Annotated in this window: 47 protein-coding genes, 1 tRNA gene and 1 pseudogene (2 of these 49 only partly in view); 26 read left to right on the forward strand and 23 right to left on the reverse strand. The window is 60.0% G+C overall.

Translation table 11 applies throughout. The annotated features are described in order from the left end of the window. Both LAB08_RS30655 and LAB08_RS30660 read left to right on the forward strand, forming a co-directional pair. Window positions 1-695 (forward strand): annotated as a pseudogene (locus tag LAB08_RS30655) (HAMP domain-containing protein) (its annotated part extends 193 nt beyond the left edge of the window); the annotation flags it as partial. Between the two features lie 93 nt (window positions 696-788). Then, entirely contained in the window at window positions 789-1,553 is a 765-nt protein-coding gene (locus LAB08_RS30660; protein WP_372237736.1) for a methyl-accepting chemotaxis protein, read from the forward strand. Between the two features lie 263 nt (window positions 1,554-1,816). Here the strand turns inward: LAB08_RS30660 and LAB08_RS00820 are convergent, their stop codons facing one another. Genes LAB08_RS00820 through LAB08_RS00870 form a run of 11 tightly spaced genes read right to left on the reverse strand, consistent with a single transcriptional unit; the run spans window position 1,817 to window position 18,265 of the window. Further along, complete coding sequence (locus LAB08_RS00820; protein ID WP_096513979.1) at window positions 1,817-3,289, reverse strand: vWA domain-containing protein; 1,473 nt, start codon at window positions 3,287-3,289, stop codon at window positions 1,817-1,819. A gap of 56 nt (window positions 3,290-3,345) precedes the next feature. After that, the gene (locus tag LAB08_RS00825; protein ID WP_096513978.1) at window positions 3,346-3,852 is read right to left on the reverse strand and encodes a hypothetical protein; all 507 of its coding nucleotides are present in this window, start codon (window positions 3,850-3,852) and stop codon (window positions 3,346-3,348) included. 4 nt (window positions 3,853-3,856) lie between these two features. After that, complete coding sequence (locus tag LAB08_RS00830) at window positions 3,857-4,600, reverse strand: hypothetical protein (protein ID WP_096513977.1); 744 nt, start codon at window positions 4,598-4,600, stop codon at window positions 3,857-3,859. Between the two features lie 34 nt (window positions 4,601-4,634). Continuing rightward, window positions 4,635-6,179, reverse strand: a complete 1,545-nt coding sequence (locus LAB08_RS00835) for an SUMF1/EgtB/PvdO family nonheme iron enzyme (protein WP_096513976.1) — start codon at window positions 6,177-6,179, stop codon at window positions 4,635-4,637. Then, on the reverse strand, window positions 6,169-7,392 hold the full coding sequence (locus LAB08_RS00840; protein WP_096513975.1) for an ABC transporter permease: 1,224 nt from the start codon (window positions 7,390-7,392) through the stop codon (window positions 6,169-6,171). Before LAB08_RS00840 ends, LAB08_RS00835 begins: the two co-directional genes overlap by 11 nt. Then, a complete protein-coding gene (locus LAB08_RS00845) occupies window positions 7,376-8,077 on the reverse strand; it encodes an ABC transporter ATP-binding protein (protein WP_096513974.1) in 702 nt (233 codons plus the stop codon). Before LAB08_RS00845 ends, LAB08_RS00840 begins: the two co-directional genes overlap by 17 nt. 10 nt (window positions 8,078-8,087) lie before the next feature. Continuing rightward, entirely contained in the window at window positions 8,088-10,079 is a 1,992-nt protein-coding gene (locus tag LAB08_RS00850; RefSeq protein ID WP_172901637.1) for a vWA domain-containing protein, read from the reverse strand. Then, window positions 10,079-11,101, reverse strand: coding sequence for a hypothetical protein (locus LAB08_RS00855; RefSeq protein WP_096513973.1), 1,023 nt, complete (start codon window positions 11,099-11,101; stop codon window positions 10,079-10,081). Before LAB08_RS00855 ends, LAB08_RS00850 begins: the two co-directional genes overlap by 1 nt. Window positions 11,102-11,104: 3 nt before the next feature. Next, window positions 11,105-13,819 (reverse strand): putative virulence factor, encoded by a 2,715-nt coding sequence (locus LAB08_RS00860; RefSeq protein ID WP_096513972.1) that lies wholly within the window; start codon window positions 13,817-13,819, stop codon window positions 11,105-11,107. Beyond that, window positions 13,816-16,881 carry a virulence factor SrfB gene (locus tag LAB08_RS00865; RefSeq protein ID WP_096513971.1) on the reverse strand — a complete coding sequence of 1,022 codons (3,066 nt, stop codon included), beginning with the start codon at window positions 16,879-16,881 and terminating at the stop codon, window positions 13,816-13,818. The genes LAB08_RS00860 and LAB08_RS00865 overlap by 4 nt, the downstream gene beginning before the upstream one ends. Before the next feature lie 16 nt (window positions 16,882-16,897). Then, window positions 16,898-18,265, reverse strand: coding sequence for an SrfA family protein (locus LAB08_RS00870; RefSeq protein WP_096513970.1), 1,368 nt, complete (start codon window positions 18,263-18,265; stop codon window positions 16,898-16,900). Between the two features lie 617 nt (window positions 18,266-18,882). Here LAB08_RS00870 and LAB08_RS00875 point away from each other — a divergent pair. Beyond that, on the forward strand, window positions 18,883-19,095 hold the full coding sequence (locus LAB08_RS00875; RefSeq protein WP_096513968.1) for a hypothetical protein: 213 nt from the start codon (window positions 18,883-18,885) through the stop codon (window positions 19,093-19,095). Between the two features lie 21 nt (window positions 19,096-19,116). Here LAB08_RS00875 and LAB08_RS00880 read toward each other — a convergent pair. After that, window positions 19,117-19,193, reverse strand: a tRNA-Arg gene (locus LAB08_RS00880). 350 nt (window positions 19,194-19,543) lie between these two features. Here LAB08_RS00880 and gabD point away from each other — a divergent pair. From gabD to LAB08_RS00895, 3 genes are all read left to right on the forward strand, one after another. Further along, entirely contained in the window at window positions 19,544-20,986 is a 1,443-nt protein-coding gene (gene gabD / locus LAB08_RS00885; protein WP_096513966.1) for an NADP-dependent succinate-semialdehyde dehydrogenase, read from the forward strand. A gap of 184 nt (window positions 20,987-21,170) precedes the next feature. Then, complete coding sequence (gabT, locus tag LAB08_RS00890; RefSeq protein WP_096513965.1) at window positions 21,171-22,448, forward strand: 4-aminobutyrate--2-oxoglutarate transaminase; 1,278 nt, start codon at window positions 21,171-21,173, stop codon at window positions 22,446-22,448. 136 nt (window positions 22,449-22,584) lie between these two features. Then, window positions 22,585-23,799 carry a response regulator gene (locus LAB08_RS00895; protein ID WP_096513964.1) on the forward strand — a complete coding sequence of 405 codons (1,215 nt, stop codon included), beginning with the start codon at window positions 22,585-22,587 and terminating at the stop codon, window positions 23,797-23,799. Between the two features lie 61 nt (window positions 23,800-23,860). Here the strand turns inward: LAB08_RS00895 and LAB08_RS00900 are convergent, their stop codons facing one another. Then, entirely contained in the window at window positions 23,861-24,850 is a 990-nt protein-coding gene (locus LAB08_RS00900; protein ID WP_096513963.1) for a GGDEF domain-containing protein, read from the reverse strand. 195 nt (window positions 24,851-25,045) lie between these two features. Continuing rightward, window positions 25,046-26,227, reverse strand: coding sequence for a delta-9 fatty acid desaturase DesA (gene desA / locus LAB08_RS00905; RefSeq protein ID WP_096513962.1), 1,182 nt, complete (start codon window positions 26,225-26,227; stop codon window positions 25,046-25,048). A 147-nt stretch (window positions 26,228-26,374) separates the two neighbouring features. Here desA and dibA point away from each other — a divergent pair, with 147 nt between their 5' ends. The 6 genes from dibA (at window position 26,375) to LAB08_RS00935 (ending at window position 32,725) form a co-directional block, all read left to right on the forward strand. Next, entirely contained in the window at window positions 26,375-28,306 is a 1,932-nt protein-coding gene (gene dibA / locus LAB08_RS00910) for a phosphodiesterase DibA (RefSeq protein ID WP_096513961.1), read from the forward strand. Window positions 28,307-28,588: 282 nt separating this feature from the next. Then, complete coding sequence (gene oscA, locus LAB08_RS00915) at window positions 28,589-28,771, forward strand: sulfur starvation response protein OscA (RefSeq protein ID WP_022643503.1); 183 nt, start codon at window positions 28,589-28,591, stop codon at window positions 28,769-28,771. Window positions 28,772-28,851: 80 nt separating this feature from the next. Next, a complete protein-coding gene (locus LAB08_RS00920; protein ID WP_096513960.1) occupies window positions 28,852-29,865 on the forward strand; it encodes a sulfate ABC transporter substrate-binding protein in 1,014 nt (337 codons plus the stop codon). A 161-nt stretch (window positions 29,866-30,026) separates the two neighbouring features. Further along, the gene (cysT, locus tag LAB08_RS00925; protein WP_096513959.1) at window positions 30,027-30,845 is read left to right on the forward strand and encodes a sulfate ABC transporter permease subunit CysT; all 819 of its coding nucleotides are present in this window, start codon (window positions 30,027-30,029) and stop codon (window positions 30,843-30,845) included. A 13-nt stretch (window positions 30,846-30,858) separates the two neighbouring features. Beyond that, complete coding sequence (cysW, locus tag LAB08_RS00930) at window positions 30,859-31,731, forward strand: sulfate ABC transporter permease subunit CysW (protein WP_096513958.1); 873 nt, start codon at window positions 30,859-30,861, stop codon at window positions 31,729-31,731. A 4-nt stretch (window positions 31,732-31,735) separates the two neighbouring features. Continuing rightward, the gene (locus tag LAB08_RS00935; protein WP_096513957.1) at window positions 31,736-32,725 is read left to right on the forward strand and encodes a sulfate/molybdate ABC transporter ATP-binding protein; all 990 of its coding nucleotides are present in this window, start codon (window positions 31,736-31,738) and stop codon (window positions 32,723-32,725) included. A gap of 90 nt (window positions 32,726-32,815) precedes the next feature. On the opposite strand, the gene LAB08_RS00940 is transcribed toward LAB08_RS00935, so the two are convergent. Next, window positions 32,816-33,337 carry an Mpo1 family 2-hydroxy fatty acid dioxygenase gene (locus LAB08_RS00940; protein WP_096513956.1) on the reverse strand — a complete coding sequence of 174 codons (522 nt, stop codon included), beginning with the start codon at window positions 33,335-33,337 and terminating at the stop codon, window positions 32,816-32,818. 84 nt (window positions 33,338-33,421) lie between these two features. Between LAB08_RS00940 and LAB08_RS00945 the strand changes: the two genes are divergently transcribed. Continuing rightward, on the forward strand, window positions 33,422-34,108 hold the full coding sequence (locus LAB08_RS00945) for a Crp/Fnr family transcriptional regulator (protein WP_096513955.1): 687 nt from the start codon (window positions 33,422-33,424) through the stop codon (window positions 34,106-34,108). Between the two features lie 170 nt (window positions 34,109-34,278). Here the strand turns inward: LAB08_RS00945 and LAB08_RS00950 are convergent, their stop codons facing one another. Beyond that, window positions 34,279-35,283 carry an AraC family transcriptional regulator gene (locus LAB08_RS00950; protein WP_096513954.1) on the reverse strand — a complete coding sequence of 335 codons (1,005 nt, stop codon included), beginning with the start codon at window positions 35,281-35,283 and terminating at the stop codon, window positions 34,279-34,281. 100 nt (window positions 35,284-35,383) lie between these two features. Here LAB08_RS00950 and LAB08_RS00955 point away from each other — a divergent pair, with 100 nt between their 5' ends. From LAB08_RS00955 to LAB08_RS00990, 8 genes are all read left to right on the forward strand, one after another. Further along, entirely contained in the window at window positions 35,384-36,457 is a 1,074-nt protein-coding gene (locus LAB08_RS00955; RefSeq protein ID WP_096513953.1) for a fatty acid desaturase, read from the forward strand. A gap of 472 nt (window positions 36,458-36,929) precedes the next feature. Continuing rightward, entirely contained in the window at window positions 36,930-37,511 is a 582-nt protein-coding gene (locus LAB08_RS00960) for an alpha/beta hydrolase (protein ID WP_096513952.1), read from the forward strand. A gap of 52 nt (window positions 37,512-37,563) precedes the next feature. Further along, a complete protein-coding gene (locus LAB08_RS00965) occupies window positions 37,564-38,490 on the forward strand; it encodes a sigma 54-interacting transcriptional regulator (RefSeq protein ID WP_096513951.1) in 927 nt (308 codons plus the stop codon). Window positions 38,491-38,748: 258 nt separating this feature from the next. Beyond that, entirely contained in the window at window positions 38,749-39,531 is a 783-nt protein-coding gene (locus tag LAB08_RS00970) for a MetQ/NlpA family ABC transporter substrate-binding protein (protein ID WP_007983099.1), read from the forward strand. Window positions 39,532-39,904: 373 nt separating this feature from the next. Next, window positions 39,905-40,570 (forward strand): amino acid ABC transporter permease, encoded by a 666-nt coding sequence (locus LAB08_RS00975; RefSeq protein WP_096513950.1) that lies wholly within the window; start codon window positions 39,905-39,907, stop codon window positions 40,568-40,570. Beyond that, window positions 40,551-41,210, forward strand: a complete 660-nt coding sequence (locus LAB08_RS00980) for an amino acid ABC transporter permease (protein ID WP_096513949.1) — start codon at window positions 40,551-40,553, stop codon at window positions 41,208-41,210. Before LAB08_RS00975 ends, LAB08_RS00980 begins: the two co-directional genes overlap by 20 nt. Further along, window positions 41,207-41,989 carry an amino acid ABC transporter ATP-binding protein gene (locus LAB08_RS00985; protein ID WP_096513948.1) on the forward strand — a complete coding sequence of 261 codons (783 nt, stop codon included), beginning with the start codon at window positions 41,207-41,209 and terminating at the stop codon, window positions 41,987-41,989. Before LAB08_RS00980 ends, LAB08_RS00985 begins: the two co-directional genes overlap by 4 nt. Continuing rightward, window positions 41,986-42,858, forward strand: coding sequence for a transporter substrate-binding domain-containing protein (locus LAB08_RS00990; protein ID WP_096513947.1), 873 nt, complete (start codon window positions 41,986-41,988; stop codon window positions 42,856-42,858). Before LAB08_RS00985 ends, LAB08_RS00990 begins: the two co-directional genes overlap by 4 nt. 127 nt (window positions 42,859-42,985) lie before the next feature. Here the strand turns inward: LAB08_RS00990 and LAB08_RS00995 are convergent, their stop codons facing one another. Continuing rightward, the gene (locus LAB08_RS00995) at window positions 42,986-44,182 is read right to left on the reverse strand and encodes an AAA family ATPase (RefSeq protein WP_096513946.1); all 1,197 of its coding nucleotides are present in this window, start codon (window positions 44,180-44,182) and stop codon (window positions 42,986-42,988) included. A gap of 149 nt (window positions 44,183-44,331) precedes the next feature. Between LAB08_RS00995 and LAB08_RS01000 the strand changes: the two genes are divergently transcribed. From LAB08_RS01000 to LAB08_RS01020, 5 genes are all read left to right on the forward strand, one after another. Continuing rightward, window positions 44,332-45,414 carry an RHS repeat-associated core domain-containing protein gene (locus LAB08_RS01000; RefSeq protein ID WP_096513945.1) on the forward strand — a complete coding sequence of 361 codons (1,083 nt, stop codon included), beginning with the start codon at window positions 44,332-44,334 and terminating at the stop codon, window positions 45,412-45,414. 123 nt (window positions 45,415-45,537) lie between these two features. Then, complete coding sequence (locus LAB08_RS01005) at window positions 45,538-46,641, forward strand: efflux RND transporter periplasmic adaptor subunit (protein ID WP_096513944.1); 1,104 nt, start codon at window positions 45,538-45,540, stop codon at window positions 46,639-46,641. Next, window positions 46,638-47,705, forward strand: coding sequence for an efflux RND transporter periplasmic adaptor subunit (locus tag LAB08_RS01010; protein WP_096513943.1), 1,068 nt, complete (start codon window positions 46,638-46,640; stop codon window positions 47,703-47,705). Before LAB08_RS01005 ends, LAB08_RS01010 begins: the two co-directional genes overlap by 4 nt. Then, window positions 47,702-50,755 carry an efflux RND transporter permease subunit gene (locus tag LAB08_RS01015; protein WP_096513942.1) on the forward strand — a complete coding sequence of 1,018 codons (3,054 nt, stop codon included), beginning with the start codon at window positions 47,702-47,704 and terminating at the stop codon, window positions 50,753-50,755. Before LAB08_RS01010 ends, LAB08_RS01015 begins: the two co-directional genes overlap by 4 nt. 231 nt (window positions 50,756-50,986) lie before the next feature. Continuing rightward, complete coding sequence (locus LAB08_RS01020; protein ID WP_096513941.1) at window positions 50,987-53,239, forward strand: glycoside hydrolase; 2,253 nt, start codon at window positions 50,987-50,989, stop codon at window positions 53,237-53,239. 63 nt (window positions 53,240-53,302) lie between these two features. On the opposite strand, the gene LAB08_RS01025 is transcribed toward LAB08_RS01020, so the two are convergent. From LAB08_RS01025 to LAB08_RS01050, 6 genes are all read right to left on the reverse strand, one after another. Next, window positions 53,303-53,932, reverse strand: coding sequence for a class I SAM-dependent methyltransferase (locus LAB08_RS01025; protein ID WP_096513940.1), 630 nt, complete (start codon window positions 53,930-53,932; stop codon window positions 53,303-53,305). 149 nt (window positions 53,933-54,081) lie between these two features. After that, window positions 54,082-54,435, reverse strand: a complete 354-nt coding sequence (locus LAB08_RS01030; RefSeq protein ID WP_096513939.1) for a DUF6124 family protein — start codon at window positions 54,433-54,435, stop codon at window positions 54,082-54,084. A gap of 522 nt (window positions 54,436-54,957) precedes the next feature. Next, window positions 54,958-55,602: a methionine ABC transporter permease gene (locus tag LAB08_RS01035; RefSeq protein WP_096513937.1), complete on the reverse strand. Its 645-nt coding sequence runs from the start codon at window positions 55,600-55,602 to the stop codon at window positions 54,958-54,960. Continuing rightward, window positions 55,592-56,713: a methionine ABC transporter ATP-binding protein gene (locus LAB08_RS01040; RefSeq protein ID WP_096513936.1), complete on the reverse strand. Its 1,122-nt coding sequence runs from the start codon at window positions 56,711-56,713 to the stop codon at window positions 55,592-55,594. Before LAB08_RS01040 ends, LAB08_RS01035 begins: the two co-directional genes overlap by 11 nt. 2 nt (window positions 56,714-56,715) lie before the next feature. Further along, window positions 56,716-57,525: a MetQ/NlpA family ABC transporter substrate-binding protein gene (locus LAB08_RS01045; RefSeq protein WP_096513935.1), complete on the reverse strand. Its 810-nt coding sequence runs from the start codon at window positions 57,523-57,525 to the stop codon at window positions 56,716-56,718. 127 nt (window positions 57,526-57,652) lie between these two features. Continuing rightward, window positions 57,653-57,671 carry the final stretch of an LLM class flavin-dependent oxidoreductase gene (locus LAB08_RS01050; protein WP_096513934.1) on the reverse strand. It continues 1,340 nt past the right edge of the window, so the window shows 19 of its 1,359 coding nt (coding positions 1,341-1,359); its start codon lies beyond the right edge, outside the window; the stop codon is at window positions 57,653-57,655.

A 57,671-nucleotide genomic window follows, 5' to 3' on the forward strand; every position in this document is an offset into this window, starting at 1 on the left:
CTGATGCGAAGATGCCCGACGGCTACGATGCTCGCACGCGCCCTTGGTACAAGCTTGCCGAGGCCAGCAATAGCGTCGCCATGACCGAGCCGTACGTGGAAATGGCCACTAACACGCTGGTGGTCTCCATGGTGGCGGCAATCCGCAAGTCAGGGCAGACCGTCGGTGTGGTCGGCGGTGATGTGAGCTTCGGTGCGCTGGTCGACATCATCAACAAACTGGATCTGAGCGGAGTGGGTTACGCCTTTATGGTCAGCTCCGATGGCAAGGTGCTGGTCCACCCCGACAAAAACATGCAGATGAAGAGCCTGAGCGACCTTTTCCCGCAGGGTACGCCACGGATCAACGGCGAGTTGACTGAAGTCCAGGCCAATGGCCAGACCCGCATCGTCACATTCGCCCCGATCAAGGGCTTGCCTTCGGTGAACTGGTACATCGGCCTGTCAATCGATAAGGACAAGGCTTTTTCCAGGCTCAGCGAGTTCCGTGCGTCGGCTGTTGTGGCCACCGTGTTCGCCGTGGTCTTCATCATTGCCCTGCTGGGCATGCTGATTCGTCTGCTGCTGCAACCTCTGCAGGCCATGAGCAAGGCCATGGAAGATATCGCCGAAGGTGAAGGCGACCTGACCAAGCGCCTGGTCATCCATACCCAGGACGAATTTGGCATTCTCGGCAACGCCTTCAACCGCTTCGTGGAACGTATTCACACCTCGATCCGCGAAGTGTCGTCGGCCACCGAGCAGGTCAACGAGGTGGCCCTGCGTGTGGTGAGCGCATCGAACGCTTCGATGGTCAATTCCGACGAGCAGGTCAACCGCACCAGCAGCGTTGCCGCTGCGATCAATCAACTGGGGGCTGCCGCCCAGGAAATCGCGCATAACGCCGCGCAAGCTTCGCAACACGCCAGCTCCGCCCGCCACTTGGCCGAAGAAGGCCAGCAAGTGGTCGATCGCAGCATTCAGGCCATGAACCGTCTGTCGGACCTGATTGTCACCTCCAGTTCGCATATCGAAACGCTGAACAGCAAGACCGTGAACATCGGTCAGATCCTCGAAGTGATCACCAGTATCTCCCAGCAAACCAACCTGCTGGCGCTCAACGCGGCCATCGAAGCGGCGCGCGCCGGCGAGGCGGGTCGTGGCTTTGCCGTGGTCGCTGACGAAGTTCGCAATCTGGCTCACCGCACCCAGGAATCGGCGCAGCAAGTGCAGAACATGATCGAGGAGCTGCAAATAGGCGCCCGTGAATCGGTCAATACCATGGGCGAAAGCCAGCGCCACAGCCAGGACAGCGTGTCGATTGCCAACCAGGCAGGCGAGCGCCTGGGCAGCGTGACCCAGCGCATCGGTGAAATCGACGGGATGAACCAGTCGGTGGCCACCGCCACTGAAGAGCAGACGGCCGTGGTTGACTCGATCAACATGGACATTAATGAGATCAACACACTGAACCAGGAAGGCATGGAGAACCTGCAGTCCACCTTGCGCGCCTGCTCGGACCTGGAACAGCAGGCCAGCCGCTTGAAGCATTTGGTGGGCAGCTTCCGGATCTGACGGGTTCCAGGGAAAACAAAAAAGCCCCAGAGCTTGCGGTCTGGGGCTTTCTCGTTCTTGCGTATGGTGCAACCAGGCGGGATTCGAACCCACGCCCCCTACTTTGGAGGGCAATGCGGTACAGGAATCTCGGTCGGTCGCAAATGACTCTAAGTGCCTCTCGGTTAAGTGAGCTCCCACACTTGCATTTATGATCGACACAAACCCTGTGGGAGCGAGCCTGCTCGCGAATAGGGCCAGCTCAATTCAGGATCAATCCCAAGTTAGTCGCACTTGGTACTGCTGGATACTTCCTTGCTCGCCTGTTTCAACAGGTTGCCCAACTCAGCCGCATTGGTGCTGTTGTAAACCCGACCTCCGGTGTTTTCAGCGATACAGCGTGACGGGCCGCCAGCACCGATTTTCACCACGTTGACCCGCAGGCGCGGTTGTTCCCTGGCGATTCGACGGGATACCGCGCAAACGTCCTGCCCGCAACCGTCTTCACCGTCGACGAACATCACGATAACCGCATCGTTATTGCGCCCGTCGACGGTACTCGCCGCGTGGGCCAGGCTGTCGGCCAGCGGTGTTCCGTCGTCGGGAACCAGGCCTCGAATTCCGTTGATCAACCGCGGGCGGTCGCCGAACTTGAACAGACCCTGGTCCGGTGTTCTTTCGCAGCCGGCGAAGGTGATCAGGCGTGTGTCGATCTTCGGGTCCAGCCCGTTGATCATGCCGGCCAGCGAGTCCTTGGCGATGTCCATGCGGCTGGGTCTGGCGGTAAGCCGCATGGTGCGGTTCGGGTCCAGGAGTTTGTTGATGTCAGGACCGTAGAACCAGTCCTCGTCGGCTTTCACTGACTTGATGTTCAAATCCATGGAGCCCGAAGTGTCGAGCACCACCACGAACTGCGGAACCTCTGACTTCGGCGCTGTTTTGCGGCATGCGAAGTTGTCCAATGTCGGGGTTGGTGGCGGGGCAGCCACTACCGGTTTTGGTGGTGGAGCCGGTTTGGGGGGCGGAGTCGGCTTGGGTTCAGGTGCCGGTGCCGGTTTTGGTGGCGGGACCGGCTTGGGCTCCGGTACCGGTTCTGGCTTGGGTTCGGGTGCCGGAACAGGTTTCGGTTCCGGCTCCACGACAGGCGCGGGGGCAGGCTCAACCGGTTTCTCAACCGGCGCAACCACCGGCGCCACAGGTGCCACAGGTGGCGCCACGACAACCGGCTCACGGTGCAGGAACCACCAGAGCCAGAGCGCCAGGAGCAGCAACAGCAGCGCGAGCAAGGCCGCCGCGATCCACCAGCCTCGACGCGACGGCGGCAGCACGGGCGCGACCGGCACCACCGGCGGCACGATCGGTTTGGGCGGACGCTGGTTCCAGCGCACCACCAAAGGCTCACCGTTGAGGCTGTAGAGTTTGTCCAGCTCAGGCGTGCCAAGCAGGCTGCGCAGGTCATCCGCTTCTGTCGATTGACCGCGTTTTTGCAGTTCATCCGCCAGCTGTCCGAGGGACGTCTGACGCACTTCATAGGTTTCCAGCAAACGTCGTCGCGCGTCCTCATTGAGATCGGCATAAGGCGTGGGTTGGCCACCCAGTTCGGTCCACCACTCCATCACGTCGCCGCTGCCCATCCGCGGGATGGCAAACAGGCTGGCGACGGTCGGCGGAAAGTGTTTCTGGATGAGGGCGACTTTGGCTTGCAGTGCACTCATCCCCTCCGATGTGGCTTGCGCATCCCTGATGACCCGCTGCATGACGACGATTCCTGAAAAAGTGCAGGCATCCATCGGGATGCTTGCAGGGTGAAAAGTTACTCTTCGTAGCCGAGGCTGAATTGCAGCTGGTTGACCTTCTTCTGCAATGTTTTCAGCTCTTGCTGCTTGGCCGCCAGCGTCGCGGGCGTTGATTTGGTCGTTGGCGCCGCTTGCGAAGCCTTGAGCTGTTTCTCGAGGTCGGCAATCTGCTTCTGCACCTGGGCTTCATTGCCACGCCGGGCCTTGAGCGAGGTCAGCAGTTGCGCCAGCGACTGATTCAACGCCGCCTGGGCTTTCTGCTGGCTGGCCAGATCAGTCTTGGTGCTGAGCTGCTGGGCCTGAATGTTCTCGTACACCTGGCGGAACATTGCGTTTTGCTGCCGGGACTCGCTCAGTGCCAGTTCCTTCTGCTTGACCTGATCGCTGTAACCACCGGAGTAGTCGCAGTTCATCTTGGTCAGCATGCTGCTGTCGCGATTGGTCGCATCGCATTCGCCGGGCTGGCTCGCGCAACCGCTCAGGGCCAGGACGGCAGTGATGAGCATCAGTTGTCTTGGCGTCATAGGCTTAACCCAGGGTGATTGCGGAGCGTTGGCTGTACAGAGCGTCGACTTCCTTCTGCAGGCTGACGACTTTCTGGTTCATTCTTTGAATGTTCATCTCCACTTGCCTGATCTCGGCGCTGGAGCCTTGTGAACGCTCGGCGTCCGCCACTTTGCTGTACTCGGTGACTTTGGTACGCATGTTGGCCAGGTCTTTACGCAGTCGCGCGATGTCCGAATCGATCCCGGCGATTTGCGCCTGAGCCCTGCTCCTGTCGACTTTCTTGTTGGCAATGTCCTTTTTGATCTGGGCAATTTGCGCATGGTCATCATTGATCACTTGCTGAGCGGTCGCAGTCCGGGCGATCACGTTCTGCGTGTCTTGTTCGACGTCGCTGTTCATCTTCGCCAGGCGGGTGGTGGTGTCGGCGTATTCGGCGCGACGTTGATCCAGGTAATAGTTCGCGCCCATGGCCACGCCACACGCGGTAATACCGGCGGCGATGACGCACACGGTTTTGTTGTTGCTGTTAGACAGTGCGCAAGCGAGGATGCCGACACCGGCGCCGACGGCGCAGGCCTGGTAACCGGACTTGCTGAAGAACTCTGCGTCATTGCCCTGGGTCAGGCGCGGGTCGGCACCGCCGCCTTCGCTTTCGCCTTCGCCCAGCATGGAGCTGCCAGTGTTGGCGCAACCGCTCATTAGCAGGCTGCTGGCGACTACGAAAGCGATCTGTAGCTTGAAGCGAGTCCAAAGGCTGCGCGACATGGTGAAACTCCTACGTAACGGTGTTGACGCATTGTTATTGAGTGACGGTTTTGCAGCTGGTCAGCCAGGCTTCAGTGTCGATTTTCTGCTTTTGCAGGAACGCCTTCTGATTGGCCCAGTGGGTGCGCAAGTAAGGTTTGAGGTCTTGCAGCTGTTTGTTGCGGGTGATGATTTCTTCCATCACCGGGACTTGCGTTTCAAGCAGTGGCTGGCCGTACAAGGTAGCCGATTCCACCAGGCTGCTGGCGTAGTAACGGCTGAGTTTGTGCAGGCGATCCTTTTGCTCGTCGAGCTTGCCTTTACGCATGTCACAACTGGCATCTTTGTCTGCGCTTTCGCAGTTAAGCTTGTAGTTCTTTTGCAGGAAGTCCACGTACTGGCCGTCGTCGAGCATCTTGGTACACAGGAACGCACCCAGGTTGAGGCTGGCGCGGATCGCCTGGTCGCGGGTTTCTTCCTGCTGCTGGTTACTGGCGCGCAGTTGGTTCTCCAGGGCCTGGAGTTTTTCCTTGAGCGCTTTGTCTTCGACGCCTGAAGCGAGGCTGTTCAGGGATTGTACGGTGCCTTTGTCGGCGGATTCGGTTTCCTTGCTGCCGGTGCCGAGTTTCTTCCAGCTGCTTTCGATGCTGGCGACCCGTTCGCGAGAGGTGAGGGTCGGGGAGACCAGCACCAGTCGCAGGCCGGTGGTTTTGTTTTTTACCTGGCCTTCGGCGTTGTAATACGGCTCCTCCTTACGCAATGCCGTACGCAGGTCGGCCTGCGCGGTCAGGTAGTTGCCGCCACGGACGACGTAACCGCCGGCCTGACCGTGCTGGCGGTCGAGTTTGTTCAGGCGAAACGGCTCAAACATCATTTCGTCGACGTTACCGAGCATGTCATGCAGGCCCAGCGGATTGGGCTTTTGCAGACCCGTCAATTGCACTTTGCCGTTGGACGATTGCGCCCCGGCAAACCACTCGTAGGCGTTTATGCCTTCTGGCATCGGGTAGTGCGTGTCGCGGAATTCAGCGGCACCGACTTCCAGCCCGCCGCGCGCGGCGAACTCCCACTCGACTTCGGTCGGCAGGCGCAGGAAGCCTTGCGCCCCGTCTTCCTTGGGCAGCTTGCCGGTGGCGTTTTTGCGCAGCCACAGGTTGTACTTGTCGGCGGCTTCGATGGCTTGCACCCAGCTCACCGCCGTTTGCGGCAAGCGCATATTGGTGGTGGCGGTGGGGCAGGTTGCTTCGGTCAGTGCGGCGTATTGCAGTTGACTCATCTCGTACTTGGCCATCAGGTAGTAGCGGGATTTGTCGTTCTTGGCCCCGGTGAAACTGCCGGCGATAAAGGTTGGACGGGTCTGTTCGACATAGCCGTATTCCGCGCCGTCCTGACCGATGTTGATTGGGTAGTCATCCAGCGGACCGGCGACCGGAATAAACACCTTGCGGAACACCATCGAGCCTTCGCAGGGCATCGGCAGCACGACGTCGCCAGCCACGGGCATCGGGTTGTAATACTTCTCTTCCCAGCCTGCCGCCGAGGCGTCGAGCAAGTAGCCGAGGCTCAGGGGTAACAGCAAGCCAAAACGTTTATAGCTCACGCAGACTCTCCGCAGGTTGGATGTTGATGGCTCGCAAGGCGCCGATCGCGGCCACCAGTGCAGCGACCAAAAAGGTCAGGAGCAGGGCGGCCAGGCCATGCCAAACAGTGATGTGGCAAACGAAGGTGCCGGTGGCCTGGCTGCTGCCGAGCAGGTAGTTGAACAAATGACTGCCCACGGCATAAAACCCCAGGCCGCCAACGTAGCCAACCAGGCTCAGCAATAGCGCTTGCAGGACCACGAAACCGCCTACGGCCCTGCGTTTGAAACCCAGCAGACGCAAGACCGCCAGGCTTTTGCGTTTGCGATCAATGTTGGCCAGGAACGCGCCGACCATCGACGCCACACAGCCGATCAGCGCCGCCATGGCGATCACACCGAAGATCAGCCCCAGCACGTGGTTGATGGCTTTGACGTTGTCGATGTCGGCCAGTCGGCTCGACGTTTCGATGTGTTGTTCGTTGAGCCAGTGTTCCAGCGGCGCGACCTGATCGATGTCGCGCGCATACACGCGGGCGCGGGCGTACAACGGTTGTAGATTACCCGGAGGCTTGCCGGTGATCACACCGAACTCACTGACCTGATAACCGTCGCGAAAGCGCTCCAGATCCAGCAGCAGCGGCGGGGCGACAAACCCGGCAGCGCGACCGAAGCGGGCACCGTCGAGCACGGCCAGTACCGTCAGCGTCATCTCGCCGCGTTCATTGACACCTTCCAGACGTCGCAAGGCCCGCAGCTGCACGCTGTCGCCGGCCTTGGCCTGCAAGCGTTGCGCTGCGCTGGCGCTGAGGATCACTTGATTGCCGACGGGGTTGAGTGACGCCAGGTTCAGTTGTGGGTCGCCCGATTCGGTGGCGATGATTTCCGCACCTTCGACAAACCGTTGCATGCCCATCAGCAGGTCAGCCTGGGTATTGAGCGAGCGGGTCTGGCCGAGGGCAAAACCGGTCTCGGGGCGCTGGCGCAAACGCTCGATCCAGGCCGTGTCGTAGTTGCCGTTGCTGAGCATTTTCACTTCAAGGTTGCGCGGGTCGCGCAGCAGTTCGTCCTGCAGTTGGCTGACCACCCCGTGTTTGAGCCCGAACAGCAACAACAACGGCGCGATCACCGCCACCAGGGAGGCGGCGATGCACAGCGAGACCTTGCGGTCGTGCCAGAGGTCTCGCAGCGCCAGTGAGCCCAGCAGGCGCAAGCGATCAGTCCATCGGTTCAAACAGAGTCTCCCCCTGATGGCTGATAGCACCGAGTCGCGGCAAGCCGAAATCCTTCAACAAAACCCAGTCATGGGACACAACGAGCGCACTCAGGCCCATGCTCGACACCAGGCTCAGGAGCAACTCGAACAAGCGCCGGGCACCGTGAGGGTCGAGCGCGGCGGTCGGCTCGTCGGCCAACAGCAGCAGCGGTTCATGGGCAATTGCCCGCACGCAAGCAACGCGCTGGCGTTCGCCGATCGACAAGGCCTGAGGTTGTTTATCCAGCAACCCTTGCAGGCGCAATACGTCAACGGCGTGGTCGATGTGATCGCTTTTTGCAGGCATCCCGAGCAAACGGCGCGGCAGGCTGATGTTGTCACGCACACTCAGGAACGGCAGCAAGCCGCCGCTCTGCAAAATGAATCCCAAGTGCCGTGAACGCACCGCTGCGAGCGCCGGCTGGTCGTCAGTGGCCAGCAGTTGGGCGATATCCTGAGCGTGCGTCGGGCCCAGCCGAAAGCGCTCGAGTTCCACCGGCGCGAGCAACAGGCCGATGGCTTCGAGCAACGTGCTTTTGCCGCTGCCGCTCTCGCCGGTGATGGCGAGGATTTCCCCGGCGCCGACCTGCAAGTGCGGCAGCCGCACGTTATGGGCGTGTGCGCCTTCACCACGGCGCACCAGCAGGTTCTTGATATCGAGCATCTGCGTCTCTTTAAGGCATCATTTCCAGTGGCACGGGGTAGACGTTGTCCCGCGCATCGCTGTCTTTGGCTAAAGCGACCCAACGGTCTACATCGGCGTTGTAACGCTGGTAATGCCGCAGTTTGGTGTTCAGCGTGCGGATGAATTTCTCTTGTGCCAGACCATCCCAGCTCTTCCAGGTCTCTTCATCCAGGTTCAGCACTTCACTCTGATAGGGCAGGTCTTCGAGGTATTCGCCGAGGACGCCCATGTCCGCCAGTTTGGCCTTGCTGTTCTGTTTGAGCTGATTGGGATCGGCGCCCATGGTCGCCGCCACCGAGCGCAGGCGATCGAACATTTCCGTCGGCGAAATCAGGCCTTCGTTGGCGGCATCGAGAATCTGCTTCATCACGTCGCTCAAGTCGCTGAGCTGTGACTTGGTCAACAGCACCCGCACGTCGGTGGTCGGGATGTTCTGCTTGATCAGGTCGCGGTCGGTGATCCATGCCTTGAATACTGGCGGGGCTTTGCTGTTGGTCTTCTCGCCGAGATAGGCGAGTTGCATGGCGTGGCCGATCAGCGCCGCGTCTTCGAGCATCTTTTTCTCGGCCGGGTCCTGTTTGGCGTTCGCCGCACTGCCGATGGCGTCTTCTCCCATATAGGCGGCTTTGACCTGTGTAGTGATCGCCCCGGCCAGTGCGTCGACCTTTCGACCGAATTCCTGCACGTCGCCAGCGTTCACCGGGTAGTACAGCGAGGTGTTGGTGCCCGGGTAGGTCGACAGGTTCTGGTACTGCGCCTCGGCCTTGGCGTGGTCCTTGGCCCCGGCCGGGGTTTTCAGGTGCAAGGTGTAAATCGCCACGCCCGGGTTGGCGGCTTCGATACGCACCTGCGCGGCGCTCAAACCGGTCTTCGACAGCTTGTCGTCGCCTTCGATGGCGCCCGCATCCGTGATCAGCACCACGTAGCGTGCGCCGAACTGGCTCCAGTCGACCTTGTCGATGCTCTCCATGACGCCGGCAAACGAGTCTTCATCGAAGCTGCTGCTCGACACGGTGGCCTGTTTGAGGTCAGCGATCTTGGCGAAAAAGTCGGCGCTGTCTTTCACCTGAGTCGGGTCGGCGTACATCTTGGTGGTGTATTCCAGCCCCGGTACCGCCTGGGTGTTGGAGCGGAAAGCCACCAGGCCGAACTTGACCTGCTTGCCAAGATTCTGCGCTTCGATCTTCTGATATACCTTGCGGATCGCCTCGCGGGTGCGGTCGATGTAGGGGTCCATCGAAATCGTCGAGTCGATGACAAATACCACGGCCGCACTGAATTCCTTCAGCTGGTTGGCCTTTTTCTCTTCGGCCTCCTTGCTGCCGGCAGCGTTGTTTGCAGCACCGCCCTTGGCGTTCTTGTCATCCGGCTTGCTGACGGAGGCGACGTTGAGCAGTCGCGTGCGGAAACCGCTTTCGGTCATGACTTCTTCGCCACTGAGCACCGGCAGCAGGTAGAACTGCTTTTGCAGGTCGACGAAGTATTCCGGTTCTTCAGCCAGTACGCCCGGTGCCTGCTGGCCCTTTTTCAGCGTGGCCCGCAGCGGCGCGACTTTGCTGACCGGGTCCGGTGCATCAAGGATGCCTTCGACGGTGGCGCGGTCCTTGAAGAACAGCAGCCGGTCGCGGTTGGCCGGGTTGGTGAAGGCAAGCGTCAGTTGCATCTTCCAGTCGGTGGTGCAGCTGGCAGGCAGCCAGCCAATGGTTTTGCCGTAGCTGTCGGGGCCGACTTTCAGCCACTCGGCGTTGTTTGCCTGGGCGCGCTCGTACACATAGAAGCGGCTGAAGACCGGTTGTGCGTCACCTTCGGCACCGCCCGCCGTCGGGCTGATTTTGCAGCCCGGCGTGGTCAGCACGCGCTGGAACAGGGTTTTTTTACCAGCCTGAATCAGCGGTTTGTCATCGGCCTGGGACAGCGGGCTGATGCACAGCGCGAGCAAGGCGGCACCGCTCAGCAGGAATCGACTCAGGGGCGAACGCATCACTTCTGCAACTCCTCGAAGCGCTGCTTGGCTTCGGCGTTGTTCGGGTCCTGGGTGAGGATGGTTTCATACCAGTAGGCGGCGGTGGCGTTGTCCGCGGCCGGGAAGCACTCGCTGGCCTTCAGGTATTTAGGGTCGTATTCACGGGCATAGGCGTTGGCGATCAGCGCGTCACCGGCCTGGGCACGGTTGGCGTACAGGCGCTGGGCAACGCCGCAGTGTTTGCCAGCCTTGGCCTGGTTAATGATTTCCAGCAACTTGGCACTGTCGGGTGCTGCCTTGATGCAGGTCTGGACGAAGGTCAACTCGGGCAGGCTGTTCATGCTGTCGAGGGTGCAGGCTTGAGCGTCGGCGCCGGCTGGTACGGCGGCAGTGGCTGCAACTGCAGGGGCCGGGGGACGTTTGTAGAACCAGAATCCTGCGCCTGCCGCAAGCAGCAACACCACAATCAATAGTCCGATCAGGCCTTTGTTGCTTTTCTTCACCGGGGCCGGAGGCGGTGTGTAGGCAGGCTCGGTGAGTACCGACTCCAATTCCACTTCTGGCTCGATGGTGGACAGGGTCAATTCAGGTAGATCCGGGATCTCCGGAACCTCCGGTGCCGGTTCGCTCGGCGCCGTCAGTTCGGCACCGCCGTAAGTCGAGCGTGTCTGGCCGCCGGCCGTGGACGGCAGCAAGCCGACGCCTGGTCGAACCACGCCTTTGTCAGTGTGGCCCAGGCTCTGTTCGCGCAGTTCGATTTGGAATTGCGAGTTGGCACTGCCTTCCAGCAGGGGGTCGATCACGCTCGGGCCGACCTGCGTTTCCAACGCTTCGCCGTTGGCGGTGAGGTTGAAACGCGAGACCTTGAACCAGAATGGATTGTTGCTCCACGCCTTGTGGTCCTGGAGGTAAAAACCGTCCTGGTTGCGCTGAATGGAAAACTCCAGCTGTTCCTCGCTACCCTGCCACTTCTTCACAGTGAGGCGGGCCTGGCCAGGCACATTGGGCTCTAACGCGAGCAGGTCGACACGAATTGGCATTGCTTATCTCGCTGCAAAGGCTGTGAGCACTTGGCCCAGCCGTTCGTTCTGTTCAGGGGTTATTTCACGTCCGGCACCATGGCCGGCATTGTCCTGCGTGATGTAGGCCAGGCCCGAGAGCCAGTCGCCCAGGTACCGTTGCGCCTGATTCGACGGTTGCGCCGGCAGTTCGGGCACTTGTCCCGGGCCAATGTCGGTGTAGAACGAAAACAAAGGCGCCTTGGCTCCGGTGCGGCTGTTCGGGCGCTCGTTCACCGGTTTCTGGAGGTAGCCGAACCAGGACACGAAATCGCGCAGCACGCGCTGCACTTCCAGTACCTGGCGTTCGACCAGTTGATCGCGCCGCGCGCCACTTTGTGCTCGCTTGAGGACGGCGCGGCTCAGTTGCCCCGGCAAGTCCTGGCGATAGCCGGCGGTGATCAGTTCATCGACTACCGCTTCCAGCAAGGCCTTTTCCAGCCCCAGCAGGTTGAGCAGGCTTTGCCGGGTGGTCAGTTCACGCAGGTGGGCGATCCAGGCCTTGAAGGCTGCTTTGGCGAAACGATGCTCATTGCTTTGCAGTTCGGGCGCCGGGGTGCCGATTTTGTTACTCGCCGGCGTGCTGTCGGGGCTCAGGTCGTCACCGAAATCGAAGTCAAAACCGGCGTCGTTGCCGTATAGGCTCTGGCTTGGCGTCGGGGCGACCGGTTCGTCGGTTACGGCGGGCTCGTCATCAGTTTCGTACACCCCGCTGAGGTACAGGTCGCGCACCTCTTCGCTCGGCATGTCGAGTTGATCGATCAATTCGCCAAGTACCGCCGGGCGACGGCCCAGGCCTGTCAAAATCATTTGCGCCTTGGCTTTCTTGGCGGCTGCGGCGCTGTCGTCGTCAGCGTGGTACCAGGTGCTCAGGCCGTGAGTGGTCAGGCCTTCGAGGCATTCGCCCAATTGCTCGCGGATACGCTGCAATTTGAATTCGATATTGGCCACGCCTTTGAAACTGCCGCTGAAGTGGCTGATGCCACCGTCATCGTTGCGCAGCATTTCTGTCCAGGCGTTGGCCGGGTCCTTGATGTGTTTGCACACCAGCGCGTTGCTGGCGAAGCTGGTGCCCAGCGCGCTGACACGCTCCTGATAGAGGGCATTGAGACCGGTTTCCGCACCGGTCGCGTCTTGTCCGATGAACGCCGCGTCCATACGCGGTTTGCGCACCAGATAGGTGTTCTGGAACGGCGTGCCGGCCCAGTCGTTCATCCAGCTCAGGCTGCCGAAACGCTCCAGCATGGTCAACTTGACCATGCCGTTCCAGCTCTCGTCGTACTGATCAGGTGTAAGGCTCAGGGAGTTGGTAATGCGCAGGTCAAGCATGGTCAGCGCCCAGATCAGGCCGGTATCGCGCTTGCTGCGAGCGGCCGAGTCGGCGCCCTGGGTTTTTTCGATCCAGCGGGTCAGCACCGGGCCCACATCGTTGACGTCGCTTTGCTTGGTCGAGCTTGTGCAGACCACCAGTGCGTTCATTTCCTGGTTGTCGGTGTAGCGTTCGAACAGGTAGGCGACCTTACCGCGCAGGATCAGCTGGGAAACGGAGTTGTCCTTGGCGGTGGACTGCGGGTCGTTGGAATCGGCGATCTCGTGCAGTTTCTGGCGCCCGCGATAACCGGGGAAATCCAGCAGGTCGACCTGATTGACGATGTCATCTACCGGCGCTTCGATCAGGCGGAAGGTCATTTCGGCGGTCAGTGCCGCCAGTTGCGCGACCGCAATGGCCTGGCTGTTTTGCAGGCGATCGCCCACCAGCGGTCGAACATCGATCGGCAAGTCCAGCGGGCTACCGAAGCGTTCGAGGATGTCGACGTTCATGATGCTGTCGCGCTGGCTGTAGGTGTCGTTGTCGAAACTCACCAAGGCCTTCAACGGTGCGAACACGGTCTCGGGCAGACCCAGCTTGTGCAGCGCGCCGGCCAGTTGCTGGTACACGCGCGTCAACTCGCTTTGCTCACCCCAGAGAATCGAAAACAGCTCGGCCCGTTCCTGGTAATTCAGGCGTGGCGCCAATTGCAACGCTTTGGGCCAGTACAGGTGCTCAAGTTTCTTCACCGAGTTGCGGAAGTTGTCGCGCAGGTAATCCCACAGCGACACCAGATCGTCGGCGTTGACCCCCGTTTGCAGCGGTCCGGTTTCGCGGCCTTCGAACGGTTTGAGCACGCGCTGGATGCGCTCTTCGTCGATCTCGTAGGAAATCCGTTCAAGGTCGAAATCCTTGAACCAGGCGTTGGCGAGAATCTTCGCCAGCTCGATTTCCTTGAACAGCGTGAGTTCTACCGGGAAGTCCTTGTCCTGACTTTCCTTCGCCCGACGGCTGAAGCGCGTTACCAGGCCAGTGGCTTCCTTGCCACCACCCACCGGGTTGATGTGCTTGATGAAGTCCAGGCGCTGGTCGCCGAACTCGGTTTCCAGCTTGCCGTTCTGACCGGCGGCGAGGGCCGAAATCAGGTAGGACTTACCCGCCTGGGACAAGCCGAAAAAGCCAATGGTCATCGGCGTGCAGGCCACGCGACCGAGGCTTTTGGCCAGGTTGCGGGCACGGTGCAGGCGGATGTTCAGGTTGTCGGCTTCGCTGTCCAGGCGCGGTGCATTGACGCGTGTCTGGCCAATCCAGTCCAGCGCCTGACCGGCGCCTTCATAAACAGCGGCCCAACTGGCAGAGAGCTGAGTTTGATCGGGGGTCAGGTCATTCATTTGCGTTTCACACTTCCACTGTCGAGCCAGTACTTGGTCTCGCTCAGGCCGGCGTCGAGCATGGTGTTGAGTTCCAGCTCGAGGTCGCTGCGCGGGTTGAAGTTGACGTTGTTACTGTTGGATTCGATGTCGCGAACCGAGAGGCGGTCGCTGACCAGATCCTGCTTGCGCGTGTATTTGTCCGCCGGTTTGACCTCGAACCGCACCTTGAGCAGCGGCGCGCTGCCGTTTTCACCGATTGCCCGGGAAAACTTCTCCCGACCCGCCTTGGTGAACCGCAAGGTATACAACGGCGAAGCGGCCCAGCGTTCAGTGGCCAACTGGCGGAAACCGAGGCGCAGATCGCCGCGCATTTCCAGCTGTGGCGTGTCGGCGGCGTCGCCAACGCCGATTTCCGGTAACTTGATTTTGTAGTCTTCGGACTGGATGTCGCGGTACAGCACGTCGGCATCCTTGATCACGTTGTTCAGGTCGATGACGCCGATGTGCTTGACCGTCGAATACGGCTTGAGCGCCGATGCCCGGAAGTAAAAGTTTGGCACGCTGTGGTTGGCGCACAACAGGCAAAGCATGGCGCCCACAGAGGCGGTGCTTTTCGGGTCGTCGATCCGGCCGTTCCTGTGAAACGGATACCAGCCGCCGGTGCGGTAGTTTTGCAGCGCCAGAATGCGTCCCGGTGGCAGTGGCAACACCTTGCGAATGAACGCCTGGATGCCGGGCAGACGCGAAGGGCGGCCGGTCAGCAGCAAGACATCACACGGGTAATGCGCGACTACTTCACACAGCGCACCCAGGATTTTGGTGATGTTGATCTGGTCGTTGAGGAACGCGGCGTGGAGCTTTTGCAGGTCGAAGCTGATCGGCGCGGCATACAGGTCGAAACCGCTCTGTGCGCCGACATCGCGACGCACGGCGACATTGACGTAGTCGAGTACGGTCTGGCTGATTGCGTTGTCACCGAGCAATTGGCGGTAGCTTTGCGGGATGACTTGTTGCGGGACCTGCGGATCGTAATGCTCGTACGCCTTGAGCAGCGCCAGGCCCAGCGGGGCAAACACCTGGAGGTTCAGTTGCTGACGCAGGATCATGTCCTGGGCACTGACCGATTCATCGCCACACAGCCGTGACATCAATGAGTTCGGGGCCTTCACGCCGGCGTTCTGCAAGGCTTTTTCGAAACTCGGCAGGATGAAGTCCTGAATCACGTCCAGCAGGATGTCGTCGCCGGCCACTTTGAAACCATCGCGAAAACGCTGCTCGGGCACGATGTGCACGTTGCTGCCGCTGCCGGTATTGCCCGCGCGGTCGAGGCGATAGTCGGTGATCACCAGGTCGGTGGTGCCACCGCCGATGTCGATGGTTGCGAGGGTGATGCGTTGGCGGTCGGCTTTGTCCGGCCGGGCGATGGTGTCAAAAAACTCTTCCGGGTGACCGGCGAAGTTCTCATTGACCTCGGTGTACAGGTACACCAACTGGCCGCAGGACGCTTCGTCCCATTCCACGCGGATGCTCGGGATCGGCGTGCGCGGGCTGACGGCCTGATCCTGATGTGGATCTTCCTCGCCGGCATGCCAGCCGAGGCTTTTCCACACCAGACCGATGGCTTGGAGCATGCGCTCGTTGAGGATGCTGCGCTCGGCCTGCGGCATGCCCGGCGGCACGGTGAGGGTAATACTGTTGAGCTGGCGCGGCACGCGGGTGTGACCCTGGCGCGAGCGCTGGGCCGGGCTGTTGATTTGCGACAGCGCCTGGGCCAGTACTTCGGCGAGCATGAAGGTCATTAGCGAGCTGCGTGAATAACGCGGCATGAACACTGGCAGACGATCGTCTTCTTCGAGGCTGTAAAGCGCCTCGCCGGTTTCGTTGATCAGGTGCGAGAACGGCGCGGCGGTGGCATACGGCTCGTTATCAGTCTTGATGTACGAGCAGTTGAAACGCCAGCCGTGACCATAGGCGTTTTCGTCCCAAAGATAACGTTTCGGGCTGGACAGGCCAGTGGAGCCTTCAGTACCGCGACGACGACTGGCCAGACGACTGGCCTCATTGCCGACGCGGGCAATCGTCGCCCACTGGAACGCATCGTGACGACCGCTCTTGACCGAGCAGTGGTCCTTGCCGAAATACGCCTGGGCGAATTCCACGCGGCTTTCGAACGGCAGGTTGTAGGTGTGTTCGGGGGTGATCAGGTCGCGCAGTTCCAGCACGTAGTTCTGCTTCAGCCCGGAGCCGGCCTGACCGTGGTTTTCGATCAGAATGCCGCAGGTGCGCGAATTGCCGACGTCCAGCACCAGGTCCACCGGAATCGGTTTGATCAGGCCATTGCTGTCGTTGGCCACTACTTTCAGCTCGGGGATTTCAACTTTCGCACGGGCTTTCGATTGCTGGGCGGCTGACGGTTTGCTCAACAGGCTGAGCAAGTTGAGGTAGTGCGCCAGGTGATGGTTGGCACGGATATCGATGTCCAACTCTGCGCGCGAACGGTGGGCATTGCCCTCATTGAACACTTCCAGCAACCACTCGTTGACCCACGGCTGTGCCAGGAACCAACGGGTTTCGCTAGCCTTGGTCGCCAGTTTGAAAGACACGCCGGAGCTGATGTCTTCTTCGTTTGGCGCCAGATAGGCAGTGCCGTCACGCTTGGGCATCACACGGCTGTCGAACGCCATCGTCAGGCGGTGGGTGTTGCCGTCGATGTCGGGAGTCGCCAGTTTCACCAGGCGCATGCGCGACCAGTTGGTCGGACCTTCGTCGAAGCGATGCGGTGGCATGAAGCGGAAAAACGGGGTCGGCAGCCAGATACCGTCGAGCAAATCGAGGCTGCTTTTCATGTCGACGCTGAACGCAGGCTTGGCTTTTTCGACCTTTTCCGGTTCGGGCTCGTAGAAAAAGAAGTCTTTCTCTTCGTTGTACGCCAGGCGGCAGATCAGCCCGCTGATCATCGGCGCGAACTCGCCCGCCGGCTCCTTGCGGGGATCCAGGCGCAGGGCGAAATCCATGAACTGGATGCCGGTGTCGCTGACCAGCGTGACGGTGTCTTCGAATTGAGTGACTTCAGGCAACATGTCGGGTTATTCCGTTTTATTCGGCCACTTGCCGCATGGACATGGGGAATTGTTCTTTTCCGTAACCGCCGGTGCAGTCCGCGATCGTGGTCGCCCCTTTGCGGCAGTTGACCTTGGGCATGTCGTAAGTGCTGCCATCGCCGCAAACGGCCTGGCCTTGGCTGTCGATGGCCAGGCTGCCACCCTTCATAGTAGCGCTTACCGGCCCGCTACATTTCGAGCCGTCGGCCTGGTGTACGGTGACTTGGCCCTTACCGTCCTTGAGCTGGTATTCCAGGCGCAGCGGTTTGCCAGTCCGGCGGTCCTGTATCCCGGCGCCTGCGCTGTACTGACCGTCGAGAAACTTGGCGGCACCGTCGGCGGCGTCTGGCGGGATGCTCAGGGGAGGGCCGGGTTTTGCGGCGGCGGATTTTTCTGCTTCGGGCGATGTGACATCCGACGGCGTGGTTTTGTTTTCAGGTGGTGCGGTTTTGTTTTCGGCTGCCGGGTCTTTGGTGGGGTCTTTGGTTAAGTCGGCGGGTGCACCGTCAGCCTCGTTATCCTCGACGGCCGGCGTTTCCACACCCTGTGTTCCGGTCACGGCGGTGCCGGTGCCGTTGGTGGCGCCTACGACGGTGCCGGTCACGGGGACGCCATTGAGCGTCGTGACATTGCCGGTCAGTGGTGGCTCTTCCTGGTGTTTCTCCACCGGTACGACGCCCTCGGGTAGCAGGTCTACCGCCACCAACGGAAGCGGGACACAACCGCGCAGGCCGAGCAACAGCCACAAGAGCAGCAGCAGGAGCGGCAGCAACAACAGCCACCACCAGCGCCGCCACCAAGGACGAGCAACCACCGGCACGACGGGCGCAACAACAGGCGCTTCGGCCACGGGGGGCAGCGTGAACGCGGGCGGGACCTGATAGAGGCAGTGCAGGGGATCGCTATTGCCGGTACCGGCATGCTCGAAACCCCAGAAGGTCAGCACCGGTTTGCCTTGCACCAGGTAGACGAAGTTTTCGTCCGGGAAATGAATCACGCGCTTGAGCAGCTTGCCGAACACGGCTTTGTCGCCTTGCTGCTGTTCGCCGGAGTCTGTACCCAGGAAGCGCTGGCTCAATTCTTCGAGCGCAGTCTTCAGCGCTTCAAGCTGACGGCGGGCAGGAGCGCGTTCTTCTTCGGTCGCGCTGCTCCACGGAATCACATCGCCGTCGAGGGCGCTGTACCAATCGATCTGGTTGCCGAGTTCATCGCTTTGAGGGATGGCCAGGTGATCGACCAACTCGGGGTTGTTGCGGCGAATGGCTTCGCGCAGTTGCAGGGCTGCCCGGTAGACCGGTTGACCTGTTTCGCCGAGGGCAGTGAATGACCCGCTCTTACCGCTGCGTAATAGTGGCCCGCGCATTCAAACTCCATACGATCCGTTGCGCAAAAATGACAGACAAATCTGTCTGTGCTTGCTCCTGCATTTAACGGGCGACCTTGATGCCATCATGATATCGCCGTCAATTTTCCGGAGGTTCAAACCTTATGAGACTAACGTAAGCATGCGGAGGTTGCATAAGGTCAATTTTAATAGGCTTGGGAAGGCTAGGGCGTAAGCTTTTTAAGCGTGATGAATCGTTTCGTCGGCACTATAAAAAATGCACAACTCCAAGAAAGGCTTTCCCCATGTCCCCCCTCACAGCCCTTGGCGCGCTGTCCGCTTCCCACGCCATGGCTTGGGGGGTTACGTCCTGCTCGACAGCCACAAAGCTGGACCATGGGTGGTACCAGCATCAGCCTGACGCAGCGGGAGCAATCGGTGCCGGTCACCCAGGGCCGAACTATCCAGATTGCTGATGTCGTTCAGAATGCCGTCAGCACTGGGAATTTGGGACAGGATGTTCGACAGGGTGTCAGTCTCGACACCTCCGCGAGCGCCATCCATGTTAATGGCGTCGGTGGTCGCTCGACCCGGTACGGCCACGGACCAGGCAATTCGGTATCCGGCCAGACAATTGCTCGTGTCCAAGGGCTGCGGTGCACCAGGTCGCCCCCAACTCGCACAAAGACCTGATCGAAACCAACCCGGTGCTCACCGACCTCAAGCAGCACATGAGTTCGGACTATCTGTTGGCGAGCTTCGGCTACGACCCGGACAACAGCGCCCTGCGCCTGGGCGATGGCTTCTACGAACACGCCGGTCAGGACGAAGCACCGCCCACAAAAAAGCCCCAGACCCAACGGGCCTAAGGCTTTCTCGTTTCTACTATATGGTGCACCAGGCGGGATTCGAACCCACGACCCCTGCCTTCGGAGGGCAGTACTCTATCCAGCTGAGCTACTGGTGCAATGCGGGCGCCATGATACTCATATGCAATGCGGGCGTCCATGCTGCTGAATCGCTTGCTGTTTTCACAAGCGTAACCTGCGTTTGCTACGTTGATCAGAAAAAACAGGCAAATGCGGCGTTTTCGTTCTTTTTTTCGAACGGCCTATTGTCCTTTACCCCCTTTGATCCTAGGATTCGTTTGAGATTTCAAACGCTCTTGTCTGGGTGCTGAACCGCACGAGTCCAATCCGTGCGCTATTTATGTGCTTCAGCCCGGTGAATGATTTCCCTGACGGCAGCCTACTGAGGCGCCTTTCTACAATCATAATTTGCTCCGCATCCATTGCGGTGCTGTTAAGGAAAGCCGACATGCAGCTTAAAGACACCCAGTTGTTCCGCCAGCAAGCCTTTATTAATGGCGAGTGGGTCGATGCCGACAATGGTCAGACGATCAAGGTCAACAACCCGGCAACGGGCGAAATTCTGGGCACCGTGCCGAAGATGGGCGCTGCCGAAACCCGCCGTGCCATCGAAGCCGCTGACAAGGCGCTGCCGGCCTGGCGTGCACTGACCGCCAAAGAACGTGCGACCAAGCTGCGTCGCTGGTTCGAACTGATGATCGAGAACCAGGACGACCTGGCTCGCCTGATGACCCTGGAACAAGGCAAGCCATTGGCCGAAGCCAAGGGTGAAATCGTTTACGCCGCTTCCTTCATCGAGTGGTTCGCCGAAGAAGCCAAGCGCATCTACGGTGACGTGATTCCGGGCCACCAGCCAGACAAGCGCCTGATCGTGATCAAGCAGCCAATCGGCGTGACCGCTGCAATCACCCCGTGGAACTTCCCGGCCGCCATGATCACCCGTAAAGCCGGCCCGGCCCTGGCTGCCGGTTGCACCATGGTGCTCAAGCCTGCTTCGCAAACCCCATTCTCGGCTTTCGCCCTGGCCGAGCTGGCCCAGCGTGCCGGCATCCCGGCTGGCGTGTTCAGCGTTGTTTCCGGCAGCGCCGGCGACATCGGTACCGAGCTGACCAGCAACCCGATCGTGCGCAAGCTGTCCTTCACCGGTTCGACTGAAATCGGTCGTCAACTGATGGCCGAATGCGCCAAGGACATCAAGAAAGTGTCCCTGGAACTGGGCGGCAACGCGCCGTTCATCGTGTTCGACGACGCCGACCTGGATAAGGCCGTCGAAGGCGCGATCATTTCCAAATACCGCAACAACGGCCAGACCTGCGTCTGCGCCAACCGCCTGTACATTCAGGACGGTGTCTACGACGCATTCGCCGAGAAGCTGAAAGTGGCCGTCGCCAAGCTGAAGATCGGTAACGGTCTGGAAGCCGGTACCACCACTGGCCCGCTGATCGACGAAAAAGCCGTGGCCAAGGTGCAAGAGCACATCGCCGACGCCCTGAGCAAAGGCGCGACCGTACTGGCCGGTGGCAAGCCGATGGAAGGCAACTTCTTCGAGCCGACCATCCTGACCAACGTGCCGAACAACGCTGCCGTGGCCAAGGAAGAAACCTTCGGTCCATTGGCGCCACTGTTCCGCTTCAAAGACGAAGCCGACGTGATCGCGATGTCCAACGACACCGAGTTCGGTCTGGCCTCGTACTTCTATGCTCGCGACCTGGGCCGTGTGTTCCGTGTGGCTGAAGCCCTGGAATACGGCATGGTCGGCGTCAACACCGGGCTGATCTCCAACGAAGTCGCGCCGTTCGGCGGCATCAAGGCCTCGGGCCTGGGCCGTGAAGGCTCCAAGTACGGCATCGAAGATTACCTGGAAATCAAATACCTCTGCCTGGGCATCTAAGCCCGGCAAGGCATTGCTTGAATCGGAAAGGGCACGAGAGCGCTGTCCCTTTCCGAGCTTCACCTGATTTTTTACTGTGGCCGGGAAAGCTGTGGCAGTCGATCATCGCATGCTGCCGTAGTTGCCTCCCCGCCGCTTAATCCTTGAGCTACGCCGACCGATGAGCGGCGAATGAGGAATTGTAATGAGCAAGACTAACGCTTCTTTGATGGCCCGCCGTACCGCTGCTGTTCCACGTGGTGTTGGCCAGATTCACCCGATCTTCGCCGATTCCGCGAAGAACGCTACCGTGACCGACGTTGAAGGTCGTGAGTTCATCGATTTCGCCGGCGGTATCGCCGTGCTGAACACCGGCCACGTGCACCCGAAAGTCATCGCCGCCGTGACCGAGCAGCTGAACAAGCTGACCCACACTTGCTTCCAGGTTCTGGCCTACGAGCCGTACGTAGAAGTGTGCGAAAAAATCAACGCCAAGGTGCCAGGTGATTTCGACAAGAAAACCCTGCTGGTGACCACCGGTTCCGAAGCCGTTGAAAACTCGATCAAGATCGCTCGTGCCGCCACTGGCCGTGCCGGCGTGATCGCCTTCACCGGCGCTTACCACGGCCGCACCATGATGACCCTGGGCCTGACTGGTAAAGTCGTGCCTTACTCGGCCGGCATGGGCCTGATGCCAGGCGGCATCTTCCGCGCGTTGTACCCGAACGAACTGCACGGTGTGAGCATCGACGATTCGATCGCCAGCATCGAGCGCATCTTCAAGAACGACGCCGAGCCGAAAGACATCGCTGCGATCATCATCGAGCCTGTTCAGGGCGAAGGTGGTTTCTACGTCGCGCCGAAAGAATTCATGAAGCGTCTGCGTGCCCTGTGCGACCAGCACGGCATCCTGTTGATCGCTGACGAAGTGCAGACCGGCGCTGGCCGTACCGGCACCTTCTTCGCCATGGAACAGATGGGCGTTGCCGCCGACCTGACCACCTTCGCCAAATCCATCGCTGGCGGCTTCCCGCTGGCCGGTGTGTGCGGCAAGGCCGAATACATGGACGCCATCGCTCCAGGCGGCCTGGGCGGCACCTACGCCGGTAGCCCGATCGCTTGCGCCGCAGCCCTGGCTGTGATGGAAGTGTTCGAAGAAGAGCACCTGCTGGACCGCTGCAAGGCTGTTGGCGAGCGTCTGGTGACTGGCCTGAAGGCTATCCAGGCCAAGTACCCGGTGATCGGCGAAGTTCGTGCCCTGGGCGCAATGATCGCGGTCGAGCTGTTCGAAGGCGGCGACAGCCACAAGCCAAACCCGACTGCAGTGGCTGCTGTTGTCGCCAAGGCGCGTGACAAGGGTCTGATCCTGCTGTCCTGCGGCACCTACGGCAACGTTCTGCGCGTCCTGGTACCGCTGACTTCGCCGGACGAGCAACTGGACAAAGGTCTGGCAATCATCGAAGAGTGCTTCTCCGAGCTCTGATCGCCAAGTGTGACCTGATCGACAAAAAACCCGCTTCGGCGGGTTTTTTCATGCCGGTCGTAATACTACCCGCGTAAATGCGCTGTATCGGAGGGCCGGCATTCGCTAAGGTTCAGGCATTGCCAGGGAGAGCTGTATGACTGTCTTAGATTTACCTGCCATTCCCAGAGTGTTGATTGCCGAGGCGGACCCGTGGTCCCGCGATTTGCTCAAGGAAGTGCTGCTGAACGTGCGCTGCGATGCGCGACTGGACCTGTGTGCCGACGGCCAGCAGGCGCTGGAGCTGTTGGCGGCCAATCCTTACGACCTGGTGATTGCCGACTGGGAGCTGCCCGGCGTCGACGGCCTGAACGTGTTGCGCAGTGTCCGCCAGCGCAAACGCAATCCGCCGCTGCCATTCATTCTGATGAGCAGCCGCAACGACAGCGCCAGTGTGCGCGAAGCCCTGCCGCTGGCGCCTGCCGCTTATCTGACCAAGCCCCTGAACATGGAAAGCCTGACCCATCGCTTGCAGGATTTGCTGCTCGATGCCGGTAAGGAAGTCATCTGCGAAGTGCCTTCGCTGGCGCCCGGCATGACCTTGTCGGTATACCTGGAGCGTCGACGTGAATTGGCCGAGGGTGCGCCGCTGATGACCGACGTGCAGTTGGCGGTCAAGCGCAGCCTCAATCCCAACGGCCTCGACCTGACGAAACTGGAAGACGAGATTCGTACCGATCCGCAGGTCACCGCCGTGCTGATCGCCGCCGCCAACAGCGCGGCCCAGCACCATGGCGCCGCTGTGCAAACCCTGTCCCAGGCGCTGCACCGGCTGGGCACCGGGCAAAGCATGAACCTGATTCTGGGCCTGACCCTCAAGCGCAGTGCAAGGCTCAGTGATCCGTACCTGGCGGACTATGCCGAGCGTTATTGGGATCTGTCCCTGCACACCGCCGAGTATGCACGGACGCTGGCGCGTTTGTTGGATCTGGATCAGGCGCGTTGCTATTGCGCCGGTATGCTGCATCGCCTTGGTGACCTGGCGTTGCTGCGTTGCCTGCAGGAATGGAAGCAGGCCGGTGGCGAGTTGGACGAGCAGGAGGCGGTGGGCGAAGCGTTGGTCGAGTTCGGCGCGGCCTACGGTTCGGCGCTGCGCACCCGTTGGCGCCTGCCGCTGGAGCTGCGACAGCTGATTGCGGCGGCCTACCAGCTCGGTGGCGGGGTTTACTCCCGTGAAGCGCTGGTGATGAACATGGCGGCGCAACTGGCGCGCCTGACCGAACATGAGGGCGTCGAGGAACTGGCGAAAAGCCGGACGGCGCGATTGCTCAAGATCGGGTTGCCGGAATTGACGCGGATGCGCAAGCAGTAAATCTCACAAAAATCCCTGTGGGAGCGGGCAAGCCCGCTCCCACAGGTTTTGTACACATCCTTCAACCCGTGACGATCCGGTTCTTGCCATCACGCTTGGCCTGATACATCGCGGCGTCCGCCCGGGCAAACAGGCTTTCGATGTTTTCGTCCTCGGCCGTAAGGCTGGTCAACCCTTGGCTGACGGTGATGCCGAATGTCTGGCCGTCATGGTCGAAGCTCAAGCGCTGGATCTGGCTTTGCAAGCGCTCGGCGACTTGCAGGGCCATGCCCGGCGTGCAGCCGGGGAACACCGCAGCGAATTCCTCGCCACCAATGCGCCCGAACAGGTCACCGCGTCGCAACGCCGCTCGGCCGCAGTCGGCGATACGTTGCAGCACGTTATCGCCTTCCTGATGGCCGTAGGTGTCGTTGATTGCTTTGAAGTCATCGATGTCCAGCATCAGGAACGACAGCGGCGTGTCTTGTTGCCGCGCCCGTTCGAATTCCTGGCTCGCGCCCTCGAAGAAATGTCGTCGATTGCTGCTCTGGGTCAGGGCGTCGGTGGTGGCCAGGCGTTGCAGTTCGGTTTCCATGTGCTTTTTGTCGGTGATGTCTTCGGCGATACCGACAATGATCACCGGCTGTCCCGGTTCGGCCTGACGGTTGATGAAGCACTTGTCGCTGAGCCAGCGCACCTGGCCCTCGGCGTCGATGATCCGGTATTCGCGGTCTTCGACGGCGCCTTTGGCCAGCACGTCCGCCAGGCTGCGCTCGGCATATTCCAGATCGTCGGGGTAAATGGCGTCGCGCCATTGGTTGTAATCGGCCAGCAGCAGGTCGGCGGAACGGCCGAAAAGCCGTTCATAAGCGGGGCTGACATACAGCACCTGGCGGGTTTCCCAGTTGAATGCCCAGAGCACCGCGTTGACGCTCACCAGCAGGGTGCTGAACAGCTGTTCGCGTTCGCTCAGGCGCGCCACTTCACCTTGGGCGTGCATCAACGCCAACAGGGTTTGCGCGGCCTCGGGCCACTGCGGTGGAGATGGGTCTTTCAGGTTTTTATTGACCATCGGCACAAATCTCAAAGGGCGTGCGCCGCTCGAGGTTCGAAAGCGGCCACAACGAAGCCCGCCGGGGTGGCGAAGTGTCTTTGAGATAGGGGATACGGGATGAAGTTCCCGCTTGCTGTGGTGAGGCAGAGGTATCCCGCCGGGCGGTCGTAGGAGCTGTCTGGTGCACAGCTCCTACAAAGGCCTGGCGATCAATCAGGCAGCAGGGCGCAGGGAATAGGTTTTCAACTGATCGGCAAAGTCGCGCAGGGATTGAATCCCGCTGGCTTCGGCTTCGTGTACCCAATCCTTGATGGCGGCCAGCATGTCATGACCATTTGAGCTGGTCTTGACCCAGATCTGCTGCAAGGCCAGGCGTTTCTCGTAAATTACCTTCAGTGCCTGGCTGTGCTCGAGCATGTTCTGGATGCGCACGTGGTGCCTGTCGTCCAGCAGGCTGGTTTCCCGCGAGAGCAGGCGCTTGGCGCGGCGGAACTGGTGGCGGACCGAGTGATCGACCTTGTCCAGTTCCTGCTTGACCAGTGGCCCGATTACCAATTTGCGGTACTGGGCCATGATCTGGAAGCGGTTGTTGAGAATCGCCATGGCGGTGTCCATGTCCAGGTTGCCCTTGCCTTCGACACGGTGGGCAATCGGCGCGACGCGCTGAACCTTGGCCAGGCGCAGGAAGCTGAACACTTGAATCCAGGCCCAGCCCAGATCGAACTCCCACTTCTTCACCGACAGTTTTGCCGAGTTAGGGTAAGTGTGATGGTTGTTATGCAGTTCTTCACCGCCGATCAGGATGCCCCAGGGCACCAGATTGGTCGCCGCGTCGCGGCATTCGAAATTGCGGTAGCCGACAGCGTGACCCAGGCCATTGACCACGCCGGCGGCCCAGACCGGGATCCACATCATCTGGATGGCCCAGATGGTGATGCCGATGGTACCGAACAGCAGCAGGTCGATGACGCCCATGATCGCCACGCCCAGCAGCGGGTAACGGCTGTAGAGGTTGCGTTCGATCCAGTCTTCGGGGCAGTTCTTGCCGTAGATGCGCAGGGTCTCGGGGTTCTCCGCTTCGGCGCGGTACAGCTCGGCACCTTTGCGCAGGACCGTGGACAAGCCCTTGATGACCGGGCTGTGCGGGTCATCTTCAGTTTCGCATTTGGCGTGATGCTTGCGATGGATGGCGGTCCACTCGCGGGTGTTCTGCGCCGTGGTCAGCCACAGCCAGAAGCGGAAGAAATGTTTCAGGCCGGCATTCAGCTCAAGCGAGCGATGGGCGGAATAGCGGTGCAGATAGACCGTGACGGCGACGATCGTCACATGGGTCATCAGCAGGGTGACGGCCACCAGTGACCAGGGCGACAAGCCGAGAAAACCTTCGTACCACATAGCCTGTAGGGCCCTCGATAAAGAAAAAAACAGCCGTTGCATTATCACCGAGCCCACAGATAAAACCAGTCGCCCTTTCAGATAAGAGTGGCTGGAGGTGTCTTTAACCTATAATCCCGGCATTTTTGTAGGGACATGGACAGTCTTATGTCTGCCAGCTATCGCGAAGCCTTGCGCGCAGCGCTGCTTTACCTGTTGCTTTCTGTGGTCTGGATGCAGCTCAGTGGTTATTTATTGAACAGTTTCTTCGATAGCTCGGCCGAGCTGCTGCGATGGCAACTGATCAACGGTTATGCCTGGATGACGGTCAGCGCCGGATTGATCTTCATTGCCCGGGCGCGTCTGCTGCGTTGCCTGGGGATCGGCGCCAGGTTGCGCGAACGCAGCGAAGATCGGGAGCGCTTGCGCCAGGCGGCTGCCGTGTTCGATTGCACGCGCGAAGGTGTGCTGGTCACTAACGGCGAAGGATTGATCGTGCACGTCAACCGCGCCTTCATGGAGATTACCGGCTATCAAAGCGAGGAGGTGCTGGGGCAGCGACCCAGCCTGTTCAAGTCTGGCCGTCATCTGAAAGGTTTCTACCAGGCGATGTTCGAGACGCTCGACAGCAGGGGGGAGTGGAGTGGGGAAATCTGGAACCGTCGCAAAAGCGGCGAAATCTACCCGCAATGGCAAACCATCCGTGTCATTCATGACGACTTGGGACGGCACAGTCATTACGTCGCAGTGTTTTCCGACATCAGCGCGATCAAGAACTCCGAACACAAACTGATGCACCTGGCGCACCACGATGCGCTGACGGATTTGCCCAACCGCCTGTTGTTTACTGACCGCGCCGAGCAGGCCCTGGCGTCGGCGCAGGTCCACAAGCGCGGTTGTGCATTGCTGTTGATCGATCTGGATCATTTCAAAATGATCAATGACGGCCTCGGGCATACCATCGGTGACCAACTGCTCAAGGCGGTGGCGGAGCGCTTGAAAGCTATGTTCGGAGCGGGCATTACCCTGGCGCGACTGGGTGGGGACGAGTTCGCCGTGTTGGCCGAAAGCTGTCCGCACTTGGTCCAGGCGGCGGCGCTGGCCCGGCGGATTATCGATGGCCTCAAGGAACCGTTCCCGATCGACGGGCATCAGCTGTTTATCAACACCAGCATCGGTATCAGCCTGTTCCCCAGCGATGCCTTGAGCGCTGAACAATTGTTGCGCAATGCCGATTCGGCGCTGTTCAAGGCCAAGAGCGGTGGTCGCAATGGCTACGCGCTCTATACCGAGGAGCTGACCGCCCATGCCCAGCAACGGGTCGAGATCTCCTTCGAATTGCGCAACGCGTTGGACCAGCAACAATTGCGGGTTTATTACCAACCGGTTCATGACCTTAAAACCAGTCGATTGATCGGCGTCGAAGCACTGGTGCGCTGGGAGCATCCGCAGCGTGGCCTGGTGTCGCCGGCAGAATTCATCCCGATTGCCGAGCGAACCGGTCTGATCGCTGAGATCGACGCCTGGGTGATGCAGCAGGCGTGCCGGCAAATGTGCCAGTGGCAACAGGCCGGCAAGGTGTTGTCGTTTGTCGCGGTGAATGTGTCCTCGCGCCTGTTTGCCCGCCGCGAGCTGTACCAGCAAGTGGCACAAGTGCTGCGCGAAACCGGGCTGGCCCCGGCTTGCCTGGAACTGGAGGTCACGGAAAGCGCGGTGATGGAAGACCCTGAAGTCGCGCTGGAGCAGATGCATCGTCTGCGTGAGCTGGGTGTGCGGCTGGCCATCGACGACTTCGGAACCGGTTATTCATCACTGTTGCGTCTCAAGCGCCTGCCGGTGCAGAAGCTCAAGATCGATCAGGGTTTTGTTGCCGGGTTGCCATGGGATGAAGACGACGCCGCCATCGTGCGGGTGATCATCGCCCTGGCGCAGAGCATGGGGATGCAGGTGCATGCCGAAGGGATCGAGCAGGTCGAGCAGGCGGCGTTCCTGCTCGAACAGGGCAGCCATCTGGGGCAGGGGTATTGGTTTGGACGACCGGTGCCGGCCGGGCAGCTGGATTGGTTGCGTGCGCCGGTGATTACCCAATCGCTGGCGTGATGCATAACACTGTGGGAGCGAGCCTGCTCGCGAATGCGTCAGTCCAATCAGCGCAATGTTGACGGGCCTACCGCTTTCGCGAGCAGGCTCGCTCCCACAGGGGGTGAGTGATCGTAAGAGGATAAATACTCGCAAACCCTTGTCCCGCCAAATAATGTCTTCTGGTTATATAAACATTCTTAAATAGTCTTTTTAAGAATATCCGTGCCTCTCTACTATTGGTTTCACGCCGCAAGCAGTGCCGCCACTGCCAGGCAACCACTCAGTTGAAGGAGCAGCACCATGAGCGCATCTCTACGTAGCGTTGACGGCCAGGACGAAGCAACCATCCTGCGTGAAATCCAGAGTGCCCTGCGCGATCTGCGTTTCGGCGCTGTGGAAATCACTGTGCACAACGCGCAGGTGGTTCAGATCGAGCGCAAGGAAAAATTCCGCTTGCAGCAGCCGGGTAACAAGCCCAGCTGAAGCGAAACCGCGTGACCGGCAACCCAGCACCAGCACTTCCATAAGAAAAGCCAACACTCAGAATTCCAGGAGCTTTCACCATGTCGTCGATTCGCCATTTCGCCTTGGCCGCCCTGGCCAGCGCCCTTTTTGCCGGTTCCGCGGTTGCCAAGGATTACGAATTGCTCAACGTGTCGTACGACCCGACCCGTGAGCTGTATCAGGATTACAACGCCGAATTCGTCAAGTTCTGGCAGAAGGAGCATGCCGGCGACAGCGTGAAAATCCAGCAGTCCCACGGTGGTTCGGGCAAGCAGGGTCGGGCAGTGATCGATGGCCTGCGTGCCGACGTGGTGACCCTGGCCCTGGCCGGTGACATCGACGAAATCGCCAAGCTCGGCAAGACCCTGCCGGCTGACTGGCAGAAGCGCCTGCCGGAAGCGAGCACGCCTTACACCTCGACCATCGTGTTCCTGGTGCGCAAGGGCAACCCTAAAGGCATCAAGGACTGGGGCGATCTGGTCAAGAACGATGTATCGGTGATCACCCCGAACCCGAAAACCTCTGGCGGTGCGCGCTGGAACTTCCTCGCTGCGTGGGCCTATGGCCTGAAAGCCAACGGCGGTGACGAGGCCAAGGCCAAGGAATACGTGCAAACCCTGTTCAAGCACGTGCCTGTGCTGGACACCGGCGCTCGCGGTTCGACCATCACCTTCGTCAACAACGGCCAGGGCGATGTGTTGCTGGCCTGGGAAAACGAAGCCTTCCTGGCCCTGAAAGAAGAGGGCGGCGCCGACAAGTTCGACATCGTCGTGCCTTCGCTGTCGATCCTCGCCGAACCGCCGGTGGCCGTGGTCGACAAAAACGCCGAGAAAAAGGGCAACACCGAGATCGCCGAGGCGTACCTCAAGCACCTGTACAGCCCGGCGGGCCAGGAAATCGCGGCGAAGAACTTCTATCGTCCACGGGACAAGGATGTCGCCGCCAAATACGCCCAGCAGTTCCCGAAACTGGAGCTGGTGAGCATCGACAAGGACTTCGGTGGCTGGAAAACCGCACAGCCGAAATTCTTCAACGATGGCGGCGTGTTCGACCAGATTTACCAGGCGCAGTAATCCTGATGGCAATTAGCTAAGGTGGATAACCTGTGGGAGCGAGCCTGCTCGCGAAGGCGGTATTTCAGGCAACAAGGATGTTGACTGGTACTCCCCCTTCGCGAGCAGGCTCGCTCCCACATGATTGCACTTGGCAGAACAATATTTAACCAAGGACTTTTATGTCGCGTCGTATCTCCCCCGTCATACCCGGCTTCGGGCTGACGCTGGGCTACACCTTGGTGTACCTCAGCCTGATTGTGCTCATACCACTGGCGGCGATGTTCGTGCATGCCGCTCAACTCACCTGGGATCAGTTCTGGGCAATCATCTCGGCGCCACGGGTGCTGTCTGCGTTGAAGCTGAGCTTCGGCACCGCGCTCTATGCCGCGATCATCAACGGCATCATCGGCACGCTGCTGGCCTGGGTGCTGGTGCGCTATACCTTCCCTGGACGCAAAGTCATCGACGCCATGATCGACTTGCCCTTCGCATTGCCCACCGCGGTGGCCGGTATTGCGCTGACCGCGCTGTATACCCCTACCGGTCTGGTTGGTCAGTTTGCTGCGGATCTGGGTTTCAAGATCGCCTACACCCCCCTGGGCATCACCCTTGCCCTCACTTTTGTGACACTTCCATTCGTAGTACGTACCGTACAGCCAGTATTGGCAGATATTCCACGGGAAGTGGAAGAAGCAGCGGCGTGCCTGGGGGCGAAACCGGTGCAGGTTTTTCGCCATATCCTGGTGCCGGCACTGTTGCCCGCCTGGTTGACCGGTTTCGCCTTGGCCTTTGCCCGTGGGGTCGGCGAGTACGGTTCGGTGATTTTCATCGCCGGCAACATGCCGATGAAAACCGAGATCCTGCCGCTGCTGATCATGGTCAAGCTCGACCAGTACGATTACACCGGCGCTACCTCCATTGGTGTACTGATGCTGGTGGTTTCCTTCGTCCTGTTGCTGCTGATCAACTTGTTGCAGCGGCGCATCGAAACCCCATAAGGAGGCGCAGAACATGTCCCAATCGTCTATTGCTGCCGCTTCCTCGGCCAACGCCGCCCGCCGTGGCAGTGCCACGTCGCGGCGCATCCTGATCGGTCTTGGCTGGCTGATTTTTGCGCTGTTCCTGCTGCTACCGCTGTTTATCGTGGTGTCCCAGGGCTTGAAAATGGGCCTCGGCGCGTTCTTCACCGCGATCTTCGAACCCGATGCGCTGTCGGCCCTGAAGCTCACGGTGATCGCCGTGCTGATTTCGGTGCCGTTGAACCTGGTGTTCGGTGTCAGTGCCGCCTGGTGTGTGAGCAAATACTCATTCCGCGGCAAGAGCATGCTGGTAACCCTGATCGACTTGCCGTTCTCGGTGTCGCCGGTGATCGCCGGTCTGGTCTATGTGCTGATGTTCGGCGCTCAAGGGATCTTCGGCCCATGGCTGCAGGACCATGACATTCAGATCGTCTTCGCTTTGCCGGGCATTGTGCTGGCGACGATCTTCGTCACCGTGCCGTTCGTGGCGCGTGAGCTGATCCCGCTGATGCAGGAGCAGGGCACTCAGGAAGAAGAAGCCGCGCGCCTGCTCGGGGCCAATGGCTGGCAGATGTTCTGGCACGTCACCGTCCCTAACATCAAATGGGGCCTGATCTATGGCGTGGTGCTGTGTACCGCGCGGGCCATGGGTGAGTTCGGTGCGGTGTCGGTGGTTTCCGGGCACATTCGCGGGGTGACCAACACCTTGCCGCTGCACGTCGAGATCCTCTACAACGAATACAACCACGTGGCCGCGTTCGCCGTGGCGAGCCTGTTGCTGATCCTGGCGCTCTTCATCCTGCTGGCCAAGCAGTGGAGCGAAAACCGTATTAACCGCCTGCGCGCCAGCGCCGCGGAGGAATGATTTCATGTCGATCGAAGTGCGTAACGTCAGCAAGAATTTCAATGCCTTCAAGGCGCTGAACAACATCAGCCTGGATATTCAGAGCGGTGAACTGGTGGCTTTGCTCGGCCCGTCCGGCTGCGGCAAGACCACGCTGCTGCGGATCATTGCCGGTCTGGAAACCCCCGATCAGGGCAACATCGTGTTCCACGGCGAAGACGTCTCCGGCCACGACGTGCGTGATCGCAACGTCGGTTTCGTGTTTCAGCACTACGCCTTGTTTCGCCACATGACGGTGTTCGACAACGTCGCGTTCGGCCTGCGCATGAAGCCGAAGAACCAGCGTCCGAGCGAAAGCCAGATCGCAACCAAGGTGCACGAACTGCTGAACATGGTGCAGCTGGACTGGCTGTCGGATCGTTACCCGGAACAACTCTCCGGTGGCCAGCGTCAGCGTATCGCCCTGGCCCGTGCCCTGGCAGTGGAACCGAAAGTGCTGCTGCTCGATGAACCCTTCGGCGCCCTCGATGCCAAGGTCCGCAAGGAACTGCGCCGCTGGCTGGCGCGCCTGCACGAAGACATCAACTTGACCTCGGTATTCGTGACCCACGACCAGGAAGAAGCGATGGAAGTCGCCGACCGCATCGTGGTGATGAACAAGGGTGTGATCGAGCAGATCGGCTCACCGGGCGACGTCTACGAAAATCCGGCCAGTGATTTCGTCTATCACTTCCTCGGTGACTCGAACCGCCTGCACCTGGGCGAAGACAACCACGTGCTGTTCCGTCCGCACGAAGTGTCGTTGTCACGGCATGAGCTGGAGGATCACCATGCGGCTGAGGTGCGGGATATCCGTCCGTTGGGCGCGACGACTCGGGTGACGCTGAAGGTCGAAGGCCAGAGCGATCTGATCGAGGCCGAGGTGGTGAAGGATCACGACAGCCTGATCGGCCTGGCCAAGGGCGAGACGTTGTTCTTCAAGCCGAAAGTCTGGCAGAAGCTCGCCAACATCTGACCTTGTAGGAGCCGGCTTGCTGGCGATCGCGGTGTGTCTGACACACCGCGTTATCGTTGTTCGCTGGCAAGCCAGCTCCTACAGATTCAATTAGGCTGCAGCATTCTTCTGACGCAAACGCACGCCCCCCGCCCGCGCCTCGATCTGCTCTTTGAGCTCATGCCGCAACCCCAGCATGAACGCCAGCTCCGCCACCACAAACAACGGCCCGACAATCAACCCCGTCACATCATCGACAAACGCCGGTTTGCGCCCCTCGTAATGATGCCCGACAAACTGGATCGCCCAGCCCACCACGAACATCCCGATGCCGCTCGCCAGCCAGACCAGCGTACTTTGCTGCGCCAGTACCTGACCGGCCCACACGCACAGTCCGAGCAACACTGTCATCAGCACCCCGAGGCGCAGCTCCAGGCGCAGGTAAAACCAGGCAGACGCCAGCGAGACAAGCACCGCCGGCGAAAGCCAGCCCCCGGCCCATTGTGGACGGGACAGCAACACCGCCACGGCCACGACGATCAGCGGAATGCCAATGAAGTGGCTGGCGATGTTGCGTGGGTCGCGGTGGTAGGCGGCGTATTGACTGAGATGGTCAACGAGGCTTTTTTTCATTGTTATTCCTCCTGTAGGGTGACTGATCTTGCCTCGGAGTTATTTTTCGCTCTGTCAGCCAGGCGACAATCTCTAGGAGTTTTCATGGATATGCAGGTCTGGCGTGCGTGCCTGATGCGCGGTCAATGGTTCAGCCATCTGCCTGTTTCCCTACAGGATAGTCTGCTCAATGCCGGGCGAGTACGGCACCTGTCAGCGGGCCAGCGCCTGTTCCAGCGCGGCGATCCACCGTGTGGGTTGTACGCGGTGCTGGAAGGCGCGGTGCGCGTTGGTGCCGTCAACGAGCAGGGCAAGGAGGCGTTGCTGAGCCTGGTGGAGCCGCCGCACTGGTTCGGTGAAATCTGCCTGTTCGATGGCCAGCCACGCACCCATGATGCGTTCGCCGCAGGTCCGTGCACGCTGTTGCACATCCCGCAAACCGCAATGCTCGCGCTGCTGGACGAACAGCCCGCGTACTGGCGGCAACTGGCATTGCTGATGAGCCAGAAACTGCGCATGACGTTCATCAATCTCGAACAACTGAGCCTGTTGCCGGCTCCAGCACGGCTGGCGCATCGCTTGCTGATGATCGCCGAAGGCTACGGCCAGCTCGACGAGCCGCGCCGCGTCCTGCAGTTGCCGCAGGAGCAGCTTGCTTCCATGTTGTCGCTGTCGCGCCAGACCACAAATCAGTTGCTCAAGGAATTGCAGGGGCAGGGGATTCTGAATCTGGGGTATGGGGAAATCGAGATTCTCGATGCCGAGCGGTTGCGGGCGCTGGCGACGATCTGACGATGTGGGGTGTCAGCAGGCTTGGACGCTGGTTGATCTGGCCTCATCGCGGGCAAGCCCGCTCCCACAGTGATCTGGGTGAGTCACAGTTCTGTGGTCAACCTAAAACCCTGTGGGAGCGGGCTTGCCCGCGATGAGGTCGGTTCTGACAGCACACCTCTGGGAGCATGTCAGCGCAACCCATCCCGAAACTGCCCCGGCGTCATCCCCGTCCAGCGCTTGAAAGCGCGGCTGAAGCTGCTGGTATCGGCAAACCCCAGCAAATAACTGATCTCACTCAACGAACATTGCGGATCGCGCAGGTGCAGCAGCGCCAGGTTCTCGCGGCTTTCGTTGAGCAGCGTGTCGAACCGACAGCCCTCGTCAGCCAGGTGCCGTTGCAAGCTGCGCAGGCTCAGATGCAGGGCCTTGGCGATGTGTTCGGCGCTGGGTTCGCCTTCCGGCAATTGTTCTTCGATGGCGTCGCGCACCTTGCGCTCCCAGGTCAACGGCTTGAGTTGCGCCAGCGTGCGCTTGAGCACGGTTTCATTGTGTTCGGCCAGTTCCGGGTTGGCATCGTCCAGATGACTGTCGAAATCGGCGAGCGCGAACTCCAGCCGGTCTTCGTCGGTGGAAAAGTACACCGGTGAGCGAAACACCTTGTGCCATTGGTGCACGTCCGCCGGCTCCGGGCGACGCAGGTACACCGCCAGCGGGGCGTAGTCACGGCCAAGGCGATTGCGACAGGTGCGCACGTAGATCGCCATGAAGGCGTCGATGGCCTCGAAGGCCGGGGCCGGATTGCCTGGCGGGATTTTCAGACGGAAGTGATAGCGATCCTCGGCGCGGGTCAACTCCAGTTCCTGGGCATCGCTGACCACCTGGTGATAACGCACGATGCGTTCGAAGACTTCCCGCAGACTGCCGCTGGCCACCAGCGCATAACCGAGCGCATGGAAGGTGGTGGGGCTGACGAAGCGCGAGACGCGCAAGCCGATCGCCGGGTCGCCGCTGACCTGCACCGCCAGTTCCCACAGGCGCGTGGTACCGGACAACGGGTAACGGGCGTTCGGGTCGTCCATCAATTGCGGGTCAAGCCCGGCTTGCTGGCACAGCGCGGTGCTGTCGAGGCCCAGGGCGTCGAGTTGCTTGCGCAGAGCGCGGGTCCAGCTGGCGAGGGAGGTCGGTTCAGTCATGCTGATTGGCGCTTCCGGTCAACAGGTTGGCGTTCACGGCTACCACTACGGGAAAGCGTAGAAGGCAGGATGCGAACATCAATAACCAGAGGATGGAAGCATGCAAGGTACTTCTGCAAGTCCCCAGCGACTGAATGCAACCCAGCGCTCAGCGCATATTCGCCAAGTGGTGCTGGCCAAAGGCGTCGAATTGCGCGAGCGCTACCCGATTCTCAACCACCAGGATGCCCTGGGCGCGGGCATTCTGGCCTTCGCGCTGGCCGGGATGATCGGTTCGGCGGCGCTCTACATGACGGGGCATATGGCCTGGTGGGCGTGCCTGTTGCTCAACGGTTTTTTCGCTTCGCTGACCCACGAGCTCGAACACGATCTGATTCACAGCATGTACTTTCGCAAACAACGGGTGCCACACAACCTGATGATGGGCCTGGTCTGGCTGGCGCGGCCGAGCACCATCAATCCGTGGATTCGCCGTCATCTGCACCTCAATCACCACAAGGTCTCCGGCACGGAAACCGATATGGAAGAGCGGGCGATCACCAACGGCGAGCCTTGGGGCATCGCCCGGTTGTTGATGGTCGGCGACAACGTGATGTCGGCGTTTATCCGCATGCTGCGGGCGCCAACCGCGGCGCAAAAACTCAGCATCGCCATGCGCGCCCTGAAGGTCTATGCACCGCTGGCGCTGATGCATTGGGGCGCGTGGTATGTGTTCCTCGGGTTCCACGCGGCCAACGGTATTGCCCATTTGCTGGGGGCACCGATTGAATGGTCGGCGACCACGTTGTCGGCGATGCAGGTCATCGACATCGCCGTCGTGGTGATCATCGGTCCGAACGTGTTGCGCACCTTCTGCCTGCACTTCATCAGCTCGAACATGCACTACTACGGCGACGTGGAGCCGGGCAACGTGATGCAGCAGTGTCAGGTGTTGAACGCTTGGTGGCTGTGGCCGTTGCAGGCGTTCTGCTTCAATTTCGGCAGCACCCACGGGATTCATCACTTCGTGGTGAAGGAGCCGTTCTACATCCGCCAGATGACTGCACCGGTGGCGCACAAAGTGATGCGCGAGATGGGCGTGCGCTTCAACGATATCGGTACGTTCGGTCGGGCGAACCGGTTTGTGCGCAAGGAAGCGGCAGAACCGCAGCAGGTGCGTGCCGCTCAGGTCTGAGCAACGCACCGGGAAACTCAAAAACGAAGACATTGGTCATCATTTTGACCCAAAGAGGCGCTAGGTTGTGATGCAAGCAACGATGATTGGCGGTTGCCGTGGGGGCAATGGCTTATGCAATCAGGGTCTATTAAAGTAATTAAATATTCCTTTATTGGATAACCAATTTCACCAATCATCCGCTTCAGGGTTGTTGATCAACGCTGGCAGGTTTTGAGTTTCCGGGGCCGTCTCCTTGGCAGGGTGCGGCCCCTTTTTTATTCCACACAGCCCTTGTAGGAGCTGGCTTGCCAGCGAATGCGCCCTGTCAGGCGATAACGATGTTGGCTGATACACCGCCTTCGCTGGCAAGCCAGCTCCTACAGGGTTTATATTCGATATAGGTCTTAATAAATAGCTTCTTATTCCTTAACGAATATAACTCTCCTCCCTATACTCGACCGGGAACAGACACGCAGCAGGAGAGTTCCCCATGCGCAATGAATCAATTCGCTACCTGATTGTGCCGGGCTGGCAAGGATCGCCAGAAGATCATTGGCAAAGCCATTGGCAGAGCAGCCTGCCGAACAGCGCACGGGTGGAGCAGGCCGACTGGCTGACACCACGTCGTGAAGACTGGGTCGCGGCACTGGCCGAGGCGATTGCCGCCGACAGCACCCCGGTGATCCTGATTGCCCATAGTCTGGGCTGCATCACCGTCGCCCATTGGGCAGCGACCGCGCCGTTGCAGTTTTTGCGTCAGGTTCGCGGTGCCTTGCTGGTCGCTCCGGCGGACGTCGAGCGTCCGGCTTGCGCGCCGGCACTGCGCAACTTCGCGCCGATTCCGACCGATCTATTGCCGTTTCCGAGCCAGGTGGTCAGCTCCGACAACGACGCCGCCGTCAGTGCGTCGCGAGCGCTGGAGCTGGCGCGTAACTGGGGCGCGGAGGCGGGGATCCTGGCAGGTGCCGGGCACATCAACGTGAAGTCCGGTCACCAGCGCTGGGAGCAGGGATTTGCCTATCTCTATCGCCTGCAAAACCGCATGGAACACCACGCCCTGCGCCGTGCCTGAATCTTTTTTTCAACGCCCCCCGTCTCCCGGCGGTTTTGGGCGGGAGACTGCCATGAGCTTTGAAACCTTCGGTCAGCCGCTGCTGACCTTTCCCGACGCCGAAAAAAGTCCTCTGAGCATCCGCGCCAAGGCGCTGGTGTTCGTCGATCCACGCTCACGGCAATTGCGCCAGGAGCTGGAGCAACTGGCACCGCGTTCGATCTCGGTGCTGATCCGTGGTGAAACCGGCACCGGCAAGGAGTTGTTGGCGCGGCACATCCATCGCGCCAGTGATCGCGGCGGGCTGTTCGTCTCGGTCAATTGCGGCGCGATCAGCCCGACTTACGCCGATGCCGAATTGTTCGGTTATGCCGCGGGCGGTTACAGCGGCTCGGCCAGCAGTCGTGCCGGCTGGTTCGGTTCGGCCAACGGTGGCACCTTGTATCTGGACGAAATCGGCGACTTGCCGCTGCCGATTCAGATCAAATTGCTCGCCGCACTGGAAAATCACGAAGTCACTCGCGTCGGTGCGCATCAGCCAAGCCCGGTGGATGTGCGTCTGGTCGCCGCCACCAGCATCGACCTGGCCCAGGCGGTTGCGGCGGGTAAATTCCATGAGCGGCTCTATCACTACCTCAGCGAAGGTCAGCTCGAACTGCCGGCGCTGCGTGAGCGGGTGGGCGATATTCTGTCGTTGGCAGAGTATTTCCTCGGCATCTACAGCCAGCGCCTGGATTTGCCGGTACCGCTGATCAGCGAGGCCGCGCAACGTGTACTGGAGCGACACCGCTGGCCGGGCAATACCCGGGAGCTGGAAAACGTCATCCACTTTGCGCTGCTGGTCAGCACCGGCGACGAGATACTCCCGGAGCATTTGAAGTTGCCGGATGAAGGTGTGGCGCGGATCGAACAGCAGCTCAAACAGATTCTGGACAACGCCTCCGACGCCGAAAAAGACGCCCTGAAACAAATACTTAAAGACGCCGGCCTTCTTCCGTAGGCGCAAAGCTTGCTCGCGATTCAGGCGACTCGGTCTGTCGGGAGGACGCCATCGCGAGCAAGCTGTGCTCCCACAGATAGCGTCCAACCAACGGGTTAGAGCTGTATGAACAAAATGGAATATGAAAGTGAATAAAAGATATTGTTCGGGAATAAAAAATCCCGGTATTGTCCGCTTCACGCCAGCGATAGCATTTCACTGGCACTTTCATTTTTAGCCGTCGCCACAAGCGACCGTGATTTTCGATAAGGACACTGCATGAAAAAGGTTCTGTTGTTCACCGCACTGGCGGCTGCCCTGACTGCGGGCCTGGCCCAGGCTGGCGAGAAACTGGTGGTTGCGGCGACCCCGATTCCACACGCCGAGATTCTTGAACTGATCAAGCCAACCCTCGCCAAAGAAGGCGTGGACCTGGAAATCAAAGTCTTCACCGACTACGTTCAGCCGAACGTGCAGGTCGACCAGAAGCGTCTGGACGCCAACTACTTCCAGACCCTGCCGTACCTGAAAAGCTTCAACGAAGGCAAAGGCACTCACCTGGAAACCGTCATCGGTGTTCACGTTGAACCCTTCGGTGGCTACTCGAAGAAAGTCAAAACCCTGGCCGAGCTCAAAGACGGCGCGACCATTGCCATCCCTAACGAAGGCAGCAACAGCGGCCGTGCCCTGATCCTGCTGCAGAAGGCTGGCCTGATCGAGTTGAAAGACCCGAAAAACGCCCTGGCAACCCCGAAAGACATCGCCAAGAACCCGCACAACTTCAAGTTCAAGGAGCTTGAGTCCGCGATGTTGCCGCGTGTGCTGGATCAGGTCGACCTGGACATGATCAACACCAACTACGCGCTGGAAGCGGGTCTGAACCCGGCTAAAGACGCACTGGTGATCGAAGGCGCGGATTCGCCTTACGTGAACTTCCTGGTGGCCCGTCCGGACAACAAGGACAGCGTTGCCATCCAGAAACTGGCCAAGGCCCTGACCAGCCCGGAAGTGAAAGCATTCATCGAGAAGAAGTACAGCGGCGCGGTACTGCCGGCGTTCTGATTCGCGAGGCAACCCCTTCAAGGTTTCCAACGCCGACGGCTGATACAGCGTCGGCGTTTTTTTGCGTCCACGAAACCCATGTGGGAGCGAGCCTGCTCGCGAAGAGGCCGTGTCAGTTGGTATCAATGTTGGCTGACAGACCGCTTTCGCGAGCAGGCTCGCTCCCACAGGGGATCAGTTCGCCTCAGGAGAGAAAACAGTCGTCTCCACCGCCCTGGCAATCCATTTGGATAGTTTTTTGCGTGATATCAATATGCTTTAACGGTATTTAAATTCTATTTCTTATACCTTTAAAGTTGGTGCTTGCCGGGCAGTTATCCACTGCCCATGGACTGCGCCACCGTCGCTTACCGAGCGGCGTCCAGGATGTTCAATGGACTTCGATTACGCTTTTATCCTCAGCACTTTGCCGGCGTTTCTCAAGGCCGTGGGCGTGACGCTGCAGGTTGGATTCATCGCCATTGGCACATCTCTGCTGGTGGCGCTGATCAACGCGGCGATCCTGGTATTTCGTACGCCTTACCTTCAGCGACTGGTCGGCCTGTATGTCGAGCTGGCGCGCAACACACCGCTGCTGATTCAACTGTTCTTCGTCTACTTCGCCTTGCCGGCACTGGGCATCAAGGTCTCGGGTTTTGCCGCGGCGATCATCACCATGACCTTCCTCGGCGGCGCCTACCTCACGGAAGTGCTGCGTGCCGGCGTGGATGCCGTGCCCCAGGCACAATTGGAATCCGGTCGCTCCATCGGCCTTTCCCACGGGCAATTGCTGCGCTACGTGATCCTGCCGCAGGCCGGCATCCTCAGCCTGCCGTCGCTGTTCGCCAATTTCATTTTCCTGCTCAAGGAAACCACCGTGGTCTCGGCGGTGGCGGTGCCGGAGATTCTCTACACCACCAAGAGTTACATCGCGCTGTATTACAAAACCTACGAAATGCTCGCCGTGCTGACGCTGATTTGCGTGCTGCTGTTCTTGCCGTTGTCGCTGTTGCTCAGCCGTCTGGAAAGGAGGCTCCAGCATGGCCAGTTCGGGTCTTGAGTTGTTGTGGGTGTCGTTGCCGCAACTGGGCAAGGGCGCGCTGCAAACCCTGTCGATTTCTTTCCTGAGCATTGCCATCAGCACCGTCGGCGGCGTGCTTTACGGTGTGTTGCGCACACTGGATGTGAAGTGGCTGAACGTGGTCCTGCGGGTCTACCTGGAACTGTTCCGGGCGATTCCGGTGCTGGTCTGGTTGTACTTGCTGTTCTTCGGCCTGCCGATCTTTTTTGGCGTGAGCATTCCGAGCTTCTGGTGCGCGGTGCTGGTGCTCTCGTTATGGGGCGCCAGCGAGGTGGGTGAGGTGGTGCGCGGTGCGTTGCAGTCGTTGCCGCGCGGACAGCGCGAAGCCGGCCTGTCGATCGGCCTGGACGCAGCGCAGCTCTACGGCTACGTGCTACTGCCACAAGCGCTGAAACGCCTGACGCCGCCGACCATCAACGTTTATACGCGGATCATCAAGACCAGCTCCCTGGCCGTGCTGATTGGGGTGGTGGATGTGATCAAGGTCGGCCAGCAAATCATCGAGCGCACCTACGAATCGGTGCTGATCTACGGCGCTCTTTTCCTGTTTTTCTTTTTCATTTGCTACCCGTTGTCGGCCGCCTCGCGTGTGCTGGAGCGGCGCTGGACGCAAGCATGAGCGCATTGATCGAGTTCAAGGGTTTCAACAAATTCTTCGGTGATCAGCAGGTGCTCAAGGGCATCGACCTGAGTGTGAAACCGGGCGAAGTCATCGTCATTCTCGGCCCCAGCGGTTGTGGCAAAAGTACCTTGTTGCGTTGCCTCAACGGTCTGGAAAACGCCCACAGTGGCAGCCTGAAATTTGCCGGCCGTGAACTGCTGGACAAGGCCACCGACTGGCGCGAAGTGCGCCAGCAGATCGGCATGGTGTTCCAGAGTTATCACCTGTTCCCGCACATGAGCGTGCTCGACAACCTGCTGCTGGGTCCGCTCAAGGTGCAGAAACGTGACCGCCGTGAAGCCCGGGTCCAGGCTGAAGCCTTGCTTGAACGCGTGGGGCTTTCGGACAAGCGTGATGCTTATCCACGACAGCTTTCCGGCGGTCAGCAACAACGCATCGCCATCGTCCGTTCGCTGTGCATGAACCCCAAGGTCATGTTGTTCGATGAAGTCACCGCCGCCCTTGACCCGGAAATGGTCAAGGAAGTGCTGGAAGTCATTCAAGGCCTGGCCCGCGAGGGCATGACCCTGTTGATTGTCACCCACGAAATGGCCTTCGCCCGCGCCGTGGCCGATCGAATAGTGTTCATGGATGCCGGGTGCATCCTCGAGCAAAACCCTCCCGAGATCTTCTTTACGAACCCGCAAACCGCACGAGCGCAGCAGTTCCTGGAGAAATTCTCCTATGTCGCCGCACTACCCAAAACGACTCAAACAAAGGAACTGGAACTGTCATGAAAACTGCCAAGTCTTCACTCTTGCTTCTCCCGCTGCTGGGCTTTGCGCTGCTGGCCGGCTGCAACAAAACCGAAGAACCGGCGAAGCCGAAAGTCGCCAGCGAAAGCGCCAGTTATCTGGAAAAAATCAAGGCACGGGACAAGCTGATCGTGGGCGTCTTCACCGACAAACCGCCGTTCGGTTTCGTCAATGAAGCCGGGCGTTACGTCGGTTTCGATACCGACATCGGCCGCCAATTCGCCAAGGATCTGCTGGGCGATGAAAACAAGGTCGAGTTCGTCGCCGTGGAGCCGGCCAGCCGGATTCCATTCCTGCAAAGCGACAAGGTTGATCTGATCCTGGCTAACATGACCGTCACCCCGGAGCGCAAGGAAGCGGTGGAATTCACCAACCCGAACCTCAAGGTTGCGGTCCAGGCGCTGGTGCCTCAGGGCAGCGCGGTGAAAAACCTCGATGACCTGGCGACCCGCACCACCATCGTCACCACGGGCACCACGGCCGACATTTGGCTGACCAAAAACCACCCGGACTGGAAATTGCTCAAGTTCGAGAAAAACTCCGAGTCCTTGCAAGCCCTGGCCAATGGTCGTGGCGATGCCTATGCACAAGACAACCTGGTGCTGTTCAGCTGGGCCAAGCAAAACCCTGGCTACCGGGTATTGAGCCAGACCCTGGGCGCAGAAGCGCCAATTGCGCCAGCGGTGAAGAAGGGCAACGTTGAACTGCGCGACTGGGTCAATGCCGAGTTGGCGAAACTGGGTGAGGACAAGTATCTGCTCAAGCTGTACGACCAGTATGTGCGCAAGGAATTGAGCGATGACACCAAGCCTGAGAGTGTGATTGTCGAGGGTGGGAAGTGGCAGGGATAATCCTCTGGTTTCTGCAGCGATCTTACTGACGCCTTCGCGAGCAGGCTCGCTCCCACATTGGATCTGTGGCGTTCACAAGACCCTTGTGGGAGCGAGCCTGCTCGCGAATGGATTTTTCAGGCACCGCCTAATCCGGCCAATGCCAAGCCGGCTCATCCAGCATCCGCTGCCCGACGATCCCGGTCTGGCCGAGGTTTTTCTCCAGCACGATGCAATTGCATTCCGGGTCCTCCTGCAAGGCCGAAATCAACCGCCGTGCATGGGAAACCACCCACACCTGACACTGCTCCGACGCGCGAATAATCAGCCGCGCCAACGCCGGCAACAGATCCGGATGCAGGCTGGTTTCGGGTTCGTTCAGCACCATCAATGTCGGTGGCCGGGGCGTCAACAGCGCCGCCACCAGCAGCAAATACCGCAACGTGCCATCCGACAACTCAGCCGCCGACAGCGGGCGCAACAAACCTTCCTGATAAAACTCGATCGCAAAGCGTCCGCCGGGCAGCGGCTCGATGTGCAGGCGTGCACCGGGAAACGCATCGCTGATCGCGGCTCGCAATGCCTCGGGTTCGCCGATTTCGATGATGGTCTGCAACGCCGCCGCCAGGTCCCTGCCATCGTGGTGCAGCACCGGGGTGCGGGTGCCCAGCTGTGGCTGGCGCACCGGCGCATCGGCGTCACTGCGAAAATGATCGTAGAAGCGCCAGCGGCGGATGAACTCGCGCATCTCCAGCACTTCCGGTGAGGTTCGCAGGCTGCCGACCTGGTCGAAGAGGCTGTCGAAATTCGGCGTGTGCTGAGCCAACACGTCCCAGCTACGGTCGGCCCGGGAGCGGATCATCGGGCCGTCCCGATCCACCAGTAGGCTGGCCGGACGGTAGAACGGTCCGGACCAGATGCATTCACGCTTGATTTGTGGGTCGAGACTGAATCGTGAAGGGATGGGTAAAGTGTGTTCGGGCAACATGAAATGACCGTTGGAATCGGGTAGCCCCAGGCTGATGGCGTAACCGAAGCCTTCCCCGGCAAACCCCAGCCGCAAACGCTTCACGCCTTTGCGCACTGTCGACTCGATCGGCACCTCAGCCTTTTGCATGCGCCGCGTGATGGTTTCCGGGCCGGCCCAAAAGGTCGAATCCAGCCCACCCTCGCGGGCCAGCGCATTGACCACCCCGCCCTGAGCGGTTTCAGCCAGCAGGCGCAGCGCACGATAGAGGTTGGATTTGCCGCTGCCGTTTGGACCGGTAATCAGGTTCAATCGACCCAGTGGAATCACTAGTTTGTTGATCGAGCGATAATTGGCCACCGCGAGGGTATTGAGCATGGAGTGCTTCCTTAGGCTTGTTCCAGCGCATCCAACGGTTTTTGTCGTGCACTAAAAATAGTTGCGTTGCCGCGACAGTACTAGCAGTTCTGCTAGGTGTCCTGACTCTTTTGAAGGTGCAAGCTCAATACATCGGAAGGAGGGGCATCATGATGCTGAAAACAGAGGTGTGCCGGTATCGCTATGACGCTCTGGATCAACTGATCGGGCGCGAGCCTGCTGGGCAGGAAAAGCTGCAACGTTTTTACCGCCATAAACATCTGACGACTGAGCTGCAAGGTCAGGCCAGCCAGAGTGTGTTCCAGCACGACATGCAACTGCTGGCGCTGCAATCATGTCAGGACGATGTGCTCAATAGTGAACTGCTGGCAATCGATCAGCAGCGTTCCGTGTTGCAGGTCACCGGGACGAGTGGCTCGGTGCGTCAGGTTTATACCGCCTACGGTCATCGAAAGGCCGAGAATGGTCTGGGCAGTCTTCTGGGTTTCAACGGCGAGGCGGTCGATCGGCTCACCGGGCATTATTTGCTGGGCAATGGGCATCGCGCGTTCAACCCGGTATTGATGCGGTTCAACAGTCCGGATCGGTTGAGTCCGTTTGGGCGGGGTGGGCTGAATGCGTATGCGTACTGTCAGGGGGACCCGGTGAATTTCAGTGATCCGACGGGGCAGTTTTCCAGGCTTGTCACCAGCCTTTTCAGTGTGTTTAACGCCCGTATTGTTTTTGAGCCTGCTATTCCCTTTAAGCTGGCAAAGGACGCATTGCAGTGGGGGGCGGCGGGGCAGTTACCGGGTAGAGTCACGCTGGGTGCCGCAGGCTCGACCATTGCTGGCGTCACGACAATGCTTGCGGCTGTTACGGGCGTTGGTGCCGCCGTGGCGGCTATCAACAAGGACACCGAGGCCGCGGCGATTTTTGGCATGATCGCGTTAGGACTGGGCGCCGTTACATTTTCGGCGCGAATGGGGTCATTTTGGGCTGCGCGTGATCCGAAGACCATTCCTGCGTTGAAGCATTTTGTCGAGAGCAGAGGGCGTGTATCGATCAGCCAATCGACATCACCATCCTCGCCTTTAGCTTCTGCCCCACCTTTGTCTCCAGATCCGTTTGCAGGTGCAACAGCTCCCCCCCTGACCGCCAGCCCGACTAGTACTTCACAGTTTCCCTTTCCCTCACATTCCCCTTCTGGCGTAGGCACTATGGGGAAGCGTATTCGCCGCAACTCCGTGTAGCGCTGGGCCTGGCCACACACAAAACTACAAAGCCGGGCTTTTTTGACATGCATCGGGTGCGCCCCTGAATCCCTGTTCTAAGCTGACAGACGAATCGCGCCCGTTAAACGCAAAGGAGTCTGCATGGCTGGTCCCGGATTGAAAATAGTCGTTGGCCTGAGCCTGTTGGCCCTGCTGACGGCCTGCGATGAAAAAAAACCAGTGGAGAAGGACCGGCCACGGGTTTTCGTCCAAGAGGTGAAACCGTCCGATTACGCCGCCAGCGTCACCTTGACCGGCGATGTACAGGCACGGGTGCAGACCGAACTGTCGTTCCGCGTCGGCGGCAAGATCATCCAGCGTACGGTCGATGTCGGCGACCGGATTTCCGCCAAGCAAGTGCTTGCCCGGCTTGATCCCAAGGATCTGCAAACCAGCCTCGACTCGGCCCAGGCCCAGGTCGTTGCCGAACAGGCCAAGGTCAAGCAGAACGCGGCGGCTTTCGTGCGTCAGCAAAAACTCCTGCCCAAGGGTTACACCAGTCAAAGTGAATTCGATTCCGCCCAGGCCGCCTTGCGCAGTAGCCAAAGCTCGCTGGCGGCCGCCCAGGCGCAGTTGGCCAATGCCCGTGAACAATTGAGTTACACCGCGTTGATCTCTGATGCACCGGGCATTATCACGGCGCGTCAGGCCGAAGTCGGCCAGGTGGTACAGGCCACGGTGCCGATTTTCAGCCTGGCCCAGGACGGCGAGCGCGACGCGGTGTTCAACGTCTACGAGTCGTTGCTGATCGAACCGCCGGCGGACCGAACGGTGGTGGTCAGCCTGCTCGATAACCCGGCGATCAAAACCACCGGCACTGTTCGGGAAATCACCCCGTCGGTCTCCGAACAGACGGGCACGGTGCAGGTCAAGATCACCTTGGGCAACTTGCCCCAGGGCATGCAGCTGGGTTCGGTGGTGAGTGCAACCGGCACGACCCGCGGCAAAGCTGCGGTGGAATTGCCGTGGTCGGCGCTGACCAAGAAAGTCAGCGATCCCGCCGTGTGGCTGGTGGATGGGGAGGGCAAGGCGCAACTGCATCCCGTCACCGTCGGCCGCTACCTGACCGGCAAAGTCATCATCAGCGCCGGTCTGAAGGGTGGCGAAAAAGTCGTCATCGCCGGTGGCCAGTTGTTGCACCCCGGTGTGAAGGTGGAAGTCGCCGAAAACACCTACAAGGACCTGGCCAAGGAGGCTCAGCCATGAAGCGTCTGTTACTGGTGTTCGCCGGTTTGATGCTGGTGGCCTGCTCGAAAAAAGAACCACCGCCGGAGCCAGTACGTCCGGTGTTGTCGATCAAGGTGCAGGCATTGGGCGAGGAAAACCTGGGGCGTTTTGCGGGCAACATCCAGGCTCGCTACGAAAGCAATGTCGGCTTCCGGGTGCCCGGACGCATTGCCAGCCGCGCTGTCGACGTTGGTGCGGAAGTCGAAAAAGGCGCCTTGCTGGCCTCGCTCGATCCCACCGACCAGCAGAACCAATTGCGCTCGGCAGAGGGTGATCTGGCGAGCGTCCAGGCGCAGTTCATCAACGCCCAAGCCACCGCCCGGCGCCAGCAGGATCTGTTCGATCGCGGCGTGGGCTCACAGGCGCAACTGGACGCTGCGCAAACCGACCTGAAAACCACCCAGGCGTCCCTCGATCAGGCCAGGGCCGCGGTCAACCAGGCCAGGGATCAGCTCAACTACGTAGAGTTGCGCACCGATCACAAGGCCGTGGTCACGGCGTGGAATGCCGAAGCCGGGCAAACCGTCACCGCCGGTCAGCAGGTGGTGACCCTGGCACAACCGGACATCAAGGAAGCGGTGATCGATCTGCCGGACACCCTGATCGACCAGTTGCCCAAGGATGTAGTGTTCCAGGTCGCCTCGCAGTTGAACCCGCAAATCACCACCACGGCCACTGTGCGGGAAATCGAACCCCAGGCCGAAAGCACCACCCGTACCCGGCGCGCACGCCTGACCTTGACCGAGACACCCACCGCATTTCGTCTGGGCACGGCGATCAGCGTGACCTTGAGCTCGACTGTCAAACCACGCATCGAACTGCCCTTGACCGCCTTGCAGGAGGTCGAAGGCAAACCCCGGATCTGGGTCGTCGATCCACAGACGCAAACCGTGTCGCCTCGGGATGTCAGCGTTATCAGCCGCACCGACAACAGCGTGGTGCTGGCCTACGGCGTGAAGAACGGTGACCGTATCGTCACTGCCGGTGTCAACAGCCTCAAACCGGGGCAGAAAGTGAAAGTCGACGAGGACAGCGCGCAATGAAAGGGAGTTTCAACTTATCCGAATGGGCGCTCAAGCATCAGTCGTTTGTCTGGTACCTGATGTTCGTCGCCTTGCTGATGGGCGTGTTCTCGTACATGAACCTGGGCCGCGAGGAAGACCCTTCCTTCACCATCAAAACCATGGTTATCCAGAGTCGCTGGCCCGGTGCGACCCAGGAAGAAACCCTCAAGCAGGTCACCGACCGCATCGAGAAAAAACTCGAGGAGCTCGACTCCCTCGACTACGTGAAAAGCTACACACGCCCCGGCGAGTCCACGGTCTACGTGAACCTGCGTGACACCACCAAGGCCAAGGACATTCCGGAGATCTGGTACCAGGTGCGCAAGAAGATCGGCGACATCAAGGGCCAGTTTCCCCAGGGCATCCAGGGGCCGGCGTTCAACGACGAATTCGGTGATGTGTTCGGCTCGGTCTATGCCTTTACCGCCGACGGTTTGACGATGCGTCAGTTGCGTGACTACGTCGAGCAGGCCCGCGCGGAGATCCACAATGTGCCGGGGCTGGGCAAGATCGAAATGGTCGGCCAGCAGGATGAAGTCCTTTACCTGAACTTCTCGACGCGCAAACTGGCGGCGCTGGGCATCGATGAAGCGCAGGTCGTGCAGAGCCTGCAAAAAGAGAACGCCGTGACCCCGGCCGGGGTGATTGAGGCTGGCCCGGAGCGGATTTCCGTGCGCACCTCCGGTCAGTTCGCTTCTGAAAAGGACCTGGCCAACGTCAACCTGCGGCTTAACAACCGTTTCTATCGTCTGGCCGATGTCGCCGATATTCAGCGTGGCTATGTCGACCCAATGACACCTGAGTTTCGCTTCAATGGTCAGCAAGCCATCGGCCTGGCCATCGCCATGCAGAAGGGCGGCAACATACAGGTGTTCGGCAAGGCGTTGCACCAGCGCATCAATGAGCTGACCGCAGACTTGCCGGTGGGTGTAGGCGTGCACAACGTGTCCGACCAGGCTGAGGTGGTGGAAGAGGCGGTCGGCGGTTTCACCAGTGCGCTGTTCGAAGCGGTGGTGATCGTATTGGTCGTCAGCTTTATCAGCCTCGGCGTGCGCGCAGGGTTGGTGGTGGCGTGTTCGATCCCGCTGGTGCTGGCGATGGTCTTTGTGTTCATGGAATACAGCGGCATTACCATGCAGCGGATTTCCCTCGGCGCGCTGATCATTGCCCTGGGTCTGTTGGTGGATGACGCAATGATCACCGTCGAGATGATGGTCTCGCGTCTGGAGCTGGGCGACACCAAGGAGCAGGCGGCAACCTTTGCCTACACCTCGACAGCCTTTCCGATGCTCACCGGTACGCTGGTGACCGTCGCCGGTTTCGTGCCGATTGGCCTCAATGCCAGCTCTGCCGGCGAATACACCTTCACCTTGTTTGCAGTGATCGCTGTGGCGATGATCGTCTCGTGGATTGTCGCAGTGCTGTTCGCCCCGGTGATCGGCGTGCACATCCTCAGCACCCAAGTGAAACCGCATTCGGCGGAGCCTGGGCGTCTGGGGCGGGCGTTCAATGGTGGTTTGCTGTGGAGCCTGCGCAATCGCTGGTGGGCCATCGGCATCACCGTGCTGCTGTTTGTGCTGTCGGTGTTGGGCATGGGCTTTGTGCAAAACCAGTTCTTCCCGTCCTCGGATCGCCCGGAAATCCTGGTGGACCTGAACCTGCCGCAAAACGCCTCCATCGACGAAACCCGCAAGGCCGTGGACAAGCTCGAAGCGACGCTCAAGGGTGACCCGGACATCGTGCGCTGGAGTACCTACATCGGCCAGGGTGCGATTCGTTTCTACCTGCCTTTGGACCAGCAATTGCAGAACCCGTATTACGCGCAACTGGTGATCGTCAGCAAAGGGTTCGAGTCGCGCAAAGTGCTCAGCGATCGCCTGCGCGAACGTCTGCGCAAGGACTTCGTCGGCATCGGCAGCTACGTGCAGGCGCTGGAAATGGGCCCGCCGGTCGGGCGGCCGATTCAGTATCGGGTCAGTGGCAGTGACATCGATCAGGTGCGAAAGCACGCCATCGATCTGGCCAGCGAACTGGACAAGAGCCCGCACATCGGCGAGATCATTTTCGACTGGAACGAACCGGGCAAGGTCTTGCGCATCGACATCGCCCAGGACAAGGCACGCCAGCTTGGCCTGTCTTCCGAAGATGTGGCGAACCTGATGAACAGCATCGTCAGCGGCTCGACGGTGACCCAGGTCGACGATGACATCTACCTGATCAACGTGGTCGGCCGCGCGGTGGATGCTGAACGTGGCTCGTCGGAAACCCTGCAAAACCTGCAGATCGTCACGCCGGGCGGCACCTCGATTCCGCTGCTGGCATTTGCCACCGTGCGCTACGAACTGGAGCAGCCACTGGTGTGGCGTCGCGACCGCAAACCAACGGTGACCATCAAGGCCGCGACACTGGGCGAGATTCAACCCACCGACCTGGTGGCCTTGCTCAAGCCGGACATCGACAAATTCGCCGCCGCGTTGCCGGTGGGCTACAAGGTCGCCACCGGCGGTACGGTAGAGGAAAGCAGCAAGGCCCAGGGGCCGATTGCCAAGGTCGTGCCGTTGATGCTGTTTTTGATGGCCACCTTCCTGATGATCCAACTGCACAGCGTGCAGAAAATGTTCCTGGTGGCCAGCGTGGCGCCACTGGGCTTGATCGGCGTGGTGATCGCGCTGGTGCCGACCGGTACGCCAATGGGCTTTGTGGCGATTTTGGGGATCCTGGCGCTGATCGGCATCATCATCCGCAACTCGGTGATCCTTGTGACCCAGATCGACGAGTTTGTGGACGCAGGCTCATCACAGTGGGATGCCGTGGTGCAAGCCACCGAGCACCGTCGTCGACCGATTCTGCTGACCGCGGCGGCCGCGAGCCTGGGCATGATCCCGATTGCCCGGGAAGTGTTCTGGGGACCGATGGCCTACGCGATGATCGGCGGCATCATCATCGCCACGCTGCTGACGTTGCTGTTTCTGCCGGCGCTGTATGTGGCCTGGTACAAAATTCGCGAGCCGAAGAAAGAGGTGGCATAGAGGCGAGCGCTTCGCGCTCATCGCGAGCAGGCTCGCTCCCACAGTTGATCTTTGGTGGACATAAAATTTGTGTTCGGCGAGATCCATTGTAGGAGCGAGCCTGCTCGCGATGAGGCCAGTACAGGCAACGGTGTGCCAATGGTTGCTGAAAGGAATTTTGGGAACGGTCCTACTTACAGCGTCGTCGGGCTGTTGTAGCTTCCCTCTTCCACTGCGAAGAGGGATTTTCCGATGTCGTGCATGGCTCATTACTTACGCTGCGCATTGTTGCTCGGCGTATTGCTGTGGTCCCAGGCGTTGGCAGCCAACGCGCTGGAAAACCCACTGTGGCGCATCGAACTCGATCCCGCCACGCTGGCGATTCGCGTCACTCCCGCGCAACACTCGCCCGTGCAAGCCTCGGCAGGCGTTGTCGGGCACAAGGTCAGCGACCTCAAACAAGGTACTGATCGCATGGACTGGCAATGGGATGACGCCGCCTGGACGCTCAGTGCCGTCCTCGATGGGCGAGATCTGTCCCTGTCCATCACGGCCCGCGATCCTGGCGAGCTGAACTTCCTCCACCAAGTTGGCAGTGCCATGGGCAAAGGCCTGATCTGGCCGCTCGCGGAGGGACATTACGTACCGACGGGTGACTCGCTGTGGCAGAAGTTTCTGCTCGATCAGGGGGCATTCAACACCACTCAGGATCTGAGTCTGCCGCTGTGGGGCATTGATCACGGTGGTTTCACGTTGAACTGGCTGATGACCACTCCTTACAACAATCGCCTGACCTTCAGCGCCGAAAACAACACCCTTGCCCTGACTGCCCATCACCAATTCACCTCCCTTGAGCCCACTGCACCGCTAACGTTCAAACTGTCGTTGGGGGAGGCCGATCTGTTGGCCGGGCCCAAGCGCTATCGGCAATGGTTGGTCGATAACGGGCGATACGAAGCCTTGAGCGACAAACTGCTGAAGACTCCTGAAGCCAAAAAGCTCCTGGGGGCCAGCCATGTTTATTTGTGGAGCAACGACCTGCTCGGACCGAACGACGTGCGCAGTTGGTCGGCGTTGTTGACGCTGATGCGAGGCAACAGCGTGCTGGCTAGCGACTTGCGCCGTGGTCTCGACGCTCAAGCCCGCGAGATTCTGAGTACCGCAAGATCGCCATTGAACCGATACCAACAGACCACCCTGTTGAGGGGCTTGAACGGCGCGCTCAACACCCTGGCGCGAAGGGGCTGGCAGGCGGTCGTCGAGCCGGACATGCAGAAACTCGCCGAGGGTTACGGCCAGTTGCGCAAGGAGTTGGCCAGTGAATTTGCCGAAGCACTCACCGCATCCCCTGAACATTGGGGCAGCAGCTTGTCGACGGGTACCTTTGAACAGCTGAAAGCCGCAGGACTTTCGCGGCTGTGGATAGGGCTCGGTGAAGGTTGGGAGGGTGGTCTCTGGCACCCCGAGACGGTGCGCGAGGCTGTCGCGCAAGGGTATTTGCTGGCGCCGTACGACTCCTACGAAACCGCGCTCAGTGCCAGTGAAAATCCGGACTGGGCCACGGCGCACCTGGGCTCTGGGGCCAACCGTGACTGTGCGATTGTCTTGAGTGGCGGGCAGTTCAAAAGCGGCTTTCAGCAATCAGGGCACTACACCGATCCGCGTTGTGTACGGCCATTGCTTGAGGCCCGCATCAAGGCGGTACAGGCGCGCGCGGGATTCAATAGCTGGTTTCTCGATGCCTACGCCACCGGCATGCTGTTCGACAGCTATCGAACAGGCGCTACCTTGACCCAGGCTCAAAACGCCGAGGGCAATATCGACGCGGCGCGCTGGGTGAATGAAACCCTGCAGTTGCCCACGGGTTCGGAAGATGGCAACGCCACCACCTCGCAGGGCATTCTGTTTGCCCATGGCATGCAAACGCCGGTCATCGGCTGGGGCGATCCGGACATGAGCAAAAATTCGGAGTCCGAGTATTACCTGGGCCGCTGGTTCCCCAATGAGCAGCCTCAAGTGTTCTTCAAGGCTGTGCCACTCAAGGAACCCTATCGAACAGTGCATTTTGCCCCGCAAACGCGCTTGCCACTCTATCAAACGGTGTTCCACGGTTCGGTCATCACTACTCATCACTGGTTGTTCGACAGTCTGAAACTGAGCAATGTGCGGGTGGAAAACGAACTGGCCCAGTTGCTCTACAACGTACCGCCGCTGTATCACCTGAGTGCCGAAACCTTGAAGCAGCGGCTGCCGGTGATGGCGCGTCAGGATGCCTTCTTCCGGCCTCTGCACGAGCGTCTGGCGACCCAAGCGATGACCGACTTCCGATGGCTAAGTGAGGATCGGTTGGTGCAGCAGACCACCTTTGCCGATGGCACACGATTGGTGGCTAATTTTGCTGGGCGTGAACGTGAGGCTGAAGGCCAGAGGCTAGTGGGGCAAAGCATCACTGCGTTTGGAGGGGATGGGACGGTGGTGAGCTATCAGGTTGCTTCTTCGCCCTGAAGAGCATCGCTGGCAAGCCAGCTCCTGTAGGAGCTGGCTTGCCAGCGAAGGCGGCCGAACTGCCTACGCAGATTTACGCCAGACACTCGCCAACCAAGGCTGCTGCTCCCGCGGCAACCCCGCCGGCCGGTAGTAATGCTCAAGCTCCACAAACCCCGCCTCGGTCAGCAACTGCTGCCACGCCGCCAGGTCGTGATACGCCCCATAACGCGGCCCGTTCCAGCCTTCCTGATTCTCGCCACGGGGGTTGGAACTGAACAACACGCCACCGGGCTTCAATGTCGCGCGCAATTCCTGCAAGACCCGTGGCAACTCCTGACGAGGGATATGGAACAACACCGCATTGGCGAAAATCCCGTCGAAGCGTTCGTCCGGCAGATCGAGCTTCAAAAAGTCCTGTTGCCAAACCTCGCAACCGCTGTCCTCACGGGCCATCTGCGCAAATTTTTCCGAACCATCGAGGCCGACGGCGGTGTGGCCCATGCGAGTGAACGTCTGCAAGTCACGACCCGGTCCGCAGCCAAAATCGAGAATGTCGAATGGCGCCTCGCCCTGGATATGCCGCATCAGCGCATCGATGTTCTGGCTGACGTCGTGATCACGGGTGCCTTCACGAAAACTATCGGCCACCGCGTTGTAATGGGCCAGGGTGGTGGAAGTGATCTGGTCGAGGTCGGTGGGGGTCTGTTTCATGGTGGGCTGCGCAGGCGATTGGGATTTGCCGAATATACGCCATGGCGCCGGGGCCTGCTGCGCAGCCCATCGCGAGCAAGCTTTGCTCCCACAGTTGATCGCGTACCCCTGTGGAAGCAAAGCTTGCTCGCGATGGCGGTGGTGCAGACTCAGTCGTGCTTCATCCCCAAACACTCAATCGACCGGTCCACCATCGCCTTGGCAATCTCCAGCAAATGCCACACCGAAAACACCATGGCCCGGTCGGCACCCTTGAGGTGGTCGCCGCACTGATAGGCGGTCACCGATGCACAGCGCAGCAGATCGGCGATGTAGAGCTGAGTGTCTTCGAAGCTCACGTCCTTGCTGACGTTGTAGAACCGCAGTTCGTCGGGTGGTGAGGGCTGATCGCCGGTGAGGTAGAAATCGATGGCGCGGTAGAGGGCGGAGCGGTCTCTGAGCAGGTCGTCAGTGAGGGCTTCGTCGGAGGAGGTTTCTGGTGGATCGGGAACGGATTTTTCCATGAGTGTTGCTCCTATTGCTGCATGGGAGCCGTCACTTTTCGCCTACTAAACGTTGGGTGGCGGCTGTACGCAGGTTAGTAGGCCGGTCAATAGGAAAAACCGGTGTACCCGAAGGTACCCCACGCACAGCCACCATATTTCTGCATGCGGCAAATCGCCGGACATGAGCATGGAAACGCTATGCGCCTATTGTTCCGGGCTACTAAACCCGATCACTGATGAGCAGTGACCGGCCGAGACTAGCCACCGGATTTGGCAGGCGCAAGCGGGCGAAATGATCTAGGAAATGTCCTGCAAAGGAAAGGGATAGGGCCTTCGGAAAAGCTGATTTTCTTGTGAGAAAACTTACCTGTTGCGAAGTGGCTCTTGTGGCGAGGGAGCTTGCTCCCGCTGGGCTGCGAAGCAGCCCCCAAACCTTCAATAGGGTGTGTCAGGAAAATGTGGGAGGCAGGTTTTACGATGGCTGCGCAATCGAGCGGGAGCAAGCTCCCTCGCCACAAAGTGCACCGTTGGCCACCAGGCTCAACGCTTGTTCAGGCCCCGCGCCAGGCGATCCCCGCCCAGCTGAATCACCGCCACCAACACCACCAGCAACACAATCACCGTCAGCATGATCTGGCTGTCAAAGCGCTGATACCCATACCGATACGCAATGTCCCCCAGCCCACCGGCACCAATCGCCCCGGCCATGGCCGAGGAGTTGATCATGGTCACCAAAGTGATGGTGAACCCGCCGACAATCCCCGGCAGCGCTTCAGGCAACAGCACATGCCAAACAATGTGCTGACGCCGGCAGCCCATGGCCTGTGCCGCTTCGATCAACCCGTGATCCACCTCGCGCAAACTGACTTCGGCAATCCGCGCAAAGAACGGCGTGGCCGCGATGGTCAGCGGCACCACGGCCGCCCAAACTCCGTAGGTGGTGCCGACAATCAGTCGGGTGAAGGGAATCAGCGCCACCATCAGAATCAGGAACGGAATCGAGCGAAACAGGTTCACGAACGCACCCAGTGCACGGTTCACCGTCGGGGCCTCGTAGATGCCGCCCTTCGAGCTGGTGACCAGAATCACCGCCAGCGGAATGCCCGCCAACAGTGCGATCAACGACGACACGCCGACCATCAAAAACGTATCGATAAAGCCTTGCAGCAAGCGATCAAACCACATAGCCCAGCACCTCCACTTGTTGCGCCCATTGGCTTGCGCGCTGACGCAATTGTTCGGCGCTCAGGGACGAGCCGGTCACCGCCAGCAGCAGTTGCCCCAGCGCATGGCCCTGAATCCTTTCCACGCCACCCTGCAGCAGGCGTACGCGGCCACCGAGGGCACTGAACAGGGCGGCAATGTCGGGTTCGTCCTGCGCCGTTCCAGTGAATTGCAGACGCAGGACCACAGCATCCTCCGAGGATTGCGGTTGCGTCTGCAGACGACTTTGCAATTCGGAAGGCAGGGCATGCTGCAAAGGTGCGAGCAAGGTCTTGCTGACCTCATGCTGCGGGTTGCCGAAGACCTCCCAGACCGGTCCCTGTTCGACCACGCGTCCGCGTTCGAGGACCACCACACGATCACAGATCTCGCGGATCACCGCCATTTCGTGGGTGATCAAAATGATGGTCAGGCCCAGGCGCCGGTTGATCTCGCGCAGCAAGCCGAGAATCGATTGCGTGGTCTCCGGGTCCAGCGCCGACGTGGCTTCGTCGCACAACAGAATCGCCGGATCGTGAACCAGCGCGCGGGCGATGCCGACGCGCTGTTTCTGGCCACCGGACAGCTGCGAAGGATAGGCCTTGTGCTTGGCTTCCAGGCCGACCAGTTCCAGCAATTCACGGACCTTACGGTCGCGCTGTTCCTTCGATACGCCGGCAACCTTGAGCGGCAATTCGACGTTCTGCCAAACGGTCTTGGCCGACATCAAATTGAAGTGCTGAAAGATCATGCCGATGCGCCGGCGCAGTTTCACCAGACGGTCTTCATCGAACTCGCCGATGTCCACCTGATCGATCAACACCCGACCGCTGCTCGGTTGTTCGAGGCGGTTGATGGTGCGGATCAGCGACGATTTTCCGGCGCCGCTGCGGCCGATGATGCCGAACACTTCACCGCGCTGGATCGCCAGGTCGATGCCGTGCAGGGCGGCTACCGGGCCTTGCTGGCCTTCGTAGGTTTTGCCCAGGTTGATGAAGCGCACATGTGCGTGATTCAGATCCGGGTGCAGCTCAGTCTGGATCGCTCGATGAGGCGCTGGAATTTCCAGTCGCAGTTGGGTGGCAGCCGTCATGCTCAGCTCTCCCAACCGGCTTGATAGAGCTTGCCATGGGCTTTATCCAGCGCTGCGCGGACAGCTGGCGAATGCTGGTAGATGTCGACGAATTTGATCAGGCGCGGATCGGTTTTGCTCTTGGGCTGGATCACGAACTGAATCACGTACTCCTTGTGATCCAGGCCGTCGAACAGCAGGGCCGAGCCAGCGTCGAAGGTCTTCGACAGACGAATGTAGGCCGGATAGCCCTGCACCAGATCGGCGTCGTCATAGGCGCGCACCAGCTGCACGGCTTCAACCTGGAGGATCTTGATTTTCTTCGGATTGGCGATGATGTCTTCTTCGGTGGCCTTGTAGCCGACGCCCGGTTTGAGGGTGATCAAACCGGCCTTGGCCAGCAACTGCAAGCCGCGACCGCTGTTGATCGGATCGTTGGCGATGGCCACGCTCGCGCCCTCGGGCAGCTCGTCGAAGCTTTTGAATTTCTTCGAGTAGAGGCCGACGTTGTTGATGATCCCTGGTGCGAATGGCACCAGGTCAAACCCGGAGGCCGCCTTGGCGTTTTCCAGGAACGGGATGTGCTGGAAGTAGTTCACGTCGATGTCACCCGAGGCGAGGCTGACGTTCGGTGCAATCCAGTCGCTGAACTCCACGAGCTCGACTTTCAGGCCTTGTTTGCCGGCTTCTTCCACCGCCGCTTCAAGGGGAATGGCGAAGGCGGCGGTGGTGCCTATTTTCAGCGGCGCGTCGGCGGCGAAGGTGATGGAGCTGAAGAGGCCGAGGGCCAGGGCCAGTGCTTTGACTGGGCGAGAGAAGTGGTTTTTGGTCATGATGATTTTTCCAGTCAGTGCATAAATTTTGGGTGTTTATTCGGGCCTCATCGCTGACAAGCCAGCTCCCACAGGGATTTTGTGAGCGCCCGAAAAACCTGTAGGAGCTGGCTTGCCAGCGAAGCTTTTAGCGGCGGTAAGCCGAA

Source organism: Pseudomonas izuensis (genome assembly GCF_002356535.2).
GTDB lineage: Bacteria > Pseudomonadota > Gammaproteobacteria > Pseudomonadales > Pseudomonadaceae > Aquipseudomonas > Aquipseudomonas izuensis.

Excerpts from the sequence above, each read along its gene's own strand:
- LAB08_RS00985 (WP_096513948.1), top strand. The coding sequence starts at position 41,207 with ATGAGCGCATTGATCGAGTTCAAGGGTTTCAACAAATTCTTCGGTGAT.
- LAB08_RS00845 (WP_096513974.1), bottom strand. The coding sequence starts at position 8,077 with ATGCTCGATATCAAGAACCTGCTGGTGCGCCGTGGTGAAGGCGCACAC.
- desA (WP_096513962.1), bottom strand. The coding sequence starts at position 26,227 with ATGTGGTACGAAGGTTTTCTCGGCTTGTCGCCCTGGTCACTGGTGGCC.
- LAB08_RS00960 (WP_096513952.1), top strand. The coding sequence starts at position 36,930 with ATGCGCAATGAATCAATTCGCTACCTGATTGTGCCGGGCTGGCAAGGA.
- LAB08_RS00860 (WP_096513972.1), bottom strand. The coding sequence starts at position 13,819 with ATGAATGACCTGACCCCCGATCAAACTCAGCTCTCTGCCAGTTGGGCC.
- LAB08_RS00940 (WP_096513956.1), bottom strand. The coding sequence starts at position 33,337 with ATGAAAAAAAGCCTCGTTGACCATCTCAGTCAATACGCCGCCTACCAC.
- LAB08_RS01010 (WP_096513943.1), top strand. The coding sequence starts at position 46,638 with ATGAAGCGTCTGTTACTGGTGTTCGCCGGTTTGATGCTGGTGGCCTGC.
- LAB08_RS00820 (WP_096513979.1), bottom strand. The coding sequence starts at position 3,289 with ATGCAGCGGGTCATCAGGGATGCGCAAGCCACATCGGAGGGGATGAGT.
- LAB08_RS01030 (WP_096513939.1), bottom strand. The coding sequence starts at position 54,435 with ATGGAAAAATCCGTTCCCGATCCACCAGAAACCTCCTCCGACGAAGCC.
- LAB08_RS00920 (WP_096513960.1), top strand. The coding sequence starts at position 28,852 with ATGTCGTCGATTCGCCATTTCGCCTTGGCCGCCCTGGCCAGCGCCCTT.
- gabT (WP_096513965.1), top strand. The coding sequence starts at position 21,171 with ATGAGCAAGACTAACGCTTCTTTGATGGCCCGCCGTACCGCTGCTGTT.
- LAB08_RS00935 (WP_096513957.1), top strand. The coding sequence starts at position 31,736 with ATGTCGATCGAAGTGCGTAACGTCAGCAAGAATTTCAATGCCTTCAAG.
- LAB08_RS00975 (WP_096513950.1), top strand. The coding sequence starts at position 39,905 with ATGGACTTCGATTACGCTTTTATCCTCAGCACTTTGCCGGCGTTTCTC.
- LAB08_RS00990 (WP_096513947.1), top strand. The coding sequence starts at position 41,986 with ATGAAAACTGCCAAGTCTTCACTCTTGCTTCTCCCGCTGCTGGGCTTT.
- LAB08_RS01015 (WP_096513942.1), top strand. The coding sequence starts at position 47,702 with ATGAAAGGGAGTTTCAACTTATCCGAATGGGCGCTCAAGCATCAGTCG.
- LAB08_RS00850 (WP_172901637.1), bottom strand. The coding sequence starts at position 10,079 with ATGCGTTCGCCCCTGAGTCGATTCCTGCTGAGCGGTGCCGCCTTGCTC.
- LAB08_RS01035 (WP_096513937.1), bottom strand. The coding sequence starts at position 55,602 with ATGTGGTTTGATCGCTTGCTGCAAGGCTTTATCGATACGTTTTTGATG.
- LAB08_RS00830 (WP_096513977.1), bottom strand. The coding sequence starts at position 4,600 with ATGTCGCGCAGCCTTTGGACTCGCTTCAAGCTACAGATCGCTTTCGTA.
- LAB08_RS01045 (WP_096513935.1), bottom strand. The coding sequence starts at position 57,525 with ATGACCAAAAACCACTTCTCTCGCCCAGTCAAAGCACTGGCCCTGGCC.
- LAB08_RS00870 (WP_096513970.1), bottom strand. The coding sequence starts at position 18,265 with ATGCGCGGGCCACTATTACGCAGCGGTAAGAGCGGGTCATTCACTGCC.
- oscA (WP_022643503.1), top strand. The coding sequence starts at position 28,589 with ATGAGCGCATCTCTACGTAGCGTTGACGGCCAGGACGAAGCAACCATC.
- LAB08_RS00865 (WP_096513971.1), bottom strand. The coding sequence starts at position 16,881 with ATGTTGCCTGAAGTCACTCAATTCGAAGACACCGTCACGCTGGTCAGC.
- gabD (WP_096513966.1), top strand. The coding sequence starts at position 19,544 with ATGCAGCTTAAAGACACCCAGTTGTTCCGCCAGCAAGCCTTTATTAAT.
- LAB08_RS00965 (WP_096513951.1), top strand. The coding sequence starts at position 37,564 with ATGAGCTTTGAAACCTTCGGTCAGCCGCTGCTGACCTTTCCCGACGCC.
- LAB08_RS00825 (WP_096513978.1), bottom strand. The coding sequence starts at position 3,852 with ATGACGCCAAGACAACTGATGCTCATCACTGCCGTCCTGGCCCTGAGC.
- LAB08_RS00950 (WP_096513954.1), bottom strand. The coding sequence starts at position 35,283 with ATGACTGAACCGACCTCCCTCGCCAGCTGGACCCGCGCTCTGCGCAAG.
- LAB08_RS30660 (WP_372237736.1), top strand. The coding sequence starts at position 789 with ATGGTCAATTCCGACGAGCAGGTCAACCGCACCAGCAGCGTTGCCGCT.
- dibA (WP_096513961.1), top strand. The coding sequence starts at position 26,375 with ATGTCTGCCAGCTATCGCGAAGCCTTGCGCGCAGCGCTGCTTTACCTG.
- LAB08_RS01020 (WP_096513941.1), top strand. The coding sequence starts at position 50,987 with ATGTCGTGCATGGCTCATTACTTACGCTGCGCATTGTTGCTCGGCGTA.
- LAB08_RS00955 (WP_096513953.1), top strand. The coding sequence starts at position 35,384 with ATGCAAGGTACTTCTGCAAGTCCCCAGCGACTGAATGCAACCCAGCGC.
- LAB08_RS01025 (WP_096513940.1), bottom strand. The coding sequence starts at position 53,932 with ATGAAACAGACCCCCACCGACCTCGACCAGATCACTTCCACCACCCTG.
- LAB08_RS01040 (WP_096513936.1), bottom strand. The coding sequence starts at position 56,713 with ATGACGGCTGCCACCCAACTGCGACTGGAAATTCCAGCGCCTCATCGA.
- cysW (WP_096513958.1), top strand. The coding sequence starts at position 30,859 with ATGTCCCAATCGTCTATTGCTGCCGCTTCCTCGGCCAACGCCGCCCGC.
- LAB08_RS00855 (WP_096513973.1), bottom strand. The coding sequence starts at position 11,101 with ATGCCAATTCGTGTCGACCTGCTCGCGTTAGAGCCCAATGTGCCTGGC.
- LAB08_RS00970 (WP_007983099.1), top strand. The coding sequence starts at position 38,749 with ATGAAAAAGGTTCTGTTGTTCACCGCACTGGCGGCTGCCCTGACTGCG.
- LAB08_RS00995 (WP_096513946.1), bottom strand. The coding sequence starts at position 44,182 with ATGCTCAATACCCTCGCGGTGGCCAATTATCGCTCGATCAACAAACTA.
- LAB08_RS01005 (WP_096513944.1), top strand. The coding sequence starts at position 45,538 with ATGGCTGGTCCCGGATTGAAAATAGTCGTTGGCCTGAGCCTGTTGGCC.
- cysT (WP_096513959.1), top strand. The coding sequence starts at position 30,027 with ATGTCGCGTCGTATCTCCCCCGTCATACCCGGCTTCGGGCTGACGCTG.
- LAB08_RS00945 (WP_096513955.1), top strand. The coding sequence starts at position 33,422 with ATGGATATGCAGGTCTGGCGTGCGTGCCTGATGCGCGGTCAATGGTTC.
- LAB08_RS01000 (WP_096513945.1), top strand. The coding sequence starts at position 44,332 with ATGATGCTGAAAACAGAGGTGTGCCGGTATCGCTATGACGCTCTGGAT.
- LAB08_RS00895 (WP_096513964.1), top strand. The coding sequence starts at position 22,585 with ATGACTGTCTTAGATTTACCTGCCATTCCCAGAGTGTTGATTGCCGAG.
- LAB08_RS00980 (WP_096513949.1), top strand. The coding sequence starts at position 40,551 with ATGGCCAGTTCGGGTCTTGAGTTGTTGTGGGTGTCGTTGCCGCAACTG.
- LAB08_RS00900 (WP_096513963.1), bottom strand. The coding sequence starts at position 24,850 with ATGGTCAATAAAAACCTGAAAGACCCATCTCCACCGCAGTGGCCCGAG.